At 64.2% G+C, this 57,457-nt stretch carries 49 protein-coding genes and 1 tRNA gene (2 of these 50 cut by a window edge); 21 read left to right on the top strand and 29 right to left on the bottom strand.

Annotated elements, in window-relative coordinates:
- Window positions 1–220: the 3' portion of a hypothetical protein gene (locus FJ428_RS13620; RefSeq protein ID WP_140496294.1), read on the top strand. Its footprint begins 113 nt before the window's first position; the window shows 220 of its 333 coding nt (coding positions 114–333); the start codon falls outside the window, past its left edge; its stop codon occupies window positions 218–220.
- Between the two features lie 954 nt (window positions 221–1,174).
- Here FJ428_RS13620 and FJ428_RS13630 read toward each other — a convergent pair.
- Window positions 1,175–1,249: transfer RNA gene (locus tag FJ428_RS13630), tRNA-Val, on the bottom strand.
- A gap of 116 nt (window positions 1,250–1,365) precedes the next feature.
- On the bottom strand, window positions 1,366–1,728 hold the full coding sequence (locus FJ428_RS13635; RefSeq protein ID WP_006199474.1) for a response regulator: 363 nt from the start codon (window positions 1,726–1,728) through the stop codon (window positions 1,366–1,368).
- A 164-nt stretch (window positions 1,729–1,892) separates the two neighbouring features.
- Between FJ428_RS13635 and FJ428_RS13640 the strand changes: the two genes are divergently transcribed.
- Together FJ428_RS13640 and hisN are read left to right on the top strand one after the other, a co-directional pair.
- A complete protein-coding gene (locus FJ428_RS13640) occupies window positions 1,893–2,834 on the top strand; it encodes an N-formylglutamate amidohydrolase (protein ID WP_140729020.1) in 942 nt (313 codons plus the stop codon).
- Between the two features lie 383 nt (window positions 2,835–3,217).
- Window positions 3,218–3,991, top strand: coding sequence for a histidinol-phosphatase (gene hisN / locus FJ428_RS13645; protein ID WP_140879566.1), 774 nt, complete (start codon window positions 3,218–3,220; stop codon window positions 3,989–3,991).
- Between the two features lie 24 nt (window positions 3,992–4,015).
- Here hisN and FJ428_RS13650 read toward each other — a convergent pair whose 3' ends face one another.
- Window positions 4,016–4,459, bottom strand: a complete 444-nt coding sequence (locus FJ428_RS13650) for a hypothetical protein (RefSeq protein ID WP_140496290.1) — start codon at window positions 4,457–4,459, stop codon at window positions 4,016–4,018.
- Window positions 4,460–4,742: 283 nt separating this feature from the next.
- Window positions 4,743–5,738: an alpha/beta hydrolase gene (locus tag FJ428_RS13655; protein ID WP_140879567.1), complete on the bottom strand. Its 996-nt coding sequence runs from the start codon at window positions 5,736–5,738 to the stop codon at window positions 4,743–4,745.
- A gap of 470 nt (window positions 5,739–6,208) precedes the next feature.
- On the opposite strand from FJ428_RS13655, the gene FJ428_RS13660 reads away from it, so the two are divergent.
- Window positions 6,209–6,676: an Hsp20 family protein gene (locus FJ428_RS13660; RefSeq protein ID WP_140496288.1), complete on the top strand. Its 468-nt coding sequence runs from the start codon at window positions 6,209–6,211 to the stop codon at window positions 6,674–6,676.
- 73 nt (window positions 6,677–6,749) lie between these two features.
- Here the strand turns inward: FJ428_RS13660 and FJ428_RS13665 are convergent, their stop codons facing one another.
- On the bottom strand, window positions 6,750–7,802 hold the full coding sequence (locus FJ428_RS13665) for a low specificity L-threonine aldolase (protein WP_140513688.1): 1,053 nt from the start codon (window positions 7,800–7,802) through the stop codon (window positions 6,750–6,752).
- Window positions 7,803–8,275: 473 nt separating this feature from the next.
- On the opposite strand from FJ428_RS13665, the gene gltB reads away from it, so the two are divergent.
- Window positions 8,276–13,000 carry a glutamate synthase large subunit gene (gene gltB, locus FJ428_RS13670; RefSeq protein WP_140560303.1) on the top strand — a complete coding sequence of 1,575 codons (4,725 nt, stop codon included), beginning with the start codon at window positions 8,276–8,278 and terminating at the stop codon, window positions 12,998–13,000.
- Window positions 13,001–13,142: 142 nt separating this feature from the next.
- Window positions 13,143–14,597 carry a glutamate synthase subunit beta gene (locus tag FJ428_RS13675; protein WP_140879568.1) on the top strand — a complete coding sequence of 485 codons (1,455 nt, stop codon included), beginning with the start codon at window positions 13,143–13,145 and terminating at the stop codon, window positions 14,595–14,597.
- A 156-nt stretch (window positions 14,598–14,753) separates the two neighbouring features.
- Here the strand turns inward: FJ428_RS13675 and FJ428_RS13680 are convergent, their stop codons facing one another.
- On the bottom strand, window positions 14,754–15,983 hold the full coding sequence (locus FJ428_RS13680; protein WP_140560304.1) for a DUF459 domain-containing protein: 1,230 nt from the start codon (window positions 15,981–15,983) through the stop codon (window positions 14,754–14,756).
- A 27-nt stretch (window positions 15,984–16,010) separates the two neighbouring features.
- Window positions 16,011–17,234, bottom strand: coding sequence for a lytic murein transglycosylase (locus tag FJ428_RS13685; protein ID WP_140496283.1), 1,224 nt, complete (start codon window positions 17,232–17,234; stop codon window positions 16,011–16,013).
- A 201-nt stretch (window positions 17,235–17,435) separates the two neighbouring features.
- Here FJ428_RS13685 and galU point away from each other — a divergent pair, with 201 nt between their 5' ends.
- Window positions 17,436–18,350 carry a UTP--glucose-1-phosphate uridylyltransferase GalU gene (gene galU, locus FJ428_RS13690; protein ID WP_181165245.1) on the top strand — a complete coding sequence of 305 codons (915 nt, stop codon included), beginning with the start codon at window positions 17,436–17,438 and terminating at the stop codon, window positions 18,348–18,350.
- Between the two features lie 56 nt (window positions 18,351–18,406).
- Here the strand turns inward: galU and FJ428_RS13695 are convergent, their stop codons facing one another.
- Window positions 18,407–20,188 carry an outer membrane beta-barrel protein gene (locus FJ428_RS13695; RefSeq protein ID WP_181165244.1) on the bottom strand — a complete coding sequence of 594 codons (1,782 nt, stop codon included), beginning with the start codon at window positions 20,186–20,188 and terminating at the stop codon, window positions 18,407–18,409.
- Window positions 20,189–20,415: 227 nt separating this feature from the next.
- Here FJ428_RS13695 and FJ428_RS13700 point away from each other — a divergent pair, with 227 nt between their 5' ends.
- The gene (locus FJ428_RS13700; RefSeq protein ID WP_140686034.1) at window positions 20,416–21,417 is read left to right on the top strand and encodes a KpsF/GutQ family sugar-phosphate isomerase; all 1,002 of its coding nucleotides are present in this window, start codon (window positions 20,416–20,418) and stop codon (window positions 21,415–21,417) included.
- 114 nt (window positions 21,418–21,531) lie between these two features.
- Here the strand turns inward: FJ428_RS13700 and FJ428_RS13705 are convergent, their stop codons facing one another.
- From FJ428_RS13705 to FJ428_RS13760, 12 genes are all read right to left on the bottom strand, one after another.
- Window positions 21,532–21,996 (bottom strand): NfeD family protein, encoded by a 465-nt coding sequence (locus tag FJ428_RS13705; protein ID WP_140686033.1) that lies wholly within the window; start codon window positions 21,994–21,996, stop codon window positions 21,532–21,534.
- Window positions 21,997–22,020: 24 nt separating this feature from the next.
- Complete coding sequence (locus tag FJ428_RS13710; RefSeq protein WP_140624323.1) at window positions 22,021–22,971, bottom strand: SPFH domain-containing protein; 951 nt, start codon at window positions 22,969–22,971, stop codon at window positions 22,021–22,023.
- A gap of 89 nt (window positions 22,972–23,060) precedes the next feature.
- The gene (locus FJ428_RS13715; protein WP_140879569.1) at window positions 23,061–24,305 is read right to left on the bottom strand and encodes an FAD-binding oxidoreductase; all 1,245 of its coding nucleotides are present in this window, start codon (window positions 24,303–24,305) and stop codon (window positions 23,061–23,063) included.
- A 55-nt stretch (window positions 24,306–24,360) separates the two neighbouring features.
- Entirely contained in the window at window positions 24,361–25,425 is a 1,065-nt protein-coding gene (hemH, locus tag FJ428_RS13720; protein ID WP_140496277.1) for a ferrochelatase, read from the bottom strand.
- Between the two features lie 134 nt (window positions 25,426–25,559).
- Complete coding sequence (locus FJ428_RS13725; protein ID WP_140879570.1) at window positions 25,560–27,584, bottom strand: bifunctional metallophosphatase/5'-nucleotidase; 2,025 nt, start codon at window positions 27,582–27,584, stop codon at window positions 25,560–25,562.
- A 203-nt stretch (window positions 27,585–27,787) separates the two neighbouring features.
- Window positions 27,788–28,165, bottom strand: coding sequence for a hypothetical protein (locus FJ428_RS13730; RefSeq protein WP_140496275.1), 378 nt, complete (start codon window positions 28,163–28,165; stop codon window positions 27,788–27,790).
- Window positions 28,166–28,351: 186 nt separating this feature from the next.
- On the bottom strand, window positions 28,352–29,797 hold the full coding sequence (locus FJ428_RS13735) for a homospermidine synthase (RefSeq protein ID WP_140522394.1): 1,446 nt from the start codon (window positions 29,795–29,797) through the stop codon (window positions 28,352–28,354).
- Window positions 29,798–29,907: 110 nt separating this feature from the next.
- Window positions 29,908–30,831 carry a DUF3445 domain-containing protein gene (locus FJ428_RS13740; protein ID WP_140879571.1) on the bottom strand — a complete coding sequence of 308 codons (924 nt, stop codon included), beginning with the start codon at window positions 30,829–30,831 and terminating at the stop codon, window positions 29,908–29,910.
- Window positions 30,832–30,834: 3 nt separating this feature from the next.
- On the bottom strand, window positions 30,835–31,497 hold the full coding sequence (locus tag FJ428_RS13745; RefSeq protein ID WP_140879572.1) for an aminotransferase class IV family protein: 663 nt from the start codon (window positions 31,495–31,497) through the stop codon (window positions 30,835–30,837).
- Entirely contained in the window at window positions 31,446–32,591 is a 1,146-nt protein-coding gene (locus FJ428_RS13750) for an aminodeoxychorismate synthase component I (protein WP_140879573.1), read from the bottom strand. Before FJ428_RS13750 ends, FJ428_RS13745 begins: the two co-directional genes overlap by 52 nt.
- Window positions 32,592–32,796: 205 nt before the next feature.
- Entirely contained in the window at window positions 32,797–33,522 is a 726-nt protein-coding gene (locus tag FJ428_RS13755) for a proton-conducting membrane transporter (RefSeq protein ID WP_140560310.1), read from the bottom strand.
- 376 nt (window positions 33,523–33,898) lie between these two features.
- Window positions 33,899–35,737 carry a M3 family oligoendopeptidase gene (locus FJ428_RS13760; protein WP_181167290.1) on the bottom strand — a complete coding sequence of 613 codons (1,839 nt, stop codon included), beginning with the start codon at window positions 35,735–35,737 and terminating at the stop codon, window positions 33,899–33,901.
- A 169-nt stretch (window positions 35,738–35,906) separates the two neighbouring features.
- Here FJ428_RS13760 and FJ428_RS13765 point away from each other — a divergent pair, with 169 nt between their 5' ends.
- The 3 genes from FJ428_RS13765 (at window position 35,907) to FJ428_RS13775 (ending at window position 40,110) form a co-directional block, all read left to right on the top strand.
- Window positions 35,907–37,442, top strand: a complete 1,536-nt coding sequence (locus FJ428_RS13765) for a sigma-54 dependent transcriptional regulator (protein ID WP_140657371.1) — start codon at window positions 35,907–35,909, stop codon at window positions 37,440–37,442.
- A gap of 469 nt (window positions 37,443–37,911) precedes the next feature.
- Window positions 37,912–39,738, top strand: coding sequence for a DUF882 domain-containing protein (locus FJ428_RS13770; protein WP_181167291.1), 1,827 nt, complete (start codon window positions 37,912–37,914; stop codon window positions 39,736–39,738).
- 195 nt (window positions 39,739–39,933) lie between these two features.
- Window positions 39,934–40,110: a hypothetical protein gene (locus FJ428_RS13775; RefSeq protein WP_140560312.1), complete on the top strand. Its 177-nt coding sequence runs from the start codon at window positions 39,934–39,936 to the stop codon at window positions 40,108–40,110.
- Window positions 40,111–40,190: 80 nt separating this feature from the next.
- On the opposite strand, the gene FJ428_RS13780 is transcribed toward FJ428_RS13775, so the two are convergent.
- Window positions 40,191–41,084 (bottom strand): AraC family transcriptional regulator, encoded by an 894-nt coding sequence (locus FJ428_RS13780; protein ID WP_140879615.1) that lies wholly within the window; start codon window positions 41,082–41,084, stop codon window positions 40,191–40,193.
- A gap of 219 nt (window positions 41,085–41,303) precedes the next feature.
- On the opposite strand from FJ428_RS13780, the gene FJ428_RS13785 reads away from it, so the two are divergent.
- Window positions 41,304–42,062: an SDR family oxidoreductase gene (locus FJ428_RS13785; protein WP_140879575.1), complete on the top strand. Its 759-nt coding sequence runs from the start codon at window positions 41,304–41,306 to the stop codon at window positions 42,060–42,062.
- A 12-nt stretch (window positions 42,063–42,074) separates the two neighbouring features.
- On the opposite strand, the gene FJ428_RS13790 is transcribed toward FJ428_RS13785, so the two are convergent.
- Complete coding sequence (locus tag FJ428_RS13790; RefSeq protein ID WP_140879576.1) at window positions 42,075–42,713, bottom strand: 2-dehydro-3-deoxy-phosphogluconate aldolase; 639 nt, start codon at window positions 42,711–42,713, stop codon at window positions 42,075–42,077.
- 186 nt (window positions 42,714–42,899) lie between these two features.
- Here FJ428_RS13790 and FJ428_RS13795 point away from each other — a divergent pair, with 186 nt between their 5' ends.
- The 3 genes from FJ428_RS13795 to FJ428_RS13805 all read left to right on the top strand — a co-directional run bounded on the left by FJ428_RS13795 (window position 42,900) and on the right by FJ428_RS13805 (window position 45,922).
- Window positions 42,900–43,829 carry a rhodanese-related sulfurtransferase gene (locus tag FJ428_RS13795; RefSeq protein ID WP_140879577.1) on the top strand — a complete coding sequence of 310 codons (930 nt, stop codon included), beginning with the start codon at window positions 42,900–42,902 and terminating at the stop codon, window positions 43,827–43,829.
- Between the two features lie 116 nt (window positions 43,830–43,945).
- Window positions 43,946–44,686, top strand: a complete 741-nt coding sequence (locus tag FJ428_RS13800) for a tellurite resistance TerB family protein (protein WP_140496264.1) — start codon at window positions 43,946–43,948, stop codon at window positions 44,684–44,686.
- A gap of 483 nt (window positions 44,687–45,169) precedes the next feature.
- A complete protein-coding gene (locus FJ428_RS13805) occupies window positions 45,170–45,922 on the top strand; it encodes an SDR family oxidoreductase (RefSeq protein WP_140513668.1) in 753 nt (250 codons plus the stop codon).
- A 62-nt stretch (window positions 45,923–45,984) separates the two neighbouring features.
- Here the strand turns inward: FJ428_RS13805 and FJ428_RS13810 are convergent, their stop codons facing one another.
- Together FJ428_RS13810 and FJ428_RS13815 are read right to left on the bottom strand one after the other, a co-directional pair.
- Window positions 45,985–46,359 carry a YciI family protein gene (locus FJ428_RS13810; protein ID WP_140496262.1) on the bottom strand — a complete coding sequence of 125 codons (375 nt, stop codon included), beginning with the start codon at window positions 46,357–46,359 and terminating at the stop codon, window positions 45,985–45,987.
- A gap of 148 nt (window positions 46,360–46,507) precedes the next feature.
- On the bottom strand, window positions 46,508–47,692 hold the full coding sequence (locus FJ428_RS13815) for a pyridoxal phosphate-dependent aminotransferase (protein WP_140496261.1): 1,185 nt from the start codon (window positions 47,690–47,692) through the stop codon (window positions 46,508–46,510).
- A gap of 83 nt (window positions 47,693–47,775) precedes the next feature.
- Here FJ428_RS13815 and FJ428_RS13820 point away from each other — a divergent pair, with 83 nt between their 5' ends.
- The 4 genes from FJ428_RS13820 to denD are packed head-to-tail and all read left to right on the top strand — an operon-like array spanning window position 47,776 to window position 50,778.
- A complete protein-coding gene (locus FJ428_RS13820; RefSeq protein ID WP_140522370.1) occupies window positions 47,776–48,462 on the top strand; it encodes a GNAT family protein in 687 nt (228 codons plus the stop codon).
- A gap of 27 nt (window positions 48,463–48,489) precedes the next feature.
- On the top strand, window positions 48,490–49,518 hold the full coding sequence (locus tag FJ428_RS13825) for a cation diffusion facilitator family transporter (protein WP_140624303.1): 1,029 nt from the start codon (window positions 48,490–48,492) through the stop codon (window positions 49,516–49,518).
- A 60-nt stretch (window positions 49,519–49,578) separates the two neighbouring features.
- Window positions 49,579–49,791: a SoxR reducing system RseC family protein gene (locus FJ428_RS13830; protein WP_140879578.1), complete on the top strand. Its 213-nt coding sequence runs from the start codon at window positions 49,579–49,581 to the stop codon at window positions 49,789–49,791.
- A 12-nt stretch (window positions 49,792–49,803) separates the two neighbouring features.
- Window positions 49,804–50,778: a D-erythronate dehydrogenase gene (gene denD, locus FJ428_RS13835; RefSeq protein WP_140496257.1), complete on the top strand. Its 975-nt coding sequence runs from the start codon at window positions 49,804–49,806 to the stop codon at window positions 50,776–50,778.
- A 149-nt stretch (window positions 50,779–50,927) separates the two neighbouring features.
- Here denD and FJ428_RS13840 read toward each other — a convergent pair whose 3' ends face one another.
- The 3 genes from FJ428_RS13840 to FJ428_RS13850 all read right to left on the bottom strand — a co-directional run bounded on the left by FJ428_RS13840 (window position 50,928) and on the right by FJ428_RS13850 (window position 53,744).
- Entirely contained in the window at window positions 50,928–52,091 is a 1,164-nt protein-coding gene (locus tag FJ428_RS13840; protein WP_140879579.1) for a nickel/cobalt transporter, read from the bottom strand.
- Window positions 52,088–52,756 carry a DUF1007 family protein gene (locus tag FJ428_RS13845; protein WP_140496255.1) on the bottom strand — a complete coding sequence of 223 codons (669 nt, stop codon included), beginning with the start codon at window positions 52,754–52,756 and terminating at the stop codon, window positions 52,088–52,090. The genes FJ428_RS13840 and FJ428_RS13845 overlap by 4 nt, the downstream gene beginning before the upstream one ends.
- A gap of 88 nt (window positions 52,757–52,844) precedes the next feature.
- A complete protein-coding gene (locus FJ428_RS13850; protein WP_140496254.1) occupies window positions 52,845–53,744 on the bottom strand; it encodes a LysR family transcriptional regulator in 900 nt (299 codons plus the stop codon).
- 685 nt (window positions 53,745–54,429) lie between these two features.
- On the opposite strand from FJ428_RS13850, the gene odc2 reads away from it, so the two are divergent.
- Both odc2 and FJ428_RS13860 read left to right on the top strand, forming a co-directional pair.
- Entirely contained in the window at window positions 54,430–55,563 is a 1,134-nt protein-coding gene (gene odc2, locus FJ428_RS13855; protein ID WP_140496253.1) for an ornithine/lysine decarboxylase, read from the top strand.
- Window positions 55,564–55,829: 266 nt separating this feature from the next.
- Window positions 55,830–56,387 carry an N-acetyltransferase gene (locus tag FJ428_RS13860; RefSeq protein ID WP_224518913.1) on the top strand — a complete coding sequence of 186 codons (558 nt, stop codon included), beginning with the start codon at window positions 55,830–55,832 and terminating at the stop codon, window positions 56,385–56,387.
- An 83-nt stretch (window positions 56,388–56,470) separates the two neighbouring features.
- Here the strand turns inward: FJ428_RS13860 and FJ428_RS13865 are convergent, their stop codons facing one another.
- Window positions 56,471–56,755, bottom strand: coding sequence for an SCP2 sterol-binding domain-containing protein (locus FJ428_RS13865; protein WP_140496252.1), 285 nt, complete (start codon window positions 56,753–56,755; stop codon window positions 56,471–56,473).
- 232 nt (window positions 56,756–56,987) lie between these two features.
- Window positions 56,988–57,457: the 3' portion of a hypothetical protein gene (locus FJ428_RS13870; RefSeq protein ID WP_140513659.1), read on the bottom strand. Its footprint extends 52 nt past the window's final position; only the last 470 of its 522 coding nucleotides appear in the window; its start codon lies beyond the right edge, outside the window — the gene reads right to left on this strand; it ends in the stop codon at window positions 56,988–56,990.

Here is a 57,457-nt window from a genome sequence, read left to right on the forward strand (position 1 = left end):
CGCCGGTATTTCGAAAGATGGTACCCACGCGCCCTTGGAAACTCCGAAGGCCAAGGATAGTGCCGGCAAACCGGCCGCCAAGGATGGCAGCACAATGCCGTTGGCGGGGGCGGAAGGCGGCGGTGACAAGAATCTCGCAACATCGCAGCAGGATATCGAGGCGCAGCAGCATGGCGGCAAGACCGCGGCGGCAAAGGCCGACGACAGCTGCAATGACTGACGACGAAACAGGGCCGGAGCGATTGTTGGCTCCGGCCTTTTCATCAAGTCTACAGAAGGTCGCGCATCGCGCTCGATCCCGCGTCAAAGACAACACCCATGAACAAGCCGTAGCCCCGGCCGAAGCCAGCGGCTTGGTTCTAGGTGCCGCTTTGTGGGCCCGCACCACTGGCGGGGCGATGCGGGCCCGACCAAGGTTCGGAACCTCGGCCAGCAGCGTGTGGGAACGCTGCCGCCACGGAAATCAGCCGCCGAATATCAGGTTCCGCTTATATGACAAAAAGCCTTTGTTGCCCAGCGAGACGAAACCGCCTCCGGCAAGTTCGAAGAGCCGGCCGGCCGGAGCCAGCGGGGCCTTCGACGGACCGCGAGTGTTTGCCTTCAGCAGGTAGAGCTATGCCTTGGACGAGGCGGCCTCAGAGTTCCGCGTCGTTCGATGGCCGAAGGGGAAGAGGGAGCCAAACGAAGAGCACTCCTCCGCGGCCAGGGCTATGATCATTTCATCGATTCTCTCAACCGTTTCTCTGCTCACGTGATCATCGCCATGAAGGCACTGACGCGCGCGCTTCAGGTGTCGTCGTGCGGCCTCGAAATCGCTGCCCATCCGTTCCTCCCGCTTAGAGAGACTCCAGATTTGAACAGTTCACTCCTTTAAGAAAGTCACCCGAAAGAGCGATTCGGTCGGCAATTGGAGGTAGATGCCCAAAACGCAGAAACCCCGGGAGCGCAGACGGGGCTATTGAGCCGACGGAGGGCGGAGGGAAGCGTGCCGGCTAACTTCTCACGGCGCTGGTTGTTCCGTTCGGCTTTTTCTTGACCCCGCCATATCGGGCGTAACACACAAGCTGTCACGGATCGGCCGCATCGGAATACTCAAGGGCACCATTCAGGAGCTCAGTGGGCGTTTTGTGCCGTTCTGTGCCAATCGGCCCAAGAAGCTAAGTCTTTGAAAGGATGGTGGGCGTGACAGGGATTGAACCTGTGACCCCTGCAATGTCAATGCAGTGCTCTCCCGCTGAGCTACACGCCCATCCGAAGCCGCGCATACACCATTTTTGATCCGGCGCGTCAATAGCAGGAAAGGGGAAAGAAGGCTCCGTTTTGCCGCACCGGCCGATAGTCGCCGATGCCTTGGGCAAAAACGGCTCAGGCCGCCTGCAGCATCTTCTCGACCTCGTTGACGAGGTCGCGCAGATGGAACGGCTTCGACAGCACCTTGGCGTCTTTCGGCGCCTTGGAATCCGGGTTCAGCGCAACGGCGGCGAAACCGGTGATGAACATGACCTTGAGGTCGGGATCGATCTCGGTGGCGCGGCGGGCCAGCTCGATGCCGTCCATCTCCGGCATGACGATATCGGTCAAAAGCAGCGAGAACGGTTCCTCGCGCAGCCGCTCATAGGCACTGGCGCCGTTGTCGAAATCGCTGACCTGGTAACCGGCGCGCTCCAGCGCCTTGACGAGGAAGCGACGCATATCGTCGTCGTCTTCCGCCAGAAGAATGCGTGCCATGATATCCCGTCCGAATCACCCGCCCGGACTCTGCCGAAAGGCAGGGCCGTTAACCATCCTGTATATGAGGAGGCGAGGGTAAACATCAAGTGAACGAGGCGCGGCATAATCCGCATTCGGAAAGGCGGTGCCGGCGCCGAAATGCTGGACATGCGGCCGTCAAGGTGGCACTTTCATCCTATGATGCATTGGTGTTTTCGGGTTCGTTCAAATTGAAGACGGCAGCCGAGGATTTTTCGGTCGTTCCCCCCTTCGAAATCCGGTCGGGCGCCGAGCAGCGCGTCCCCTTCCTCTTCAACTCACCCCACAGCGGGCGCCATTATCCGGAGCGCTTCCTCGCCATGGCGAGGCTGGACCGCAACGCCATTCGCCGGTCCGAGGACTGCTATGTCGACGAGCTGTTCGGCGGCGCGGTGGCGCTTGGCGCGCCGATGCTCGCGGCAAATTTCCCGCGTGCCTATCTCGACGTCAACCGCGAGCCGTGGGAACTCGATCCGCGCATGTTCGCCGAGCCGGTGCCGTCCTTCTGCAACATCCGTTCCGCGCGCGTGGCCGGCGGGCTCGGCACCGTTCCGAAGCTGGTCGGTGAAGGCCTCGACATCTACTCCGGTCGCCTGCCGCTGGCCGAAGCGGTTGCCCGCATAGAGGCCGTCTACAAACCCTATCATGAGACGCTGAAACGGCTGTTGACGCGAACCCACGCGCGTTTCGGCTTTGCCGTGCTGATCGACTGTCACTCCATGCCGGCGAGCATCCGCGTCGGAGACAGCGGCCTGCGGCCCGATTTCATCATCGGCGACCGCTTCGGCATCTCAGCCACCGCGGCATTGACCGAGACCGCGATCGGCCTGCTCAACGCCATGGGCTATACCGTCGCCCACAACAAGCCCTATGCCGGCGGCTTCATCACCGAACACTACGGTCGCCCGGCGCGCCATCTCCATGCGCTGCAGATCGAGGTCAATCGCGGGCTCTACATGAATGAGCGCACATTCGAGAAAGCGGCCGGTTTCGATGCGCTGACCGACGACCTGGCGCGATTTTCGGCCGACCTGATGGCCATGCCCGACCACCATTTCATGGATCTGCCGCTGGCCGCGGAGTGAATAGATCCTGGTTTCATTAGATGGCGCCATCCTCAACCGCCGCATAGTCTTGGGCGACATGGATCGGGATTGGCGGGGATTGGAATTGGCGGCGAAAAAAAGACCGCATCGTTCGCACGATACGGTCGAAGTCTAGGGAGGAAACGCCCAAGGAGGGCATGGACAGGAAACCCTGTCCGAGATCAAGGGTATGGTGCGCTGCACAAATGTCAAGCGACCTACCGGCTTTTTTAATTCAGAGTGATGTGGAAATTGCGCTTCGGTGGCGCCGGCGTGTTATTCTGGCAACAGTCGGCGCGGCGAAAAATCCTGGAACACCCTTGTCTTGGCGCGGAACTGGCGGCACACGTGGGCTCGGCCATGCTGCAATGCGGGAGAATCAGTTGGACATCAGCATCGATTTCATGCGCCGCATCGCGCAAGCGGCGGCGGCGGAAACCTTGCCGCGCTTCCGCAGCCAGGGTGCGGTCGCCAACAAGGAAAAGGGCAGCTTCGATCCGGTCACCGACGCCGATCGCGAAGCCGAGCGCGCCATCCGGGCGCTGATCTCGGCGCAATATCCGGACCATGGCATTCTCGGCGAGGAACATGGAAGCGAGAATATTTCCAGCAGGCATGTCTGGGTAATCGATCCGATCGACGGCACGCGCGCCTTCATCTCCGGCCTGCCGGTGTGGGGGACGCTGGTCGGATTGACGGTGGAGGGCGATGCCGTTGCCGGATTGATGTCGCAGCCCTTCACCGGCGAGCTCTTCTACGCTAACGCTTCCGGTTCTCATTATGAGGGGCCGGGCGGGCCGCGAAAACTGGTCACGCGCAAGACGACGAGCCTTGCTGAAGCAACGCTGTTCACCACGACGCCGGCGCTGTTCAAGGGCGAGGCGCGCCTGCGCTACGACCAGTTCGAGAGGCAGGTGCAACTCGCTCGCTATGGCACCGACTGCTACGCCTTCGCCATGGTCGCCGCGGGAAGCGTCGACATCGTCGCCGATCCCGGACTGAAGCCCTATGACATCGTGGCGCTGATCCCCATCATCGAGAAGGCGGGCGGCGTGGTCACCACCTTCGACGGCGGGCCGGCCGAGAATGGCGGCGATATATTGGCGGCGGCGACGCCCGAGCTCCATGCAGCGGCGATGGCGGCCCTGCGCGGCTGAGCATCCGTTTCGCCGCGATGCGCTTTAGGCGTCTGAGAGACGCAGGCCCCATAGAATGAGCGCGAAAGCGATGAGGCCGGTCGGCGCGGACGAATAGGCGATGGCTTTGATCGCGTACTCCTGAAAGGCGCTTCCATGCGCGGCTCCTGCCGCCAGCGGCATCGTCTCGTTGCCGGCTCCCCAGAGGCTGGCCATCACATAGGCTGCCAGGACGGCCAAGGCTGAATAGATCAGGAACCAGAACGCAATCCGCGACATCGCGACGCCGAGATTAAGCCTGGACCAGACGAGACCCAAAACCAGCAGCAGGACGCCTTGCAAGGCACCGAGCGTGTGAACCGACAATCCGAGCCGCGGTGCGGCGAGGGATGGGATGGCGAACCCTTCGACTGACGAAAACAGCAGGAGGGCGATGCCGAGCTGCAGCAGGCGATGCCCCTGGCGTGGCAGCGTGTCCGATGCGTTCATGGCCGCTCCTCCCGATCCGTCGACTGACCTCTGCGGACGGTAACTAGCGCTCGGGCCCCGAACGGGAACTGGCGTCAAGTTGCCTCCGGTTGAGCAGGAGGCAGGCGTAGCCGTTAGAATTGCCGAGGCGTCGGCGCGATCATCGTCCGACATTGATCGCGCAAGACGCGGGCGCTGGGAACGGGCGTTGTCAGCGGATAGCGAGCGACCTGGGGACCAACCGGATCATGGAGTTTTCGCCAAGCATGAGCCGGAACCGGCGCCGGCTCGGCAATACGCGCCCTCAGGCCGTCGGGTCGTCGCTGCCGGGAATGAAAGCGTCGAAGGCGGCGAGGAATTGCTCGCGGTAGATGTCGGCCTCCTGCAGGATCTCGTGACGCGCGCCGTCGATCATGAGCAGCGAGCCGAGGCGCAGACGCCTGGCATAGGCTTCCACGGCCTTGGTCGAGACGACCTGATCGGCACCGGCGGCGATGACCAGCAGGGGGACCCGGATGCGGGCCATGAATTCGGGATCGCTTACCGCTTCCGCGGCTTCGGCAGCCGCTCTCAGCCAGCGGATCGTCGGGCCGCCAAGCGCCAGTTGCGGGTGATCCTCGTAGATCTTGGTGTTGCGGCGGTAGCGTTCCGGATCCGTCGTTACCTTGTTGGTGTCGAAGGGAGCGGTAACCTTCGGCCGCGGCCCCCAGGCGGCGTAAAGCCGGCCAAGGCCCAGGGCACAAAACAGCGAACAGACGCGGCGGACCGTCCGGATCGAGACGGGCAGGTCGGGCAAGGTGAAGAACGGCGCGATCAGCACCATGCGCCGCACGCGGTTGACCATGGAGGGCGAAGCAAGCAGCGTGATCACGGCGCCGGCCGAATGGGCAAGGATGTAGTACGGCCCGCGACAATCCGGCAGCACGATCTCCTCGAAGAACTGTTCAAGATCGGCCGTGTGGTCGCGGAAGGACTTGATATAGCCGCGCTGGCGATCGCGGATCAGCCGGTCGGAGCCGCCTTGGCCGCGCCAGTCCAGCGTGGCGACGCCAAAACCGCGCGCCGCAAGATCGCGGATGGTTTCGAAATATTTCTCGATGCACTCGTTGCGGCCGGACAGCAGCACCACGGTGCCCTTCATCGGGCGGGCGACCGCGGCGAACAGGCCATAGCGTATCTTCTTGCCGTCGCGTGCCGTGAAAAAGCCGCCGGTGGCGTTTTCCGGTCGCGGGTTGCCCTCAGTTTCATGAAAAAGGGGGGGGTCGGGAAAGGGGGGCGTTTCGTGGAGGAGATACGTCATTCGGCGCTTCGTGCTCGGCGTCTCGCATGCCTGCCTGTCATGGCCGGCCTCGCCAAGGTTGATAGCCGTCCATGGGCCAAAAGCAAAGGAATTCCGGGAGGCATCGGATCGGCAGCAGGGAAGGCCGGAAGCCGCTATGAGCGTGCTTCCGGCCCCTGTCGATCCGGGAGGAAGGGACGTTGCACCCGGTTCGGCCTCGTCGCGGCGCCCGGTCCATGCAAATCCGGCGCCGCTTGTCCTTGATGTCGAGAGCAGTCTAGCGGGGGCTGTCTGAACGCGCGCAAAAGCGCCGGTTCATCTGCCGTTCATCCTCGATTTTTGCCGGGAGGCAAAATCTTGAAATGGCTTTGCCCGCTCCCCAAATGTGGATTGCGGCCGCCAACGTCGGGGCCGCTGGTCAAACCGGAACGCCGCTCACGGGTTTCGCACCGGCCAAACGCAAACCTTGTTGCTCAACAGGAGAACACACCATGCGTCACGTTGATTTTTCCCCGCTCTATCGCTCGACCGTCGGCTTCGACCGTCTCTTCACCATGCTTGATTCGCTTGCGCAGCCCGACGGCGCGCAGACCTATCCGCCCTACAATATCGAGCGCACCGGTGAGGATGCCTACCGCATCTCGATGGCTGTCGCCGGCTTCTCGGACGAGGAGATCTCGATCGAGGCCCACCGCAATGTGCTAACCGTGAAAGGCGAGCGCAAGGATGAGGGCACCGGCGAGGGTTCCGAACTGCTCTATCGCGGCATTGCCTCCAGGGCCTTCGAGCGCCGCTTCCAGCTTGCCGACCACGTCGAGGTCGTGGGCGCCACGCTGAAGAACGGCCTGCTCTTCGTCGACCTGAAGCGCAACATCCCCGAGGAACTGAAGCCGCGCAAGATCGCGATCACTTCGGCTCCGGCCAAGGCCAAGCAGATCGAGGCCAAGACCGCTGCGTAATCCCTAAGTCTCCTCCCGAGACGGAAGCGGCGCCGAAAGGCGCCGCTTCTTTTTTATTTGCCGGGAACAGCAATTACCCGGCGATCAACTGGCCAAAGCGGTCGACTTCCTCTGACGTCGTCGCAAAACTGGTGACGAAGCGATAGAGCAATTCGTCCTCGCCGATATGGCCTTCGAAGCCATGCGGCTTGTGCCAGTCGTAGAAAACAGCACCCGCCGCCTGCAGCCTGTCGGCTTCAGCCTTTTTCATCACCGCGAAAACCTCGTTCGCTTGCGGCAGCCAAGCCAGTTTCGCCGTCTGGGAATCCTCGATCGCCGCGGCAAGGCGGGCAGCCATGGCATTGGCGTGCCTGGCGGTGTCGAGCCACAGGCCGTCGCGGAAATAAGCCTCGAACTGTGCCGCGATAAAGCGCGATTTGGAAAACAGCTGGGCGGCGCGCTTGCGCAGGAAGGCCAATTCCCGGGCACGCTCGAGATCGAACAGCACGATCGCCTCGGCGCACCAGCAGCCGTTCTTGGTGCCGCCGAAAGACAGTATGTCGACGCCACTTTTCCAGGTCATTTCGGCGGGCGTCGTGTCGAGCGCGACCAGTGCATTGGCAAAGCGGGCGCCGTCCATATGCAATGGCACGGAATGTTGCCGCGCGATGGCCGAGATCGCGGCGATGTCATGCAGGCCGTAGACCGTGCCGACCTCCGTCGACTGGGTGATCGAGACCGCCATCGGCCGGCCCCAATGGACCACCTCGCCGGCGAAACGGCCGATCGCCGTTTCCAGATTGTGCGGATCGATCCGGCCCAGCGCGCCGTCGACGGCATGCAGCCGCGAGCCGCCGGAGAAATATTCTGGCGCGCCGCACTCATCTTCGATGACATGCGATTCGCGATGAGCGAAGGAAATGCCGCCGGGCTTGTTGTAGGCGGTCAGCGCCAGCGAATTGGCGGCGGTGCCGGTGGCCACGAAGAACACCGCAACCTCGCGTTCGAAGATTTCGCTGAAGCGCTGGCAGACGGCCTGGTCGAGCGCGCCATCGCCATAGGCAGTGGAAAAGCCGCCGGCGTGGGCCGAGAGGCCGGAGGCGATGTTGGGGTGGGCGCCTGCCCAATTGTCGGAAGCGAAGAACATGCATCTGCCTGTGCTGGGAAAATCGCTGCAACCTTGACCGGTTTCATGGCTGGCTCGCAAGGGCCAGACGCCAGAAAACGGGTAAAGCCAGCGAGCTGCCGAAAACCGGCAGGGACCGAAGCTTGCGTTTAGCGGGTATTTCACGAAACTTTGTGTCGCGGAACGCCGAAGTTTTTTGTGAATCGGTCTTGTATGCGCCCGGCTTTTCTGCCATAAAAATTTAGGACAGTAGTGCTGTCTTATTTTGTCGCGCAAAACAGGCTGGATTGGCGTATTCTAAGCCTCTCCGGCTTTTGCCGCGAGCGACAGGTGGACGGCCGTGCTCTGGCCTGTACGATACCGGATGCGAACCGCGCGGCGAGCCGCATGGTTCGGCAAGGATTTCGCAAGACGTGCCGTAAGGATGAAGGGGAAGCAATGCGCTTCCCGAGGCAAACCAGCGCCCGCAAGGACGCGGAATGGAGGACAGGACGATGACGGAATTGACGCACGCTGCGACGAACGGCAAGGCCGCGCAGACGAAAGCGGCAGCCGTCAAAACCCTGGCCAATACCCGCCGCACCGGTTTGACCGCCCAGGGCCTTTACGACCCGCGCAACGAGCACGATGCCTGCGGTGTCGGCTTCATCGTCAACATGAAGGGCGCGAAGTCGCACACGATCGTCGAGGACGGGCTTTCCATGCTCGAAAACCTGACGCATCGCGGCGCCGTCGGCGCCGATCCGCTGATGGGCGACGGCGCGGGCGTGCTGGTGCAGATACCCGACGGCTTCTTCCGCGAGGAGATGGCCGCGCAGGGCGTCGAGCTGCCGTCGGCGGGGCAGTATGGCGTCGGCCATTGGTTCATGCCGCAGGATGCCGCGCTGCGCGCCCATGTCGAGGACATCATTGCCGAATCGGCGCAGTCCGAGGGGCTGCCGCTGCTCGGCTTCCGTGACGTGCCGGTCGACAATTCGTCGCTCTCCAAGGCCCCGGATATCGTGGCATCCGAGCCGTTCCACCGGCAGGTCTTCATCGGACGCACGGCCGACATTCCCGACGACGAGGAGTACGAGGCCAGGCTCTATCTGCTGCGCAAGGTCATATCGGGCCGCATCTACGCCGAGAACGACAACAAGGACATCGGCGCCTACTGCGTGTCGCTGTCGGCGCGCACCATCGTCTACAAGGGCATGTTCCTGGCCTATCAGGTCGGAGCCTATTACAAGGACCTGTCCGATCCGCGCTTCGAAACGGCGCTGATCCTGGTCCACCAGCGCTTCTCCACCAACACCTTCCCCTCGTGGAAGCTGGCGCATCCCTATCGCATGGTCGCGCATAATGGCGAGATCAACACCGTGCGCGGCAACAACAACTGGATGGCGGCGCGCCAGGCGTCGGTGGATTCGGAGCTGTTCGGCAACAACATCTCCAAGCTCTGGCCGATCTCCTATGAGGGCCAGTCCGACACCGCATGTTTCGACAATGCGCTCGAGTTCCTGTTCCAGGGCGGATACAGCCTCAGCCACGCCATGATGATGCTGATCCCGGAAGCCTGGGCCGGCAACAAGCTCATGGACGCCGACCGCAAGGCCTTCTACGAATACCACGCGGCGCTGATGGAGCCGTGGGACGGGCCCGCCGCGGTCGCCTTCACCGACGGGCGCCAGATCGGCGCCACGCTCGACCGCAACGGCTTGCGGCCAGCGCGCTACATCGTCACCGACGACGACCGGGTCATCATGGCGTCGGAGGCCGGCGCGCTGCCTGTGCCGGAGGAAAAGATCGTCCAGAAGTGGCGGCTGCAGCCCGGCCGCATGCTCTTGATCGATCTTGCCAAGGGCCGCATCGTTTCCGACGAGGAGATCAAGTCGGAGATCGCCACCAGGCATCCCTACAAGACCTGGCTCGCCAATACGCAGCTCATCCTGGAGGACCTGAAGCCGGTCGAGCCGCGCGCGCTGCGCAAGGATGTCAGCCTGCTCGACCGCCAGCAGGCGTTCGGCTACACCCAGGAAGACACCAAGCTCTTGATGTCGCCGATGGCCACCACAGGCCAGGAAGCCGTCGGTTCGATGGGCACCGACACGCCGATCTCGGCGATGTCGGACAGATCGAAGCTGCTCTACACCTATTTCAAGCAGAACTTCGCCCAGGTCACCAATCCGCCGATCGACCCGATCCGCGAGGAACTGGTGATGAGCCTGGTGTCCTTCATCGGCCCGCGGCCCAACATATTCGACCTGGTCGGCAGTTCGCGCCGCAAGCGGCTGGAAGTGCGCCAGCCGATCCTGACCAATGGCGATCTCGAAAAGATCCGCTCCATCGGCCACACCGAGGATCGGTTCGACACCAAGACGATCGACATCACCTATGCCTCGATCGAGGGCGCGGCCGGCATGCAGGGCGCCATCGATCGGCTGTGCGAGCGGGCGGAAGCGGCGGTCGCCGGCGGCTACAACATCATCATCCTGTCCGACCGCCAGCTCGGGCCGGACCGCATCGCCATTCCCGCGCTTCTGGCCACGGCCGCGGTGCATCATCATCTGATCCGCAAGGGGCTGCGTACTTCGGTCGGGCTCGTCGTGGAATCCGGCGAGCCGCGCGAAGTGCATCATTTCTGCTGTCTTGCCGGCTACGGCGCCGAAGCGATCAATCCCTATCTCGCCTTCGACACGCTGCTCGACATGCACAAGCGCGGCGAATTGCCGGAAGAGGTCGACGCCTACGAAGTCGTGTCGCGCTACATCAAGTCGATCGGCAAGGGCATCCTCAAGGTGATGTCGAAGATGGGCATCTCGACCTACCAGTCCTATTGTGGCGCGCAGATCTTCGACGCGATCGGGCTGAAGACCGATTTCGTGGAGAAGTATTTCACCGGCACCGCCACGCTGATCGAAGGCGTCGGGCTGGACGAGATCGCCGAGGAGACGTTCAGGCGTCATACGGATGGTTTCGGCAACGATCCGGTGCTGCGCAACAGCCTGGATGTGGGCGGCGAATATCTGTTCCGCATGCGTGGCGAGGCGCATATGTGGTCGCCCGACGCGGTCGCCACCTTGCAGCACGCCGTGCGTCAGGGGTCCTGGGAGACCTTCAAGGAGTATTCCGCGCAGATCGACAGCGAGACGGCGCGCGCGCAGACCATTCGTGGCCTGTTCAAGATCAAGCTGGCGGAAGATACCGGCCGCAAGAAGGTCCGTCTCGACGACGTCATGCCGGCGGCCGAGATAGTCAAGCGTTTCTCGACCGGCGCGATGTCGTTCGGCTCGATCTCCAGGGAAGCGCATACGACGCTGGCGCGCGCCATGAACGCCATCGGCGGCAAGTCGAACACTGGCGAGGGCGGCGAAGAGGCAGACCGCTATCTGCCGCTGCCCGGCGGCGGCAAGAACCCCGAACGTTCGGCGATCAAGCAGATCGCTTCCGGACGGTTCGGCGTGACGGCCGAATATCTCGTCAACTCCGACGTCATGCAGATCAAGGTGGCGCAAGGCGCCAAGCCCGGCGAGGGCGGCCAGTTGCCCGGCCACAAGGTCGACGCCACCATCGCCAAGGTCCGGCACTCGACGCCCGGCGTCGGCCTGATCTCGCCGCCGCCGCATCACGACATCTATTCGATCGAGGATCTGGCGCAGCTGATCTACGATCTGAAGAACGTCAACCCGGCGGCCGACATTTCGGTCAAGCTGGTGTCGGAGGTCGGGGTCGGCACGGTCGCGGCGGGCGTCGCCAAGGCGCGCGCCGACCACATCACCATCTCGGGTTACGATGGCGGCACGGGTGCCTCGCCGCTGACATCGCTCAAGCATGCCGGCAGCCCGTGGGAGATGGGCCTTGCCGAGACGCACCAGACGCTGGTGCTCAACGGTCTCAGGTCGCGCGTGGCGCTGCAGGTCGATGGCGGATTGCGCACAGGCCGCGACGTCATCATCGGCGCGCTGCTCGGCGCCGACGAGTTCGGCTTCTCGACCGCGCCGCTGATCGCGGCCGGCTGCATCATGATGCGCAAATGCCATCTCAACACCTGCCCGGTCGGCGTGGCGACGCAGGATCCGGTGCTGCGCAAGCGCTTCAAGGGCACGCCCGAGCACGTCATCAACTTCTTCTTCTATGTCGCTGAAGAGGTGCGCGGACTGCTTGCCGAAATGGGCTTCACCCATATCGACCAGATCATCGGCGACGCCGATCTCCTGGAAAAGCGCGACGTGATCCAGCATTGGAAGGCGCGCGGGCTCGACTTCTCGAGGATGTTCTACAAGCCCGATGCGCCACATGAGGCGGTGCACTGGACCGAGCGGCAGAAGCACCCGATCGACGACGTGCTCGACCGCAAGCTGATCGAGCTGGCCAAGCCGGCACTGGAGGCCAAGCAGCCGGTCAAGATCGAGGTCGACATCCGCAATGTCGATCGTTCGGCGGGCGCCATGCTGTCGGGCGAGGTGGCCAAGCGCTTCAGGCACAAGGGCCTGCGCGAGGATACGATCCAGGTGAAGCTGACCGGGACCGCCGGCCAGTCCTTCGGCGCCTTCCTGGCGCGCGGCATCTCCTTCGAGCTGGTCGGCGCCGGCAACGACTATGTCGGCAAGGGCCTGTCGGGCGGCCGCATCGTCATCCGGCCGCCGGATGAAGCCAAGATCGTCGCGGCCGAGTCCATCATCGTCGGCAACACGGTGCTCTATGGCGCTACCGAAGGCGAGGCTTATTTTGCCGGTGTCGCCGGCGAGCGCTTCGCGGTGCGCAACTCGGGCGTCGTCACCGTCGTCGAGGGCGTCGGCGACCATGGCTGCGAATACATGACCGGTGGCATCGTCGTCGTCATCGGCAAGACCGGCCGCAACTTCGCCGCCGGCATGTCGGGCGGCGTTGCCTATGTGCTGGACGAGGCGGGCGATTTCGCCGAGCGCTGCAACATGGCCATGGTCGAGCTGGAGCCGGTGCCGGAAGAAGACGACCTGATGGAAAAGCTGCTGCATCATGGCGGCGACCTCGACCACAAGGGCCGCGTCGACGTCTCGGGTGACATGACCAGCCATGACGAGGAGCGGCTCTATCAGCTGATCTCGAACCACGTGCACTATACGGGTTCGGTGCGCGGCCGCGAGATCCTCGACAATTGGGCGGCGTTCCGGCCGAAATTCCGCAAGATCATGCCGGTCGAATACCGCCGCGCGCTGATCGAGATGGAACGCATGCGCATGAGCGTGGCGGCCGAATAGATCTTCGCAAAGGCCGGGAAGCCCAGGCTTCCCGGCTCCATGTCACTGATAATTTGACCTCTCGCGGAAGGTTGCCACGGCTGCCTGAAGAGGTTAACGGGTGCGGCGAAAACCGCACCATCTGGACAGCAGGAACTGGACTATGGGCAAGGTAACAGGCTTTCTCGAGATCGACCGGCAGGTGCACAAGTACCAGCCGGCCTCCGACCGCATCCGGCATTTCCGCGAGTTTACGCTGCCGATGTCGGACAAGGAGGTCGAGAAACAGGCCGCGCGCTGCATGGACTGCGGCATCCCGTTCTGTCACGGGCCGACCGGCTGCCCGATCCACAACCAGATCCCGGACTGGAACGACCTCGTCTATAACAGGGACTGGGACAATGCGATCCGCAACCTGCATTCGACCAACAATTTCCCCGAATTCACCGGCCGCATCTGCCCCGCGCCTTGCGAGGAAGCCTGCACGCTGAACCTCGAGGACATTCCGGTGGCCATCAAGACGGTCGAGCAGGCGATCGCCGACAAGGCCTACGAGAACGGCCATATCAGGCCCTATCCGCCGGAGAGGAAGACGGGCAAGCGCGTCGCCGTCATCGGCTCCGGCCCGGCCGGCATGGCCGCCGCCCAGCAGCTCGGCCGCGCCGGCCATGATGTCCATGTCTACGAGCGCGAAAGCCGGCCAGGCGGGCTGATGCGCTACGGCATTCCGGACTTCAAGATCGAGAAGCACTATATCGATCGTCGCATCGAGCAGATGCAGGGCGAAGGCGTGACCTTCCATTGCGGCGTCAATGTCGGCATCGACAAGCCCGTGGCCGAACTGCTCGCCGAGCATGACGCGGTGCTCTATTGCGGCGGATCCGAGACCCCGCGCGCGGCCAATATCCCCGGCGACGATCTCGGCGGCGTCTATGACGCGATGCCCTATCTCGTGCAGCAGAACCGGCGTGTCGGCGGCGAGCCGATCCAGTCGGTGGCGTGGCCGTCGCACCCGATCATCGCCAGCGGCCAGCATGTCGTCGTCGTCGGCGGCGGCGATACCGCTTCCGACTGCGTCGGCACCGCCTTCCGCCAAGGCGCCGTGCGCGTCACGCAGCTCGACATCCGTCCGCAGCCGCCGGAGAAGGAAGACAAGCTCGCCGTCTGGCCCTACTGGGCGACCAAGATGCGCACCTCCTCCTCGCAGGCCGAGGGCGCCGAGCGCGAATTCCAGGTGGCGACACTCGAATTCATCGGCGAGGAAGGCCAGCTGACCGGTGTCAAATGCTGCGAGGTCGACGATAAGCGCCGACCGATCGTCGGCACCGAGTTCGTCATCCGCGCCGATCTCGCCTTCATCGCCATCGGCTTTGCCGGGCCGGCCATGGCCGGCGTGGTGTCGGAGCTCGAAGGGGATATGAAGATCGTCACCGACAGCCGACGCTCCCGCAATGTCGAGGCCAATGACCGCGACTACCGGACCAGCGTCGACAGGCTCTATGCCGCGGGTGACGTGCGCCGCGGCCAGTCGCTGGTGGTCTGGGCCATCCGCGAGGGTCGCCAGGCGGCGCGTTCGATCGACGAGGCATTGATGGGTTCGAGCGTCCTGCCCCGCTGAGACCGTTTGGAAACTCTACTCCTGCGGCCATCTGAAGGCGTTTCTGCGCTTCCGGTGCTCACGTACCCCAAAGTACGCTCCGCTCCGGTTCTCGAAAACGCCATCATATGACTCGCAGCAGCGAGTTCCGAAAACGGTTTCGGGCCCTCCGCGTTGCTAAGGAGTGATGGCCGTCGTCGTGCCAGCCCTGGCGGCCGCGGCTGCCGGATTTGTCTTCGGCGGCCAGGCGAAATCGTCGGCGCGGCCGGGCGAAGCCACCGGCGCCTTGCCCTCGACCACCAGTTTTTCGCCGGGCAGGCCCGGGTTGGCCTTCGCGGGCGGTCCGGCGCCGAGCAGTTCCGTGCCGCCGTCGAGCGCCGGATCGCTGAGCAGCATCGGCGCGGTGCGGTCAATGACGATGGGAGCGGCGGCCGGCGCCGGCGCCTCGACCGGCGCGCCGGCAGGAGCAGCGGTCGGGGCGACGCTTCCCGGCGCGGCCAGGCCCAGGACCTTCATCAGCGGCTTTTCGGTATAGAAGGCGAGCTTGCGCTTGCCGGCCTTCGACATGTTGATGCCGTCATCGGAGCGCAGCCGCACGGGCTGGCCGTTGATGTCGGGGCCACTAGTGACGAAGGCGCCGTTCTCATCGACGAATCCATCCCAGATATCGACAAATTCGCCGCCATGGCTTTCGGCCGCCTGACGGTAGATGTCGTTGAAGGCGAGCATGTCGGATGTCATCTTCGAAACCCTGAACGCCGGCATGCCGACCCACAGGAAAGGCACCTTGGCCGTGGCGATGGCCTTGCCGAACGCTTCGGTGCGGCGCTCGTATTCCTTGGTCCAGGTCTCGGAACGGGGCTGCTCGCGCACATCCCCCACCTTCATCGGCTGGCGGTCGTTGGAACCCAGCATCACGACCACGGCGGCGGGCTTTTCGGTCTCTATCAATGATTTGATCTGTTCTGGCCAATTGTAGAAATCATCGCGCACGAAGCCCGACGAGCCATTGGAGCGAACGACGATCCTGACGCCGGTATTCTCGGCAAAGGCGGTGTCTAGACCTTCGGCGAGCCCGGCCGCCATGAAATCGCCGACCACCAGGACGACCCGGGCGTCCGGCGCCTTCTCGGCGATCGGGATTTCCGGTTCCGCGGGCGGACGCGGCGCGCGCGGCTTTTTTGCCTTGGGCCTGGGCCTTGGTTTCTGGATGTCCAGCGGCGGCTCGATCCGCTCGCTGCGGCGCGGGAACAGAAGGTCACGCAATGACCAGCCGCGGCTTTGCTGCTCCTGCGCCATGGCGGGCGCATGGAAGGCGCCTGCCATGGCGACGGCGAGCACGGCGACGGCCAGGAACAGCACCAGCATGCGGGGAATGAACGTCCCGATGCGCGCAGCCCAAGCCAATCGCTCCTCCTCAGTTCATGACAGGCCCTATTTTTGCCTGAGCCATTTGAGCACTTCCATGCTCGGATAGCCGTCCTGGGTCAAGCCGACCTTTGCCTGATAGGCCATGATGGCCGACTTCGACCCGTCGCCGATCTTGCCGTCGAATTTGCCATCATAAAGGCCGTGCTGGGAAAGCCGCTTCTGCAATTCCTGCCTTTCCTCGAACGTCAGCTTGGTGAAAGGCCGTTTCCAGTCCTGTACGAGGCCGGTGGAACCGGCGATCTCGTCGGCAAGAAGGCCAACGGCAAGCGCGTATTTGTCGGCATTGTTGTAAGCCTTGATGACCGAGAAATTCCTGATCATCAGGAAGGCGGGACCGCCGCGGCCATCCGGTACTTTCAACGTCGCCTTGTCGCTGAGGTTCCTGAACGGCTTGCCGCTCGCCCTGACCACGCCGAGCGCCTGCCATTGCGCCAGCGTCCTGGAGCCTGCAGGCAGCTTGCCGGCCGGCAAGGCCACCTCGTAGCCCCAGGTCTTGCCGGCCTGCCAGCCATTCTTCTTGAGCAGATTGGCTGATGTCGCCAAGGCATCGGGAATGGAATTCCAGATGTCGCGCTTGCCGTTGCCGTCCATGTCCACCGCATAGTGCTGGTAGCTGGTCGGGATGAACTGGGTCTGGCCCATGGCGCCCGCCCAGGAGCCCATGAGGTGGCTCTCGTCGATGTCGCCGGTCTGGAGGATCTTCAGTGCGGCGACCAGTTGCGTGCGGGCATATTTCGACCGCTTCTGATCGCCATAGGCCAGGGTCGCCAGCGAGCGGACGACATTGCGCATGATGTCGTCGCGCTTGAGGATCTCGCCATAGTTGGATTCCATCGACCAGATGGCCAGCAGGACGTTGCGGTCAACGCCGAACCTCGCCTCGATCCTGTCCAGCCACGGCTTCCATTTCCTGGCCATCTGCTGGCCGACCGCGACCGACTGGTCGTGGACGCGGTTGTCGAAATAATCCCAGGCGGGTGCGGTGAATTCCGGCTGGGTTCGGGCTTTTTCCAGCACCACCGGATCGGGTTCGTCGATGCCCCTGAAGGCGCGGTCATAGACGGCGCCGGAAACGCCCCCCTGCACCGCGGTGGCGCGGAAGCCGGCGACCCATTGCCGGAAGCCGGCATCGGCGAAGGCCGGCCCGGCAGGCATCAGCATGGCGAGCGAGAGGCTGGCGGCCGTCATGACGCTGGTGAAACGCTTTGCGGCATTGCGAACGGACATCTTTTCCTCCTTCTCCGTCTTGGGAAAGACCATTCATCGCCGAACCAGGTTAGGAATTGGTTTACCATAGGCCGCCCCTGGAACGAAAAGGCGCCTCGATGCTTCTACCGGTGCAAGTTTCCCTTCATTCGCCCGATAATCCTCAATTCCGGCGTGAAAATGTCGCGGCGCGGGATTGCGGAGCCGGCCTGCAAACGGATAATTGAAGGCATGAAGAGAGTTCGCAAGGCAGTTTTCCCGGTCGCAGGTCTCGGCACGCGGTTTCTCCCGGCCACCAAGGCCGTCCCCAAGGAAATGCTTACCGTGGTCGACCGGCCCGTCATCCAATACGTGGTGGACGAGGCGCGCGAGGCAGGCATCGAGCATTTCATCTTCGTCACCGGGCGCAACAAGGCGGTCATCGAGGATCATTTCGATATCCAGTTCGAGCTCTATGACACGCTCGCCCAGCGCGGCAAGGACGACCAGCTCGCCAGGCTGCAGCGGCTGCAGCCCGGGCCGGGACAGACCAGCTTCACTCGCCAGCAGGTGCCGCTCGGACTTGGCCATGCCGTCTGGTGCGCGCGCGAACTGGTCGGCGACGAGCCGTTCGCGCTCTTGTTGCCCGACATGATCATGCAGTCGGAAAAGAGCTGCATGAGGGACATGGTCGACCTCTATGCCGAGACCGGCAACAACATTATCGCGGTTCAGGAATGCGATCCCGCCGAGACCCATAAATACGGCATTGTCGGCCGGGGCGAAGCCACCCATCATGGCTTCCGCATCACCGAGATGGTGGAAAAGCCGAAGACCGGCACCGCGCCCTCCAATCTCTACATCAATGGCCGCTACATATTGCAGCCCGAGATTTTCAAAATCCTCGAAGGCCAGGAGAAGGGCGCCGGAAACGAGATCCAGCTCACGGACGCAATGCTGAAGCTGGAGAAGCAGCAGCCCTTCTACGGCTACCACTTTCAGGGCCGCACCTTCGATTGCGGATCGCCGGAAGGGTTCGTCGAGGCCAATGTGGCCTTCGCGCTCTGGCGCAACGACATGAACCAGAGCATGGCCGGCGTTATCCGCAGGCTTCTCGACGAGATGGCGCCTTCGGAGGACGTTGTGGCGGCGCTTTAAGGGAGGCGCTGTCTGGCCGATGTCTCGGATGCGGCACGCAGCTTAGCGGCCCGCGCTTACCGCTGCACCTTCAAGCCGAGATAGATGCTGTTGGCGGTGTAGTCGCGGCCAGGCAGGTTGCTGGTGAGCTTCTCGGTCCTGGCGCGGGTGGTGAGGCCGGCATAGCGGTTCAGCCACCATGTCAGCCCGGCTTCGGCGCTCAGCACCCTGTCATGGCCGTCTATGCCGATATAATCGCGCCAGTCCAGGCCCAGCGCGGCATTGCCGGTCAGGTTGGCGCGGATCTGGCGTTCGGCCGTGAGGCGGCCGGAATAGAGGATGTCGCCGCTTTCACCTGCGGTGGTCGTGGGCTCGACCGTGGTCCGCCCGGTCAGGCCGATCGTGGTGCCGCGTTCGGGCGACCATTTCAGGTCGGCGTCCACGGTGGCACCCGCGATCGCCCCCAGGCGGTCGTCGTCGATCGCTTCCCGCAGCCAGCCGGCCGAGAACTCGCCGGCGAGCTTCTCGCCCATGTCGAGCTCGAGGCCGGCGCGGGCACCAAGCCGCGTTGATGAACGCTCGAAGCCTTCATTGTCGAAGCGTTGATCATAGGCCCTGCGCCCGAGCTCGATTTCGGTGAAAGGCGTAAGGGCAGGGGAGATTTCGTAGCCGGTGCGCAAGGTCGCCGTATAAAGCGTGGAGTTACGATCCTTCTGCGACAGCGAGGTGTCGTCAGAAAGCTTGGCGTCGCCATAGAAGTCGTGCGAGACCGCGCCGGTCAAAGTGTATTGCGCCTTGCCGACGTCCTTTTCGATGCCGAGGCTGCCGTCGATGGTCTGGCGCAGCGGTTGCTTGCTGACGCCTGCAATGGCGTCGGGCGACGAGGCCGATTCCGGCACGGCCTCGTAACCGAGCTTGGCGACGGCGCGTTGCTCGTTGTCGAGGTCGACATTGAGCTGGCCTTCGATGCGGCCTTGCTCATTGTGAACCGGGTAGCCCGAGACGGTCTCGCGGAAGAGGCCATAACCATCAATGGTCGCGGAGTTCTCGCGCCAGTCGGAGGCGGCGGAAAAGCGCAGTGCCGTCTCGGACAGCAGCGCCGCTTTGCCGGCACTGCTGGAATCGCCGTTCGAGGTGGCGGTCAGGCCCTGCTCCAGCGTCGGCCTTATGACGAAGGAGCCCCATTTGATGCCTGGAGCGGTGAACGGATCGTCCTCGATTTTCTTCTTCTGCCCTTCGATGGAAGCGGTGCGTTCGGCGCCCGGATCGAGCTGCTGCCGGTCGACGCTGTCGATCGTGACGGCGCGGCGGTTGGCGGTCTCCTGGTCGGTGCCGGTGCCGGTGACGGTGGCGTCGGCATCGTCGGCCGTGCTGGCGGTGGTGGTCGCGTCGGTCGTCGCGGTGGTGTTCTTTTTCTTTGTCTTCGCCCTGTCGGCGGTCTTGTCCGCATTGGCCTGCCCGGTGGCCGATGGCCGGCGTGGTTTGGGCGGAGGCGGATTGTCGGCGGTCACGTCGTCACCGGCCGCCGGCGGGTCGAAGATGCTGCCAGTGGGCGAGGCGGCACCGCTATCGTCAGGAGCAGCGCCGGCGCTGGCGGGCAGATAGGTGCGCGACGGCGTGTCGTCCTGACCGGCGGCATTCGCTGGCTGCTGTTGACCCTGACCGGCTATGGCGGCCAGTCTCGCTTTGCGCTGCTGGTCGGACAGGATCGCCGATTCCGAGACCTCGCCGCGCAGCTCCGTTTCCTGGGCGAAGGACAGCGTCGGTCGCGGCAGGCCGAAGATGCTGGTCGCCAGCAGCAAGGCGCAGGCAGCCTTGCTCTTTCGCCTTCTCGTCTTTTCTGACTGGGCCCCGGACATCGCCACCACTGCTTGCGCGGCGCGAGCGCGCGCCATACTTACCGAACCGTAAATGGGGATGGTTAACGGAGGGTTGAGGCGGGGGGCGATTGCTTTTCCAAGCGCTCATTGTTCCAGGTCTCGACATTCGTGACCTTGCGCTTCGTTCATTCGAACCGCTCTCCTAGACGGTCGGGGGAGGCATTTCCGTTGGACAGGCGCGGCACAAAGCGCTAATCGCATCGGCCATGGATGCGCGATCCCTCGACAAGAAGCCGTTGGACAGACAGGCCTCTATCGCTTCGGCACTAAGAACGGTGGCGACCGAACAGGCGGGAGTGGCGGCGCTGGCCGAGGCGCTCGAAAATGGGCTGGCGAAGCCCTTTGCCGAAGCGGTCGACATGATCTCGAGGATCGAAGGCCGGGTCATCGTCACCGGCGTCGGCAAAAGCGGCCATATCGGCTCGAAGATCGCCGCGACCCTGGCCTCGACCGGAACGCCGGCTTTTTTCGTCCACCCCGCTGAAGCCAACCACGGCGATCTCGGCATGATCGCCAGGGACGATGCCATCATCGCCATGTCATGGTCGGGCGAAAGCAAGGAGATGATGGGCATCGTCGCCTATTCCAGGCGCTTCTCCATCCCGCTCATTGCAATCACGTCCGGTGAGACATCGGCGCTGGCGCGCGCCGCTGACGTCGTGCTTTTGCTGCCGCGTGCGCCGGAAGCCTGCCCGCATGGCCTGGCGCCGACGACATCGGCACTGCTGCAACTTGTGATGGGCGACGCGCTGGCGATCGCCCTGCTCGAGGCGCGGGGTTTCACGCCCGATCATTTCCGCACCTTCCATCCCGGCGGCCAGCTCGGCGCCAACCTGATGCAGATCCGCGAGATCATGCATGTCGGCGAGAGGTTGCCGCTGGTCATTTCGGGCACCGGCATGCAGGACGCGATCCTGGAGTTGTCGCGCAAGGGCTTCGGCTGCGTGGCGGTCACCGCCGCCGACGGCGCGCTGATCGGCATCGTCACCGATGGCGACATCAGGCGTCACATAGGCAGCAACCTGACGGCGATGACGGTCGATGAGGTGATGACGAGATCCCCCAAGACCGCCGCGCCGGACACGCTGGTGGCGACCGCGCTGCAGACGATCAACAATTCAGCCATCACCAGCCTGATGGTGGTGGAGGGCAACAAGCCTGTCGGGCTCGTCCACCTGCACGATCTCTTGCGCATCGGCGCCGCGTAGAGCAGTCCACCGTTTCACGGAAACGGCGAACTGCTCTATCTCTTTGTTTCTGCACAATTCCGGACGGAAAACCGTACACACTTTTCCTGGAATTGCGCTAGCGCGGAGCCGGTTTCACACCCGCTCGACGGTCAGTTCGAGATCGGTGTCGGCGGCTCCGGTGACGCGCACCTGGGTGCCGGCCGGCAGGTCAGGGCCAGAGACGCGCCACAGCGTGTCGCCGAGCTTGATGCGGCCGCGGCCGTCGCGGATCGGCTCGGACAGCGTCGCCATCCTGCCGATCATCTGCGCCCCACGGCGGTTGAGCAGCGGCTGGTCGGTCGGTTCGTCGCGTCCGCCGATGAGTTTCTTGCCGACCAATGCCGAGACCAGCGACAGCGCGAGGAAGACGAGCACCTGGACCTGCCAAGTCCAGCTGGCCGCATCCCAGACCAGCAGCGATACCGCGCCCACGATCAGCGCGGCGATGCCGGTCCACAACATGAAGATGCCCGGTGCGATGATTTCCATCGCCAAAAGCACGAAGCCCAGAACCATCCAGTTCCACGGGCCGAGTTCGGAAACGATGCGGTCGATCATGGTTTTGATCCACTCACAAAGGCATTAGTTGTCGCTCGGCCTGACGACCGGAGGTCGTGAGACCTGCCGTTGCGTGCCGGCCGGCCCGTCGCCCTTGAACACTTCCCTGGCGATCTCGCCGATGCCGCCCAGCGAGCCGATCAGCGACGACGCTTCGAAAGGCATCAGCACGATCTTGCTGTTGGTGGCCGAACCGATCTTGCCCAGCGCTTCGGTGTATTTCTGGGCGACGAAGTAGTTGAGCGCCTGCACATCTCCCTTGGAGATCGCTTCCGACACCACTTGCGTGGCGCGGGCTTCCGCTTCGGCGGAGCGCTCGCGTGCCTCGGCATCGCGGAAGGCGGCTTCCTTGCGGCCTTCGGCCTCGAGGATCTGCGACTGCTTGAGGCCTTCGGCGGCAAGGATCTGCGCGCGTTTGTTGCGTTCGGCCGTCATCTGCCGGCCCATCGATTCGATCAGGTTGGCGGGCGGATTGATATCCTTGATCTCGACGCGGGTGATCTTGATGCCCCAGGGATGGGCCGCTTCGTCGACCACGCGCAGCAGGCGCTCGTTGATCGCGTCGCGGTTCGACAGCAGCTCGTCGAGGTCCATCGAGCCCATCACGGTGCGGATGTTGGTCATGGTCAGGTTGAGGATGGCGTTCTGCAGGCCGGAAACCTGGTAGGCCGCCTGCGCCGCGTTGAGGATCTGGAAAAAGGCGATGCCGTCGACGCCGACGATGGCGTTGTCGCGGGTGATGATCTCCTGGCTCGGGACGTCGAGCACCTGCTCCATCATGTTCAACTTGGCGCCGATGCGATCGATGAACGGCACGATGAGGTTGAGGCCTGGCGACAGCGTTTTCGTGTAACGGCCAAAGCGTTCGACCGTATAATTGTAACCTTGCGGGATTGTCTTTATGCCTTTGAACAGCACCAGCACGACAAGAGCGACCAGAACAATAATCGCGATATCGAAACCACTGAAATCCATTTGGCTCTCCCTCAAGAGGCAAGCCATGGGAGCCATTCTCCCGCAGCCGGCTTCAGCAAACACTTAAGTGTGTTTCAACAACGTTACAATCAGGTGATGAGGGATTGTTTGTGTCGCTGCTGCCGGTGCCTGAAGGCGAACAGGCTTGCGTCCGTATCTTCCGATCCGGCGATGGCGGCAGAAACGATTTCGGATGCGATTTGCGAGAAGGCGATGCCGTTGCCGCCATAGCCCATCACGGCCTGGATGCGCGGATGCCCAGGGATGGCGCCGATATAGGGCAGGCCGGTGGTTGTGGTGCCGAAGGAGCCGGTCCAGGCAAAATCGGGCCTGGTGTCCAGATCCGGGAACAGGCGGCCGAGCTTCCTGGCCAGTCTCAGGCTCTTGCCGGCGATCAACGCGTCACGCCGTTCCTTGTCGATAAAATCCTCGTCTTCGCCGCCGCAGATCACCCTGCCGTCGGCTGTCGCCCTTGCATAAAGATAGGGGTCCGACGCTTCCCAGATGAGGGCCGCGTTCGGCCAAATCTTTCGCGGCTGCGGGCGTGTGGCGATGGCCCATGTCGAGATGACGCGGTGGGCGGCTGCCGGCACGATGTCGGTCAACTCGTAGCCGGTCGCGAGCAGGACGTGCTGCGCGCTGATTATGGGGCCGCCCCTGGTGGCGACGACGACCTCCTTGGCGCTGTCTTCGATCGTGGTCGCCTCGACCGGGGCGTAGAGGCGCGCCTTGCGCTCCAGCGCCTTCAGCAGCAATCCGGCGGTCAGTTTGCGCGGATCGAGCACGATGTTGCCATGGCTGAGGATGGCGCCGTCGCGCTCGATGCCGAATCGCGCAGCCAGCGGCGCAGGGGCGAGATAGGTCGCGGCGATGCCCGCCTGTCGCCGCGCCTCGGTCTCGTCACGCAACTGCGATGGGCCGAGCACGGTACCGGCCAGATAGAGGGAGGGGGCGCGGCTCAGGCGGCAGTTGATGGAGAGCTCGGCTATGCGGCCGGCAAGGTTGGAAACGGCCAGACGCGAGCGCCGCCAGGCCTGTTCCGCCGAGGCCTTGCCGATCATCCTGCCGAGTGCCGTCAGCGGCTGGTCGATCTCGAACTGCACCAGAGCGGTGGTCGCCGACGTCGACCCTCTCAGCGGGCCGCGCCGGTCGATGCAGATCACCGAACGGCCGTCCGCCGTCAGCGCTTCTGCGATCATGGCGCCGCTGATGCCCATGCCTATTACCAGCACATCGGCCTTGGCGTCACGGGTCAGAGCGCTTGTCGGGACAGCGGGTGCCCGATAGGCGGACCAGACTGGCCGCCCGCTTCTGAGGTCGAGCTTGCGGGGCATCGATGGTCTCCGGAAGGCGCGCCTCAACGCCCCGGAACGTCCATTGTTCCCGGTTTCAGATCCAGCCGGACAGTTCGCGCCGCACCATCGCCTCGATCACCGCCATGCCTTCGGGACTGTCGTTGAGGCAGGGGATGTGCGCGAATCTTCCGCCGCCGGCATGATGGAAGGTTTCCGCCGCCTCGCGGCCGATCTCGTCCAGCGTTTCGATGCAGTCGACGGAAAAGCCGGGGTTGACGATGGCGATCGATTTCACGCCGTCCTTGGCCAGTTTCTCCACCGTCTTGTCGGTGTAGGGCTGCAGCCATTCCTGTGCGCCGAAACGCGACTGGAAGGTGGTGATCAGCTTCTTCTCGTCCCAGCCGAGCCTCTCGCGCAGCAGCCGTGTCGTCTCGAGGCAATGCTCGCGGTAAGGATCGCCTTTGTCGGAATAGGGTTTCGGGATGCCGTGATAGGAGGTGATGACCACCTCCGGGTCGAAATCGAGGCTGGCCAGATGCCGTTCGATCGAATGGGCGAGCGCCTCGATATAGACCGGTTCGGCATAATAGGGCGGCACGCTGCGGACGGCAGGCGCCGCACGCATCTTCATCAGCGCCCGGAACAACTGGTCATTGGCAGTCGCCGTGGTGGTGGCCGAATATTGCGGATAGAGCGGAAAGGTCAGGATGCGGTCGCAGCCCTGCGCGACCAGGCTTTCGGCGACGCTCGCGGTCGAGGGATTGCCGTAGCGCATCGCCCAGCCGACGACCACGTCGGGCAGGTCGCGCAATGCCACGGTCAGCTTCTCGGCCTGGGCGCGGGTATAGGTGCGCAGCGGCGACTCGTTGTTCTCGCGATTCCAGATCCTGGCATAGTTGGCGCCCGACTTCTTCGGTCGCGTGGTCAGCACCAGGCCGTAGAGGATCGGATACCAGATCGCCTTGTTGAGTTCGATGACGCGCGGGTCGGACAGGAATTCGCGGAGATAGCGCCACATCGGCCTGAAATCGGTGCCGTCCGGCGTGCCGAGATTGACCAGCATGACGCCGACCTTGCCCGCCTTGGCCGGCGAATGTCCGGCCGGTCTCGGCCCCACGGTTCTCGCGGGCTTGGCGTCGACAGGAGTGGAAGGCGGCATTGCGGGTCTCCGAACACGGCGCGAAAGTAGCGATGCGGCGCTGCTTTTCAATGCAGCGTCTGGCCGCACCTTACCCGAAACAGGATGCCCGCCCTGTTTCGGGCGGGTGTCCCTGCGCGCAAAGGCGAAGGCGGTTACCTCGGCGGTATGGTCAAGGTGGCGCCGACCGGAAGCCGGCGCGGCTCGTAGCCCTTGTTGGCTTCGGAAATGACTTTCCACCTGGTGCCGTCGCCATAGGCCTTCTTTGCCAGGTCCCAATAGGTATCGCCGGCGACGATGACATGGCTGGTTTCGGCCGGTGCGGCCTCGGCGGGCTTTGCCGGCTCAGCCGGCGCGGGTGTTGCCGGGGCAGGGGCGGCTTCGGCAGGCTTTGCCGGTTCCGCAGGTGCTGGCGTTGCCGGAGCGGCAGGCGTTGCCGGTGCGGGCGCAGGCGCGGCCTCGGTCGACACGGCCGGCGGCGTGTTGGCGATATCGCCGGAGTTGGCAGGCAGATCGGGCATTGCTTCGGCTGGCTTGGCGGGCTCCGCCGCAGGCGCGGCCGCTGTCGTCGCGGCGATCTCGGTGATGCGGCCGTCGAGCTTGGGCGTGTAGGGCCGGTGCGCGCCGAGATAGTCGGCGACCACCTGTTCGAGGCCGGGGCCGTAATCATAGGCGTTCTTGGCCTTTTCGGCGAAAACCTTGTAGCCGTCGCCGCCCTGGCGGACATAGTTGTTGGTGGCGACCAGATAGTCCTTGTCGGGATTGAGCGGCGTCCAGGCGCCGTTCTCCATCACCTCGACAGACTTGACGCGGCCGGCATTGGCCGGGGCGGATTTGTCGAAGGCGTATTTCAGGCCGGCCACCTGCGGGAAGCGGCCGGCGCCGTCCTCGACCTGGCTGAGACCGCTTTCGAGCCCGGCAACGAGGTCCTTGCCCGAGATCTGGAAGGTCGCCAGCGTGTTCTGGAAGGGCAGCACGGTCAGCACCTCGCCCATGGTGACGGTGCCCTTGTCGATCGAGGCGCGCAGGCCGCCGCCATTGGAGATGACGATCTCGACGCCCTGTCCCTTGACGCGGTCGAGGATGGCGTCGGAGACGAGATTGCCCATCGCGCATTCGCGGGCGCGGCAGCTCTCGCGGCTGCCGTCGATGACGTCGGTCGTCTCGGCCACTTCCTTGTTCTTCAGCGCTTCGATCGGCGCGCCGAGCTCCTTGATGCGGGCGAGCACCGCGGGATCGGGCGTGATCGACTTGTCGAGGAGGATCGGGTCGCCGCTCGCCGACTTGACGACGCCATTGTCGTCGAACACGACCTTGAACTCGCCGAGATATTTCGAATAGGACGCCGCCTGCACGACCGGCACCTTGTAGCCGTCCGGATTGTCGACCATGGTCGGATAGGGGCCTGCCGCCTTCGGATCGGTGTTGGACAAAAGCGTATGGCTGTGGCCGCCGACGACCACGTCGACGCCCGCGATCTTCGCTATGACATCGCGCTCCCTGTTGTAGCCGATATGGGTCACGGCAACGATCTTGTTGACGCCCTCTCCCTTCAGCTTCTCGACCTCGGCCGTGATCGACTTGACGTCGTCCTCGATGGCGATGTTGGGGCCGGGAGTGGCGAGTTCGGGCGTATCGTTGGTGACGGCGCCGATGATGCCGATCTTCTGGCCGCCGACCTCGACGACGATGGACGGCTTGACGCGGTCACCGAGCTTGGAATGCGCGTTGGCTTTCACATTGGCGCCGAGCACGGGGAACTTGATCATGTCGAGGAACGGCGCCAATGCCGTTTCGCCGTCGTCGAATTCATGGTTGCCCAGCGCCATTGCATCGAACTTCATGTCGTTGAGGAACTCGCCTTCGGCCTTGCCCTTGTAAGTCGTGTAGAACAGCGAGCCCTGGAAATTGTCGCCGGCGCTGAGCAACAGCACGTTCTGGCCTTCCAGCTTCTTGCGCTCCTGCGCGATCGCCGTGACCAGCCGGCCGGCGCCGCCGACGCATTCGCCCTTTGTCTCCTCGTCCGCCGAGCAGGTGGATTCGTATTTGTTGTTGCTTTCGATGCGGCTGTGCCAATCATTGATGTGCAGGATATTCAGCGTGTAGTCGGCAAAAGATGCGCCGGCCGACAGGCCCAGCGTCGACGCGGAAAGGGCGGCAATGGCGGCAAGCTTTTTCATCTTCGTCTCCCGGATAGGCTGATCAGAGCCGTTTAGCGCTCTTGCTTGACCGGTCTCTAACAGCCGGCTTTTTCAGCCATGTTCCCATCGCGTTCCGGAGCATGCAAGGGAAAATCGGGGCAAAACCCCGTTGATCTCTGCGGGGCACAAAAAAGGACGGCGGCCATTGGCCGCCGTCCTTGGATGTCTGAATGCCTGGCGGTTCAGGCGCGCCGGGTCAACACGAAATTCTGGCCGGAGCCGCTGGTGCAGTTGAGCTGGCTGGTGGACACCAGCAAGCAGTTGAAGCTCACCGGAGTCTGCCGGATCAGCGAGGTACCGTGGATCTCGACCGAAGTGGCGCCGGTCATCGTATAGGTACCGTCGGACAGCTTCTGGCCGGTATCGGTCGCTACCGTGGTGAAGGTTCCGCCGGCAAAGGTCGAAAGACCGGTGCCCTTGGCGTCGATCCAGGAGCCTTCGACGCCCTTCGGCGCGGCCCCTATCGACGGCTCGTCGGGACCGCTGGTTGCACAAGCGGCCAGCCCCACCATCGTGGCCGCCGCAACACTCATCGAAAGAATCTTGCGCGCAATGGTCATGTAAAAATCCTCTCCTCGCCCGTCGGCCCGAAATCGGAAAACGACTTTCGGAAAGCACGGTGCATGCATCCAAGTTTCAAGAGCGCAGTTCATGCGTCCAGATGGACGCGGCTTGCTCCCGTCCGCATCCTTCAATCGCCCGATTTCCGGGCGATTGCAAGGCAGTGAGGCATGCTTGGCGCGACGCTATCGCACCAGGATGTTGCGGAATTGCCACGGGTCGTTCCGGTCGAGGTCCTCCGGAAACAGGCCGGGCCGATTATCGAGCGGTGTCCAGTCGGTATAATAGCCCTTCACCGGTCCGAGATATTGCGACTGCACGTCCAGACAGCGCTTGTAGTTCATCTCGTCGGCCTCGACGATGCCGGCCTCGGGGTTCTCCAGCGCCCAGACCATGCCGGCCAGAACCGCCGAGGTGACCTGCATGCCGGTGGCGTTCTGGTAAGGCGCCAGCTTGCGCGCTTCGGCAAGCGACAGTTGCGAGCCGTACCAGTAGGCGTTCTTGTCATGGCCGTAGAGCAGCACGCCGAGCTCGTCTACGCCATCGACCAGTTCGTTTTCGTCCAGCACATGGTGTACCGGTTGCGCCTTGCCGGCGGCGCCGAACATTTCATGCAGCGACAGCACCGCGTCGTTGCAGGGATGGTAGGCGTAGTGGCAGGTCGGGCGGTACTGAACCTTGCCCTTTTTTGAGCGCACGGTGAAGAAATCGGCGATCGAGATCGCCTCGTTGTGGGTCACCAGGAAGCCGTATTGCGCACCTGGCGTCGGGCACCACGAGCGCACGCGCGTGTTGGCGCCGGGCTGCTCCAGATAGATTGCAGCCTTGGAACCATGCTTGTGTTTCTTGCCGTTCTTGGGCATCCATTTCTCATGCGTGCCCCAGCCGAGTTCGGCGGGCTGCAGGCCCTCGGAAATGAAGCCCTCGACCGACCAGGTGTTCCAGAACACGTCCATCGGCTTCGGCTTCTTGGTGCGCTGGGTGTCGCGCTCGGCGATGTGGATGCCCTTGACGCCCGCCTTCCTCATGAGCTTCGCCCAGCCCTCGCGGTCTTCCTGCGCGGGTTCCGAAAACTCGAGGCCGAGATCGGTGGCCAGGTTGACCAATGCCTGCTTGACGAACCACGAGACCATGCCTGGATTGGCGCCGCAGGTGGAGACCGCGGTCGCGCCGCCGGGCTTGTCGTGCTTTTCCTTGAGCAGCGACTCGCGCAACGCATAGTTGGTGCGGCTGGCATTGTCGGCCTCGGCATCGAAATAGAAACCGAGCCATGGCTCGACGACCGTGTCGATGTAGAGCACGCCGAGCTTGCGGCAGAGTCGCATCAGATCCACCGAGCCGGTGTCGACCGACAGGTTGACGCAAAAACCCTGGCCGCCGCCATTGGTCAGAAGCGGGGTCAGGAGCTTCTTGTAATTCTTCTCGGTCACCGCATCCTGCATGAAGGTGATGCCGCGCTCGTCGAGCAGCGCGCGGTCGGTGCCGAGCGGGTCGATGACCGTCATGCGCGATTTGTCGAACTTGAAATGGCGCTCGATCAGCGGCAGCGTGCCCCGTCCGATCGAGCCGAAGCCGATCATCACCACAGGGCCGGTGATCTCACCGTAAACGGGCCAGTTTTCATTCGCCATTTTATCGAGCACTCCTTCAGACAGGTGCAAAACCCGGGCATTCTCGCCCAACGGGCATGCGCTACATCACAGATCATTGTCATAAACCAGTGAAAAGCGCCAACCGCCGGTCAGGCGGCGTTCGCCATTTGGTTAAGGACGCCGACCAGCCGGTCGCAGTCTGATGTCAAGCCCTTGTAATCGAGCTGGGCGATGTCGAGCGCTTCGAGCTGGGCAGCGAAAGCCGGAGCCAGCGTCGCCCGGTCGGGGTGATGCGCCAACGCCGCCAGCGGGTCGAGATGAATGCGGATGGTGAACAGGATGTCGCCCGAGACGGGCAGTTTTCGAAGCGTCTGCCGCTCGACGCGGATGAAGGCGTGGGCATTGGCGTCGCCATCGGCAAATCGCGACGGGCGGCTGGCGGCGCGCTCGATTCGCTCGACATTGGACAGCGGGTGGTAGAGCGCATCGCCCGATTGAATCGACCAGTTGTAGCGCTCCACGGCCTGGCCCTGGAGGCCGTCGAACATGCGGTTGATCAGCTCGGCCGGCCGCGTGCCAGGGCCAAAACCCGGCACAGGCGCATGGATCTGCTGCAACGGCTTGCCGAATTTTTCGAGCAGCGACCAGGACGAGGGAAAGCAGAGCGAGCCGGCGGCGAGCCGCCAGCCGTCTTCGCCGCGGCGCATCAGGATCAGGTCTTCCTGGACGAGCAGCGAGGCCGCGACAAGCGGCGCCTTGGCGAAGTCGCCCTCGGGATTGCCGGCGGCGCCGATCACCTCGACCCCGCCACTGGCACGCCGATGGGTCTCGGGAAATGCCCGCGGCAAGTGCGCTTCGAGCAGGTCGAGCACTTCGCGCTGAGCATCGCGCGTGCCGTCTTCCTCGACGAACACGGTGCCGGGCATTTCGGCATAGAGCCGCTGCTTCTCGGCGAGGAACGGCAGGAGATGTTCGTCGACTTCGATCCAGTCGGCCAGGGCAAGCGGCTTCAGCCCGATGGTGAACAGCTTGGACGAGCCATCATAGGGCGTGTGGGTGGGCAGCGATGTCATGCTTCAGATCAGTTTTGCCGGGATCAAGCCGCGCAGTGAATTGCCGACATAGAGCGCCCTGGCGGATTTCAAGTCGTCAAAGCTGTAGATCGCCTCGCGGGCGCGGCCTTCATCCAGAAGCGCGCCGCGCAATACGCCAGGCAGCAGCCCGCAATCGAGGCGGGGCGTCAAAAGCATGCCGTCGCCGAAATCGGCGAAGACATTGGTGATGGTGCCTTCGCACATCTCGCCACGCTCGTTGGCCAACAGCACTTCGTCGGCCTGGGTGATGAGGTATTCGGCACGGGCATGCGCGTAGACCTGCCGGCGGCTGGTCTTGTGGCGCAGCAGCATGTCGTTCGAATCGAGCCTCGTGCGCGCCAGCCGCAGCGTCCAAACCTTATCGGCGGCGAGCGGCTCATAGGGCTGGACCGAGGCGGCCGCGTCGCCACTGCGCGCCAAAGCCAGGCGCGTGCGCAAGGCGTTGCGCGCGCCATCGACAGCCTTGCCCAACACGTCACCGATGCGTTGCGGGTCGCAGGCAAAACCGAGTTCGGCCGCCGAACCATAGAGGCGCGCCAGATGCCGCTCCAAGCGCAGGAAGCCCGTGGCCGGCTCCCAGCGCATGGTCTCGATCAATTCGAAACCGGCGGCGTTCCCGTCGCGAAGCGGGCTTTCAAGAGACACTCCTGATACTCCTCCTGCGCGGTTGAATCGAAGACGATGCCGCCGCCGACATTGTAGACGGCCTCGCCGCCGGGAAAGAGCGAGATGGTGCGGATCGCCACGGAAAAGCGCATCGTGCCGCCTGGTGCGATCCAGCCGATGGCGCCGCAATAGACATCACGGGGCGTGCCTTCAAGGTCATGCAGGATCTCCATGGCGCGGATTTTCGGCGCGCCGGTGATGGAGCCGCAGGGAAACAGCGCGGCAAAGATCTGGCGGATCGTGAGGCCCGGCAGCAGCTTCGCCCTGACGTCGCTCACCATCTGGTGGACGGTCGGATAGGTTTCGATGCGGAACAGCTCGGGCACTTCCAGCGTGCCGACCTCGCTGATCAGCGAGATGTCGTTGCGGAGCAGGTCGACGATCATCCGGTTCTCGGCCTGGTTCTTCTCATCATTGCGCAGGAAGGTTTTCTGGCGCTCGTCGTCTGCTTCCGTCGCACCACGCGGCGCCGTGCCCTTCATCGGATGCGTCTCGACCATGCCCTGCGCGTCGATCTCGAAGAACAGTTCGGGTGAGCGTGACAGCACGACCGGATCGCCAAGCGAAACCAGGGCACCATATTTCACCGGCTGGCGTTCGGTCAGCGCGTCGAAGGCGGCCAGCGGATCGCCCGACCATTGCGCATGCACCGGAAAGGTCAGGTTGCCCTGGTAGCAGTCGCCTTGCCTGATGTGCCGGTGCAGCCGCGAGAACCGCTTCTCGTAATCCTCGAACGACCATGTCGCCCTTGCATCGAAGATCGGGCCGTTGGTCGCCGCCGCCTTGCGGGGCGGCACCGGCTCTTGCACCGGCGCGTCGAAGACGCCCAGGCAGACCAGCGGGGCGCGGCGCCCGGCCGGCAGCAACGGAACCAGCTTCGGCTCCAGCAGGTAGCCCGCCTCGTACGAGAAGTAGCCGGCAAGCCACTTGCCGGCATCATGCGCCGCCTGGGCCGCCTGCACCGCGGCCGAGAAATCCCGGGCCTCGTGCGCCGTGATGATGTCGTCCGGTCGATCGAAAACGAGCTGGCGCGCGCTTTCGTCATTGCGGAAAATTGCGGCGGGCAGGGGCATGGAACTCGGCGCGTGGATCGATGAAGCCAATGATGGCTCTATATGGGGGGCCAGCCGCGCGCAATCGAGGGAGCGGCACCTTGCCACTTAAAGCCGACCTCTGGCCCCACCTTTGGCCCGACCTGTGGACAGACCTGCGGCCAAAAACAAACCGGCGACGCTTCGTTCGCGCCGCCGGCCGCAATCGTCGGATCTGCCCTGTCGCTCAGGTGTTGCTGGCGGTTCCGGCCGACGGAAACTGCCTGGCGAATTCCGCCTCGTTGCCGGCGGCGAGCAGCTTGGCTTGCTCGATCCAGCGCTCGCGCGCGATACGGCCGTCGAAATTCATGACGTCCTCGATCCGCTTGATATCAGCGGCTGTCCAGGCGGCGATCTGGGCAAAGCTGGTGACGCCTTGTGCCCTGAGCAGCTTCTCGTTGACCGGGCCGATACCGATCAGCCGGCGCAGATTGTCGGGTTTGCCGGAAGCCACCTTGGCCGGCGCGGCCTTCGCCGGTGCCGCCTTCCTGGGTGCCGCGCTGGCCTTGGGTGCCGCCTTGGCGGCAGCGGCCTTCGGCGCGCCGGTCTTCGCGGCGCTGGAAGCGGCCTTGGCCGCAGCCGGCTTCCTGGGCGCCGGCTTGGCCGCCGGAGCGGATTTGGCAGGGGTGGGCGTCGACATCAAGGCGGCCGGCGCCGGGGTCGCCGCTTTTGCCGGACCGGAGCCGGTCGAGGCCTCGCGCAGCCGGCGCTCGAGGTCGGCGCGGGTGCGCCCGCAGGCATCCAACTCGCCGGTCAGGCGATCGCTGTCGGCCCGCAGCCGGTCGCGCTCGCTGCGTGTGCGGTCGAGGTCGCCGCGCAAGCTGTCGAGCTCACCGCGCAGGCGTCCCCAGATGAACCAGCCAACCAGCACACCCACAAGGAACGCCAGGAGCATGTAGAAAAAAGTGCCCATTGTCTCTCTCTCCAGTCAGATCCGTCTGCCGCGGCATTGGACTTAATGACCTTCGGCGAAGGACTACTCGATGATGGTTCGGCCGCCTGCGGAACAGCCGGCCTCAGTCGAGCCGTCGGCGTCGGCTTTGCAAGCCATGGCCAATGGCCGTCGTCGCGTGCACCGGAACGCCGCGATCGGCTGAGACTTCCCCGCCCGACCCGCATGCTCCGGCTGAGCTTGGCGGGGAGGCTATCATAGAGCTTCCGGAAAGCTATGGGAAAACTACGAAAGAGAGTTATTCAAGAACAGATATTTAGACCAAGAATAGTGTGGGCCCAATATGCATTCCGGCTAAACTGTTCTGAGCAGGTGGGGACGACGTACAGAAGACGCCTCAGTTGTCGAGCGCTTCCAGCTCGTCGATCAAGCCGCTGATCACGCCAAGCCCGATCTGCCAGAAGGCGGGATCGGTGGCATCGAGGCCGAAAGGCGCCAGAAGCTGCGAATGATGCTTGGTGCCGCCGGCGCGCAGCATCTCGAAATATTTGTCCTGGAAGCCGCGCTCGGCGTTCTGGTAGACCGCGTAGAGCGAGTTCACCAGACAGTCGCCGAACGCATAGGCGTAGACGTAGAAGGGCGAATGGATGAAGTGCGGGATGTAGGTCCAGAAGACTTCGTAGCCGTCGCGCAACTTTATCGCCGGGCCCAGACTTTCCGCCTGCACCTCCAGCCAGAATTGGCCGAGCCTGTCGGATGTCAGTTCGCCGTTGCGGCGCTCCGCATGCACCTTGCGCTCGAATTCGTAGAAGGCGATCTGGCGCACGACCGTGTTGATCATGTCCTCGACCTTCTGGGCGAGCATGGCCTTGCGCTCGCGCCTGTCGGTGGTCTGCTCGAGCAACGAGCGGAAGGTCAGCATCTCGCCGAAAACGGACGCCGTCTCGGCCAGCGTCAGCGGCGTCGAGGCCATCAGCGCGCCCTGGCCGCCGGCCAGCACCTGATGCACGCCATGGCCAAGCTCATGCGCCAGCGTCATCACATCGCGCGGCTTGCCCATGTAGTTGAGCAGTACGTAGGGGTGCGCCGAAGGCACGGTCGGATGGGCGAAGGCGCCGGGGGATTTGCCTGGGCGCACCGGCGCGTCGATCCAGTTGCGGTCGAAGAAAGTCCGCGCGATCTCGGCCATCTCGGGCGAGAAGCGCTGATAGGCGGACAGCACCGTGTTCCTGGCCTCGTCCCAGCCAATCACCGCCTGCGGCGTCTCCGGCAACGGCGCGTTGCGGTCCCAGTGGTTCATCACCTCCATGCCCAGCCAGCGCGCCTTCATCCGGTAATAGCGGTGTGACAGGCGCGGATAGGCCTCGCGCACCGCCGAAGCCAGCGCATCGACCACACCGCGCTCGACGCGGTTGGCGAGATGGCGTGAATCGGCGATGTCCTCGAAACCGCGCCAGCGGTCCGAGATTTCCTTGTCCTTGGCCAGCGTGTTGGTGACCAGCGTGAAGGTGCGCAAATTCCTCCGGAAGGTCTGGGCGAGCGCCTCGGAGGCGCGGCGTCGCACCTCGCCGTCGGCATCCTGCAATCGGTTCAGGGCCGGTTCCAGCGTCAGCTCCTCGCCGTCGACGTCGAAGCGCAGGTCCGTCATAGTCTCGTCGAACAGCCGGTTCCAGGCGCCGCGCCCGGTGATCGACTTCTCGTGGAACAGCTGCTCGACGCGATCCTCGAGCTGATAGGGCTTGTCCAGGCGCAGATCGAGCACCCAGGGCCGGTAATGACCGAAGGCGGGGTCGGCGGCGAGCGCGCCCTCGATGGCCGCGTCGTCGATCAGGTTCAGTTCGAGCGCGAAGAACAGAAGATGCGCGCTGGCGTCGGTCATCTTCTCCTGGATGTCGCCATAGAGCTTGGCGCGCTGCGGATCGGCGGTGTTGCCGGCGTAGATGAGGCCGGCATAGGAGACGATGCGGCCGATCAGCTCTTCCAGAGCCTCATAGGCGACAAGCGCCTCGCCCAGCCTGCCTGCGCTGCCGCGCTCGGCCTCGGCGGCCAGCGTGCCCTTCCAGCGGCTCTCGAAGGCGATCGCATCGGCGGCGGCTTTGGCGATGTCGCGCTTCAACTCCGGCGCCTCCATGCCCGCATAGAGGTCGGTAAGATTCCATTCCGGCAGATCGCCAAGCTCGGCGGCGCCCTGACCGGAAGCTGGCGCCGCAAGCCGCCGATCAAACATCACGCGCATCGACAATACCTTCTTTTGAATCAAGTGGCCGGGCCAGGGCCAGAATCAAGGAGAACGGAGAAGCCGGTCAAATCCTAAGGAATTCGTTCACCGGGTTTTTTGAAACCTTATTTAGAACCCTGTGCCAAGATGGTCCATGGGGATATCAGGCGGGCGGCTCAAGACAGTCATGACAGGTTCCATACTCATAGTCGATGACGATCCCGTGCAGCGCCGGCTGCTCGAGGCGGCGGTGACGCGGTTCGGCCACACCGCAATCGTGGTCGACGGGGGCGCTGCCGGCCTCGACGCCCTCGACGGACCCGGCGCCCGCGACGTGTCGGTGGTCATCCTTGACCTGGTCATGCCCGATCTCGATGGCATCGGCGTGCTCAAGGCGATGCGCGAGCGCGGCATCACCATCCCGGTCATCGTGCAGACCGCCCAGGGCGGCATCGAGACCGTGGTTTCGGCGATGCGCCACGGCGCCTTCGACTTCGTCGTCAAGCCGGCCTCTCCCGACAGGCTGCAGGCCTCGATCGCCAACGCGCTCAAGGTCGAGGCTGTCGAAGGCGAGGTCAAGCGCACGTCGCGCCGGCGCGGCGGGCTGCTGACCTTCAGGGACATGATCACGCACAGTCCCGCCATGGACAAGGTGATCCGCCTCGGCCAGAAAGCGGCGGCATCCAACATCCCGATCCTGATCGAGGGCGAATCCGGCGTCGGCAAGGAACTGGTGGCGCGCGCCATACAGGGCAGCGGCGACCGCCGCTCGAAACCTTTCGTCACCGTCAATTGCGGCGCCATTCCCGACAATCTGGTCGAATCGATCCTGTTCGGCCATGAGAAGGGCTCGTTCACCGGAGCTACGGAGAAGCACACCGGCAAATTCGTCGAAGCGCATTCGGGCACGCTGTTCCTGGACGAGATCGGCGACCTGCCGCTCGACGTGCAGGTCAAGCTGCTGCGCGCCGTCCAGGATGGCGAGGTCGATCCGGTCGGCGGCCGCGCCACGGTCCGGGTCGACATCAGGCTGATTTCGGCGACGCACCGCAATCTCCTGCAGCAGGTCAAGGACGGCAAGTTCCGCGAGGACCTGTTCTACCGGCTCAACGTCTACCCGATCTATGTGCCGCCCCTGCGGAACCGCCGCGACGACATTCCCGATCTGGTCGCACATTTCATGGAGAAGGTGGCTCCGGCGGACCCGCGCCATCGCCTGCGGGGCATTTCGGCGGCGGCGCTCGCCGTGCTCCAGGCCTATGACTGGCCCGGCAATATCCGGCAGCTGGAAAATGCCGTCTTCCGCGCCTCGGTGCTGTGCGAAGGCGATGTGCTCGGCGTCGAGGATTTCCCGCAAATCCGCGCCCAGGTGGAGGGCACGGTCCGCCTCGATGTGGACATCGCGCCGGCCGGGCCGCTCTTGGCTGTCGAACCGCGCGATGAGCGGGCGCTGGCCGGCGAGGGCGTTTCGGCTGCCGAACCCGAATCGCCGATGCGGCTTCAGCCACGCTTCGGCACGCTGCGCGCGCTCGACGAACGCGGCAATGTGCGCGCCCTGGCGGATGTCGAACTGGAGATGATCAAGCTCGCCATCGATCACTACAACGGCCAGATGAGCGAAGTCGCCCGCCGCCTCGGCATCGGCCGCTCGACGCTTTACCGCAAGCTCAAGGAATACGGCATCGATCCGGAAACCGGCAGGCTCGACCGGCTCGCTTCCTGAGGGCGCTATCGCGCACAGCCGCCCGATGTCCGGCCTGAGAGCGGTCGGCCCGAGTGCGGTCACGCAAGGCCGGGACCAGCTTGCGCTGCCATCATGTCGCCGGTGCATTGACTGGACCGGAGTGTGGCGCGCCGATGGCGACGTCCCCGACGGTCCCGTTCACGCATTAAGGCTAACGGTAACAGATCGTGTTTCGGCCAAACGAGGAATCATGATCTAAACCAGCGGTTTACCAAGAAACCTTGTGGACAATTTTTGGCGGGATATCGCCACGGTCTTACCGCATTTCGGCTTCAATAAGCGATGATTAACCATTAGGATCGATATTCGGATGTGACAACGACACGTCCGTTTGGGCAAATCCGGGGACAAACGGCAGCCTGCAAGGCCTTTTGATTTGAACAGAATCGAACGACACACAAACGGGCGGCACTATCATTTGAGCGTCTGGCCGAAGTGGCTGGCGGCCATGATTGTCGCATTTGGTTTTCTTGCCGCTGCCGCAACCGGCGCCAGCGCCGAAGTCCGTTCTCTGAAGCTCTACCACCTCCACACGCACGAGAAGGCGGAGATCGTCTACAAGCGCAACGGCCGTTACGATCAGGCCGGGCTGAGGAAGATCAACATCATCCTGCGCGACTGGCGCCGCAACGAGCCGACCAAGATGGACCCGCGCCTGCTGGACCTGGTCTGGGAAGCCTATCGGGAAAGCGGCGCCACCGACTATATCCAGGTGGTTTGCGGCTATCGCTCGCCGTCGACGAACTCGATGCTGCGCAGCCGCAGCAAGGGCGTCGCCGAGAAGAGCCAGCACATGCTCGGCAAGGCGATGGACTTCTACATTCCGGGCGTGCCGCTGAAGAAGCTGCGCAATATCGGGCTCAAGATGCAGGGCGGCGGCGTCGGCTACTATCCGAGATCCGGTTCGCCGTTCGTCCACATGGACGTCGGCAATGTGCGCCATTGGCCCGGCATCAGCCGACAGGAGCTGGTGAGCCTGTTCCCGAACGGCAAGACGCTGCACGTGCCGAGCGACGGCCGGCCGCTGCCCGGCTTTGAGCAGGCGCTTGCCTCATACAAGGCACGCAAGGGTTCCGGCGGCGCCGCCATCGAGCTGGCCAGCGCCGGCGGCGGTTCCAAGAGGTCCGGCGGACTGCTGGCTGCCTTTTTCGGCGGCGGCGACGACGAGGCCGACGACAGCGCCGATGTCGCATCCGCGGAGCCGGCGCCCAAGCCGAGAAGCGTGAAGCCGGCACCGGCGAGCACCGCCAAGAGCGACACCCTGCCGGGGATCGCGATCGTGGCGCCCGAGAACGCCAAGCGCGCCGAGATCCCGCAGGTCGCCGAGGAGCAGGCTCCGGAGCCGGAAAAGGATACGCCCGAGACCATCATCGCGGCGTTGCCGGCACGCAGCATCCCGCTGCCCGATTTCGCGCCGCGGCCGAAAGTCGATGTCGGCGCGCAGCCGCCTGAAAATGTTCCCTTCGGCATGGCGGATGCGACGGCCAGCACCGAACAGGCCGTGGCAACCGTGCAGACGCCGGCGAATATGCCTTTCGGCAAGGCTGATCCCTCGGCTGTTGCCGCCGATGCAACGCAGGTTGCCGCCAACAACATACCTTTGCCGACATGGCGCCCCGAACACACGTTGCCGGCGGTGCTGGCGCCTGCGCCCAGCAAGGATGTGCTGATGGCGCTGGCCGAGACGGCCGAGCGTGGCAAGACCGCGACCGATGCCTTCTCGGTGCTGCCGAGCGCGCGGCCGGATATGACCAATATCGATGCGGCCAAGCCCGATGCGGTCAAGCCCGATGCGGTCAAGGCCGTGCTCGACGAGGCCGAGGCGCTTCCCGTGCAGGCTGACTATTATCGGGTTGCGTCGTTGTCCGAGCCTCGTTCGGCTTTCAACGACCCGTCCGGCGTCGATGCCGCATCGCCGCGCGAGGCCGTCGTCGCCCGCGCTGCCGGTTCCGATCCGGTCGCCGCGATCGGCGCCGGCGTGAAGACGACCCGCAAGGAGGCCAGAGCCACCGCCCGCGACCTGAAACCCGGTCCCAAGGCCATCGTGGTTGCCGCCGCACCGCAGGCCGCCCGCTGGGCGCTGACCAGCGGCGAGAATGTCGCGACGGTTTCGAGCGCCACGACGGCGCCGGGCTACGCCTACAACGTGGTCCACACGCCGCCGAGCGAGGTCTACACGGCCGGCTTCCAGCAGGGCGACCAGATGGCGGATGCCAACCGTTTCACCGGCAATGCCGTAAAATTCCTGTCCGTCGCGCGCTTCCAGACGAAGTAAAGACCGGGCATTCCGAAAGCCGCGCCGGGCAACCGGCGCGGCTTTTTTTGTGTGTGCCGGCTGTGTGCGGGCACAACCGGCATGCATGAAGCCGGCCCCGGGCCTGCGGGATCACGGGTGCCTGAACTTCTCGTGAAAACGTAAAAGCCGCCTATTTCCCGGCTAGAATGGCTGCGTTCCAACCCGGGGATAACCATGAAGAAGATTCTATTGGCATCCGTCCTGGCGCTGGTGGCGGCATCGGCGGCTATTGCGCCCTCGCAAGCCGAAACCGTGATCATCAAAAATGGCAAGCATCACTGCCGGACCAAGGTGGTCACGCATTGGAAGCATCACCACAAGGTGGTCGAGAAGGTCAGGGTCTGCAACTGACCGCCAAGGCTGACTGCCATGGCACCAAACTAGCCCGATCGGCGCAAGCCGGTCGGGCTTTTTCGTGCCGCCGGGATGGTTCAGTCGATATCCAGCGCGGCCGCTTCGCCCCGCGCCAGAAGCCGCGCGGCATCGCGTGCAGGCGGCAACCCGAACTGACGCGCATATTCCCGGCTGAACTGTGACGCGCTTTCATAGCCCACGGTAAAGGCAACCTGCGCGGCGTTTCCCGGCTGGGCCAGCAGCAGGTGGCGGGCCTCCAACAGGCGGACCTGCTTCTGGTACTGGATCGGGCTCATCGCCGTCGCCGCCTTGAAGTGGCGATGAAACGCAGCGCTGCTCATATTGGCGAGCTCGGCCAACCGCCGCACTTCGATAGGCTCGTCATAGTGAGCCCGGATCCAGGCGGTCGCCCGGCGGATCTGTGACAAGCGGCTGTCGGCGCCGGCGAGCTGGCGCAACTTCGCGCCTTGCGGGCCTTGCAACAGGCGAAACAATATCTCGCGCTCGAGCAGGGGAGCGAGCACGGGAATCTCGGCAGGCCTGTCGAGCAGCCGCAGCATCCGGCGCCACGCGTCGAGCAGGTCGTCATTGGCCAGGTAGGTCATGAAATCGTCGCCACCGACGGCCGGCTCGTGCTCGATGAGCAGGGCTGCGATCGCCTTGACATCGAGGGCGAAGCCGATGGCCACATAGGGATGCGCGGTGCTCGCCTCGATCAGCTGGCTGGTGGCGGGTGTCTCGACTGCGTAGACGAAATAGCTGCCGGCTTGATAACGAAGCGTACGCTCGCCGATCAGCACCGATTTCGTGCCTTGCAGCACGAACAGCGCCGTCGGCTGACAAAGCTCGGGCATAGGCGGCGTCGGGACCTCGCTGCGGCCGACCGTAACGCGAGGGATCGCCGTCCTTGTCCGCCGTCCATGCGCATGGCGGGCGGCGATGGCGATCAATTCCAGCAGCGCCTCTCTCATCGTTCCAGCATTGCCGATCCGCGTGGGCCGCGCAACCAGGTGAGAGGATCGGGCAAGAGCAAGAGAGTTTTCGGCGCGCGAGGCGGGCGGCAATCCGCCATCTCTAAGGCGCGTCGCGTTTGGCGGCGTGTTTTGGGCCTTTGTTTTATGCATGTCGTTTTCCCGGACCGGGCCACTTCCAGGCGACAGGCATCAGGCCTCCACAAAGGAGATTTGGATATGACGACATCGAAGCGCGCACTGGTGACCGGCGCCAACAAGGGCATCGGCCTGGAGACCGCACGGCGCCTGGCGGCGACAGGATTCAAGGTCTGGCTCGGCGCCCGCGACGCCGAACGCGGCGCCGCGGCGGCGCAGGCGCTGCGCAACGAAGGGCTCGACGTCGAGTGGCTCGAACTCGACGTCGTCGATGACGAAAGCGCGGCGGTCGCCGCCAGGACCGTCGCGGCGCGGGTAGCCAGCCTCGACGTGCTGGTCAACAATGCCGGCATTGCTCCTGGATATGTCGACGCGCTCGGCTCGAACGGGCGGTATGAGTTGCCGCCGAGCCGGGAGAATATCGCCGACATCAAGGCCACCTATGATGTCAACGTCTTCGGCCCGGTCCGCGTCACCCAGGCATTCCTGCCGCTTCTGCTGGCATCGCCCGCCGGCCGCATCGTCATGGTGAGCAGCTATATCGGCTCGATCGCCCGCGCGCAGGACGCAACGGGCGAAAACCAGTCGCCCAACATAATGGGCTATGGCAGCTCCAAGACGGCGCTCAATGCCATCACGGTGGCGTTCGCCAGGGAACTCGCGCCGCGCGGCATCAAGGTGAACGCCGCTGCTCCCGGCTACACCGCGACCGATCTCAACGGGCACAGGGGCGGTCGCACGGTGCGGCAGGCAGCCGAGATCATCGTGCGCCTGGCGACGCTGGATGCCGATGGTCCGACTGCCGGCTATTTCGACGAGAATGGCCCGCTGCGCTGGTGAACGCGAAAGCGCTTATCCGGTGAGCTTGCTCGCGGCGCGTGCGAGAGCTTCGATCTCGTCCCACCTGCCGGCCTTGACCATGTCGTCGGGGGCAACCCAGGAGCCGCCGACGCAGATAACATTGGGCAGGCTGAGATAGTCGGCCGCGTTCTTGCCGGTGATACCGCCGGTCGGGCAGAATTTCACGTCGGCGAGCGGCGAGGCGAATGCCTTCAGCGAGGCGATGCCGCCGGACTGCTCGGCCGGGAAGAACTTCAGGAAGCGCAGCCCGGCTTCGCGCGCGGCCATGATCTCGCCGGGGGTGATGGCGCCGGGCAGCAGCGGAACCTCGCTGTCGGCGGCGCCGGCCAGAAGCTCGCGGGTTATGCCCGGGCTGACGATGAATTGCGAGCCGGCGGCGGCCGCCTCGTTAAACTGGCGCGCATCCAGAATGGTGCCGGCACCGACGATGGCTTCCTCGACCTCGCCCGCCACGCGCCGGATCGCTTCCAGCGCATCCGCGGTCCTGAGCGTGATCTCGATCGCCGGCAGGCCGCCGCGCGCCAAAGCGCGGGCCAACGGCACCGCATTAGCAACATCAGCGATCTTCAACACCGGGATGACCGGCTGACCGTTGAGCAACGACAGGAGTTTTTCGGTCTTGCTGGGCATCTTCTTCTCCATATCGTTGTCAATTCAACCGATTAGCAGACGGGTATTTTCCTGTCCACGCAACCGGGCGTGTCGTGATGTCACGCACGCCGGGTAGCTTACGGGCTCTTCCGGAACAGGGCCTGACAGGCCGTCAAACCCGTTTCACCTTGAAACGGCTTTTACGAGCGTCTAGTTGCTCTGGCAATGACACCGTCCGCGCCATCCCAGCCTGTCCGCGTCGCCGCGCTCTACAAATTTGCCCGGCTCGACGCCTTCCAGGCGCTGCGAGCGCCACTGGCTGCCTTCTGCTGTGGGCGCGGCATCAGGGGTACGCTGCTTCTGGCGCATGAAGGCATCAACGGCACGGTCGCCGGCAGCGATGCGGCGATTGCCGAACTGATCGAACATCTCGAAGCCATCGACGGGCTGTCCGGCCTCGAGGTGAAATACAGCAGCGCCGCGCAAACGCCCTTCCACCGCATGAAGGTGCGGCTGAAGCGCGAGATCGTCACCATGGGTGTCGAAGACATCGACCCGGCGAAGAGTGCCGGCACCTATGTCGCGCCGGCCGATTGGAACGCGCTGATTTCCCAACCCGACACGATCGTCATCGACACGCGCAACGCCTACGAAGTGTCGATCGGCACCTTCAAGGGCGCCATCGATCCGGCGACCGCGAGCTTTCGCGAATTCCCGGCCTGGGTGGAAGAGCACCGCGCGGAACTGGAAGGCCGCAAGGTCGCCATGTTCTGCACTGGCGGCATACGCTGCGAAAAGGCGACGGCCTATGTCAGGTCGCTCGGCTTCGAGGAGGTGTTCCATCTCAAGGGCGGCATCCTGAAATATCTCGAAGAGGTACCGGCCGAAGACAGCCTGTGGCAAGGCGAATGCTTCGTCTTCGACGAACGGGTTTCGGTGTCGCACGGCCTCGCCGAGGGCGATGCCGAGCTGTGCCGCGCCTGCCGGCATCCACTGACCTTGGACGAGCTGACATCGCCGAAATTTGCCGCCGGCGTCTCCTGCCCGCATTGTTTCGACGCTCGGTCGGACGACGACCGCCAGCGCTATGCCGAGCGCCAGCGGCAGGTCGAGCTGGCGCAGGCGCGGGGCAGGGGACCGCATATCGGGTCCTGATCAAGGCGCCTGGGCCGGGGCAAAGCGGCCGCCCGTCATTGCAATGCCAGGTTTCGGGACCTACGTCTTCGGCGTTCGAAACCTGCCCGTTCGGCCGGGCAATCCTGGAGGCATTGATGTTCGATCCCAAGAAGCTTCTCGACGATCTGCTCGGCTCGCAAATTCCCGGCACCGGCGGCACGGTCCGCGACAAGGCCGGACAGGCGGTGCAGATGGCCAAGGACAATCCTCTTGCGGCGGGCGCGCTGGCCGCGGTGCTGCTTGGAACCGGCGCCGGGCGCCAGGTCACCGGTGCCGCCGTCAAGCTCGGCGGGTTGGCAGCGATCGGTGGCCTCGCCTACAAGGCCTACCAGAATTACAAGGCCGGCAATGCACCCGAGCAGGCGCCGGCGGCCGGCGAACCGGAATTGCTGCCGCCGCCGAAGGACACTGCCTTCCACCCGTCGCAAGCGCCGCAGGGCGAGGACGAATTCACGCTGACCCTGGTGCGGGCGATGATCTCGGCGGCCAAGGCCGACGGCCATGTCGACGACGAGGAGCGCAAGAAGATCGCCGGCAAGCTGAGCCTCGCGGGGATCGGTTCCGATGCGGAAAAATTCCTGATGGCGGAGCTGGAGAGCCCGATCGACCTAGACACGCTGGTGGCCGGCGCCAAGACCGACGCGCAGAAGCTTGAGCTCTACACCGCGTCGCGCCTTACAATCGATCCCGACACACGCGCCGAGCGCGGCTATCTCGATCTCCTCGCGGGCCGGCTCGGCCTGCCGGATGCGCTGATCGACCATGTCGAGGCAACGGTTTCGGCGGTCAAAGTGCCGGCTGCCAAGGCCGGGACCTCACCCAATCCACGCTGGTAGGCCAAAACGGAACAGGCGGGCCTTCGTGGCGTTAACCTCTCGTTAACCCAGGAAGCGCATGTTTCTAGACAGTCGGATCGGCTTTCCTCCTCCCAAGTCCGGTCCAGATCAGGGCGGTCGCCAATGACCGCCCTTTTTGTCGGCCCTCCGGGTTTCTCCCAAAAACGAATTGCACTTTCGGCACCCGGCCAGGCTCCGAACCTTTGATAGGAATTTTTTCCTTGACTGGGTGAAGGCAACTATGGTAGATATTTGGTTATGGTGCTGAGTTGCGCCAGGGACCCGCCGCACAGGCGGGTTTTCCGTTCAATGCTCCCTCGACAGCGCGCGGTCGAAGGCCCGAAGAGACCTGTCAGCTTGGATTCGTTGCCCTGGATACCAGTGTCCCGCTTGCCATCGCCGCCGTCATTTGCGATGCCTTTTGTCCCTGGACCACCTGAAAATCAGTCGAGCAAAACGCGGCGCAGCCGGAGGATATCTGCCATGACCGAAAAAACCGCCATCGTCACCGGCGCCGGCACGGGCATCGGCAAGAGCGTCGCCACCGCGCTGCTCAAAGCCGGCTGGAACACCGTGTTCTGCGGACGCCGGAAGGCGCTGCTGGACGAGGCGATCGCCGCGGCCGAGCAGACGGATGCCAAGGCACTGGCTGTCGCCTGCGACATCAGCAAGCCCGGCGAGGTCGATGATTTGTTCGAGACGGTGGCGGAGGCGTTCGGCCGCGTCGACCTGCTCTTCAACAATGCCGGCATGGGCTACAAGTCGGCGCCGATCGACGAGATCCCGGTCGAGGTGTGGAACGATATTGTGGGCGTAAATCTCACCGGTTCGTTCCTGTGCGCCCGCGCGGCCTTCCGCGCCATGCGCAAGCAGAAACCGATGGGCGGCCGCATCATCAACAACGGCTCCATTTCGGCCTACGCGCCGCGCCCGGGATCGGTGCCCTATACCGCGACCAAGCATGCCATCACCGGGCTGACCAAGACGCTGGCGCTCGACGGCCGCCCCTACGACATTGCCTGCGGCCAGATCGACATCGGCAACGCTCTAACCGACATGGCGCAACCGATGACGGTCGGCGTGCCACAGGCCAACGGCTCCATTGCCGCCGAAGCGGTGATGGACGTCCAGCACGTGGCCGACGCCGTCGTCCACATGGCCAGCCTGCCGCTCGAGGCCAATGTGCTGTTCATGACCGTGATGGCGACCAAGATGCCGTTCGTGGGCAGAGGCTGACCAAGCCTTTATTTTTGCGCAATTCCGAAGGGAAAGCGCTACTCGCTTTTCCCGGAATTGCTTTAGGCCCCCGCCAGCGCCACGCCCGGCAGATAGAGCGCGATCGGGCGGATCTCGTAGACGGCGGTCGGGTTGACGCGGCGCAGATCGCGCGCGATGGCGATCGCGTCATCGCGCTTGGCGCAATCGACGACATAGAGGCCGAGAAGCTGTTCCTTGGTCTCGGCGAAGGGGCCGTCGATGACGATCCCGTCGCCGGGTCCGCGCAAGGTGCAGGCCGACTGGGTCGCTCCAAGCCGCGCCGAGGGGCCGAGGCTGCCGTTCGCATAGAGCCCGTCGTGGATCTTGAGCAGGTCGGTCATCAGTGCCGCATCTTCCTGCGGCGTCAGTGCCTTGATCGCGTCTTCCACGTGATAGGCAAGAATTGCATAAAACATCGAGGCACCCCATTTCGATCCTGATCCGACGATCGTAGCGGCTCCCCGCACGCAGGCACAGTCTTTGGCCATGCGCCTCCCGACGCATCATGACATTGCCATGCCGCCAGCGGCAATCGATGCGGACTCGCGGCGAACGCCGGAGGCCTCACTTGGCCAGGAACGCTCCGATCCTGTCCAGCGCGCGCAAAATGTTCTCCTCGGAATTGGCGTAGGAGAGCCTGACATAGCCCTCGCCGAGAATGCCGAAATCGGGGCCGCCGATCAGTGCCACGCCGGCGTCGTCAAGCAGGGCGGAGGCGAGTTTCTTCGCCTTCCAGCCGGTCTTCGACACGTTGGGGAAGGCATAGAAGGCGCCCTTGGGCGTGATGCAGGATATGTTTGGCAGGGCGTTCAGTCCCTCGACCACGATCTTCCTGCGGCGGTCGAAGGCGCGCATCATCTTGTCGACGTCGTCCTGTGGGCCGTCGATGGCCGCGATGCCGGCAAACTGGCTCGGCGCGTTGACGCAGGACCAGCAATTGACCGCCAGCTTGCGCACCTTGTCGTAGAGATGGGCGCCCTTGTCGCCGTTCGGCCAGATCGACCAGCCCATGCGCCAACCGGTCATCGCCCAGGTCTTCGACCAGCCGTTGAGCACGATCAGCCGGTCGCGGATTTCGGGAAACCCGAGCAGCGAGCAGTGTTTTTCGCCGTCATAGGTCATCACGTCGTAGATTTCGTCGGAAAGGATGGCCACCCGCGGATGTGCCTCCAGTCCCTTGACCAACTTCTCGATCTCGGCGCGCGGTGTGACGCCGCCGGTCGGGTTGGCCGGCGAGTTGAGGATCAGGAGCCGCGTCTTAGAGGTGATCAGCGCCAGCGTCTCCTCGGCCGAGAAGGCAAAGCCGTTCTCCTCGCGCATCGGCACGGGGATGGGTGCCGCACCGGTGAACTCGATCATAGAGCGATAGATGGGAAAGCCGGGATCGGGATAGAGGATCTCGGCGCCGGGCTCGCCGAACATCAGGATGGCGGCGAACATGGTCGGCTTGCCGCCGGGCAGGATCATCACCGCCTCGGGCGATACCTCGACCCCGGTCGTGGTCAGCGTGCGGCGCACCACCGCCTCGCGCGTCGCCAACAGGCCGTTCGCCGGCGTGTAGCCGTGGTGGCCGTCGCGCAGCGCCTTGATCGCCGCCTCGACAATGTGCTGCGGCGTCTTGAAGTCGGGCTGGCCGATGCCGAGATTGACGATGTCGCGGCCTTGTTGGGCGAGTGCCGTGGCCCTCGCGAGCACGGCGAAGGCGTTTTCCTCGCCGAGACGATCGAAGGCCGAAATCGTGTGGAGCATTTTTCCCGTCCGTGTGGTTCTTGCTATGCGGTTGCGTTTTTGTGAGCTTCGGCCCGCAAAAGTCAAACGGATTGGAGCTTTCGGTGTCGGAAAATCTCAAGGACTGGCAACCGCGTCCGCGCCCGGAGCGCAAGGTGCTGGAGGGCCGCTATGTCAGGCTTGAGCCGCTGAGCGCCGCGAAGCATGGCGATGGCCTCTATGAAGCGTCTTCCGTGGCCGACGTCGATGGCCGCTTCGCCTGGCTGCCCGACTATCCGCCGGAAACCCGCGCCGCCTTCCAGCCTTGGCTGGACAAGGTGGAGGCGAGCGAGGATCCGCTGTTCTTCGCCGTCATCGACAAACCGAGCGGCAAGGTCGCCGGGCGCCAGACGTTGATGCGCATCGATCCGGCCTATGGCGTCATCGAGATCGGCAACATCTATTGGGGGCCGCTCATCGCGCGCAAGCCGGCGGCGACGGAAGCGCAGTTCCTGTTCATGAAATACATTTTCGACGAGCTCGGCTATCGCCGCTACGAATGGAAATGCAACAACCGCAACGAGCCGTCGAAGCGCGCCGCGGAACGGTTCGGCTTCAAGTTCGAGGGCGTTTTCCGCCAGCACCTGATCGTCAAGGGTGAAAACCGCGACACCGCATGGTATTCGATCATCGACAAGGAATGGCCGGCCTTGCGCAAAGCCTACGAGGCGTGGCTCGATCCGGCCAATTTCGACGGTGCCGGCCAGCAGAAACGACGGCTCGAGGATTTTCGCGCGGAATTCGGCGCTTGAGCTGAATCCGGGCATGGGAGTTTGCCATTGGCGCACAGTGACGACGACAGCCGGCACGACGACAGCCGGCACGACCACAGCGGGCACGGCTACAGCGGGCACGGCCACAGCGCGCATAGTCATGGCTCGACCGACAAGAAGCGCGTTTTGATCGCGGCCTGCCTGACGGCGGGCTTCATGGTGGCGGAGGCGCTTGGCGGTCTTTTCACCGGCTCGCTGGCGCTGCTGGCCGATGCCGGCCACATGCTCGCCGACGCCATTGCGCTCGGCCTTGCCTGGTACGCGTTTCATCTTGCGGACCGGCCGGCGACCGTCCGCCTGACCTATGGCTTCGGCCGGGTCAAGACGCTGGTGGCCTACACCAACGGCATCGCCATCTTCGTCATCGCGCTGTGGATCGTCTACGAGGCGTGGGAGCGCCTGCAGACGCCGGCGCCGGTGCTGGGCGGGCCGATGCTGGTGGTGGCGATCCTCGGCCTGCTGGTCAACATCGGCTCCTTCCTGGTGCTGCATGGCGGCGACCGTGAGAGCCTCAACATGCGCGGCGCCATCCTGCATGTGCTCGGCGACCTGCTCGGCTCGGCCGCGGCAATCGTGGCGGCGATCGTCATTCTGGCCACCGGCTGGACCCCGATCGATCCGATCCTGTCGGTGCTGGTCTCGCTGCTGATCCTGTCCACGGCATGGTCGCTGATGCGCGCGGCCGCCCACGTCCTGCTCGAAGGGGTGCCGCCGAGCCTCGACCGGGACCTGATCGCCAGCGACATCGCGACGACGGTCCAGGGGGTGCGCGAGGTGCACCACATGCATATCTGGTCGATCGACGGCACCAGCAGCATGGCGACGCTGCATGCATGCCTCAACGAGGGCGTGGACGCGCACAAGGCGGTCAGCGCGATCAAGAAGCGGCTTGCGTCGGAGCATGGCATCAGCCATGCCACGGTGGAACCTGAATTCGGCCAGTGCGCCGACGACGGCGACGAGCACGACCATGGTCATGACCATGATCACCACCAGGGGCATGACGCGGCTTTGCATCATGGCCATCATCACTGACGCAGGGAATCCAAGCGCCTTGAATCCGAGCTCGACGACCCCTGGCCACGCAGGGACAGCATAATGGATCGCGATAGCAAGAACGCCGCCATCGCCGCGCTGTCGATCATGCTGCTGTTCGGCATTGCCGTTTATTTCCTGCCAAACATCATGCTGGCCCTCGGCGATCTGTCGACCGTGCTGGCCGGCATCTTCGGCACCGCGTTCGTGCTGGCGTTTTTCTTGGTGTTCTGGCTGCGCGCGCGCAGCCAACGCAAAAATCAGAGCAAATAAGGGAAGTTCGACATGCGCATTCTGATCACGGGCGCCGCCGGCATGGTCGGCCGCAAGCTCATTGCACGGCTGGCAAAGGACGGCAGGCTGCGCGGCCAGAAGATCACCGCGCTCGACCTACACGACATCGTACCGCCACAGGCGCCGGCCATCGATGGCGTCAGCATCCACAGCCATACCGGCGATCTCGCCGAGGCGGGCGCCGCCGAGAGGCTGGTCGCGTCGCGACCCGACGTCGTGTTCCATCTCGCCGGCATCGTGTCGGGCGAGGCGGAAGCCAATTTCGATCTCGGCTACCGCGTCAATCTCGACGGCACGCGCGCCTTGTTCGATGCCATCCGCCTGGCTGGGTTTGCGCCGCGCGTCGTGTTCACCTCGTCGATCGCGGTGTTCGGTGCGCCGTTCCCGGACGTCATTCCCGATGAATTCCACACGACGCCGCTGACCTCCTACGGCACGCAGAAGCAGATGAGCGAGGCGCTGCTGGCCGACTATTCCAGGCGCGGCTTCTTCGACGGCATCGGCATCCGGCTGCCGACCATCTGCGTGCGGCCGGGCAAGCCGAACAAGGCGGCCTCCGGCTTCTTCTCCGGCATCATCCGCGAGCCGCTGAACGGTCAGGAGGCGATCCTGCCGGTGCCGCGCACCGTCGTCCATACCCACGCCAGCCCACGCTCGGCGGTGAATTTCCTGATCCATGCGGCCGGGATCGACGGCGCCGCCGTCGGGCCGCGCCGCAACCTGACGATGCCAGGCGTCGCCGTCACTGTCGGCGAGCAGATCGAGGCGCTGGAACGCATCGCCGGGCCGAAGGCGGTGAGCCTGATCCGCGAGGAGCCGGACGAGACGATCTGGGCGATCGTCAAGGGCTGGCCGACGCGGTTCGAGGCGCGGCGGTCAAGGGAACTCGGTTTCAGCGCCGAGAAGAGTTTTGACGAGATTATCCGCGCTCATATCGAGGATGAACTGGGCGGCAAGGTGTATTGATATTCAGGTGATGCCGGCCTGCGAACGGCTGATACCTGCGCTTCCGGTGCTCACGTACTTTAAGTACGCTCCGCTTCGGTTCTCGATATCAACCGTTCTCGGCGCGGCCTGACCTGAACCTCAACACACCTTCGGGCGCTACTTCCGGATCAAACGCCGCCCGTCAGGCTCGCCGACAGCAGCAGCAGTCCGAACAGGAACACGAAGGCGGCGCCGCCGATCTCGACGATCGAATGGATGCGGTTGCCCATGCGGCCGTCGCCGGCGAAATACACCGCCCAGTTCTTTGCGGTCACCGCGATCGTGGCCAGCGCCGAGACGGTTATGGCGGTGCCGATCGACATCGCCAGCACCGACAGCAGGCCGCCGAGCCACAGGCCATTGAGCAGGGCGAAGCTGAGCACGATCAGCGCGCCGGAGCAGGGGCGGATACCGACCGCGGCCACCGCCGTCCAGGCGGTGCGCCAGTCGAAGCGGTCGCCGGACAGCAGCGCCGGATCTGGCGCATGCGAGTGGCCGCAGGTCTCGCAGACCTCGCCCGCCGCGTGCGCGTGATCGTGCGCGCCATGATCGTGGTGATGGTCATGCGCGCCGTGGTCATGATGATCGTGCGAATGCTCATGCCCGTGGTCATGATGATCATGCTGATGCAGCGCGTGCGCCGAATGGCTGTGAGCGGCATGCGAATGGCCCGCATGGGAATGCCCCGCGTGAGCCGCCGACAGGCTGTAGGCGGGACCTCTGCCGAACAGGCGCAGGACGGAGGGGCCGAGCTTGCGCCACAGCAGCCAGGCGCCGAACAGGGTGACGAAGACGAAGCTCATGATCTCCATGAACCAGGCCGCGTCGGTCATCGAGACGGCGGTGCCGCGCAGGACGAAATAGGCGACTGCCATGACCGCGACCGCGGTCAGGCCCTGCAGCAGGGCCGAGACAAACGACAACAGGATGCCACGCCGCAGCGCCACTTCGTTGGCGACCATGTAGGACGAGATCACCGCCTTGCCGTGGCCGGGGCCGGCGGCGTGGAAAATGCCGTAGGCGAAGGACAGGCCGATGAGCACCCAGAGCTTGCTGTTGTCCTGGCGCATCGCCTTCATCGCCGTGGCGAGCGCGCGATAGAATTCCTGCTGCCGCAGATTGATCCACATCAGGATGTGGGCGAACGGGCCGGTGGTCGGCGCCATGCCATCGTTGACGCCGATGCCAAGCGAGCTCTGGGCATGAGCCGAGCCGGCGAAATGCACCATCGCGAAGCTGATGGCCAACAGGCCGAATGCCAAACGCAGGGACGGTCTCATCACCGGGTTCATCCTTCTGGCTGACAGGTCAGTTCGAGCTTGGTGGCAAAGATCTTGCTCATGTCGGTGCCTGTCGGGTCGTTGAAGAAGGCGTCCGTCAGGGTCTTCTGGTTTTCCTTGATGGCCTCATCCGGGTCGGGGCGGACCACCTTGTCGGTGCAGTTCGGGGGCAGGCCCTCGACCGTGATGTTGGCGTCCTCGGTGAAATCGATCGCCGTGTAGAAGGTCGGATCGTAGACGCCGATATCGATCTTGCCGGCGAGCTTGATCGGCGCCTTCGGTTCGGACTCGAACAGGATGATCAGCTGGTCGTTGTCGAAATTGGCCATCAGATGCGGCGGCGGCGTCATCGGCACGTCCTTGCCGTCCTGGGTGACGAGCTGGAAGTAGTTGAATTCGGCCAGCGAGGCGTGGACCGTGTCGGCGACCTCCTTCAACTCCTTGTCGTCAAGCTTCAGGTCGGAATTCTTGTCGAACTCCATCATGACAGTACTGGAAAACAGATCGTCGAAGCGCCAGAGATGGCGCAGCGCTTTCACGCTTTGGTGATCCGGGGAGAGGATCACGTCGAGGCGGGCCTCGGCGAAAACGTGCGGATGCACCTCGGCCGGTCCAACGGCGGCCAATGTCGCCGCCAGGGCCGAAGCCAGCATGATTGCGTGCCGTCTCAGATGCATTCGCGGTCGCGATTCCCTTGGCTTCGGAGAGAAGTGGACAGTTACCAGAAAGGGGGCGAAAATGGGACCGCGCCGCAATTGAAGGCGGTCATGCGGTTTCGCGCGTCCTGAACCACTGGACCAGGAAATCGACGAAGACACGCACCTTGGCGGGCAAATAGCGCCGGTGCGGATAGACGGCGAAAATGCCGGCACCCGACAGGGTGCGGTCATCCAGCACCGTCACCAGCCGGCCGCTCGCAATATCCGGCACGGCGATGAAATCCGGCAGGATGGCAAATCCCAACCCCGACAGGGCAGCAGCCCGCGCCGCCATCGGGCTGTTGACTTCGATCGGGCCGGAGACCGAGACGCTCACCGTATCCTCGCCGTCTCCCTTGAATTGCCAGTTGTTCAAGCCGCGGCCATTGGTGTCGACGATGCAGGGCATGCGGCCGAGATCCTGCGCCCGTACCGGCATGCCATGTTTTGCGATGAGTTCGGGAGATGCGCACAGCCGTGTCGAAAACGGCGCCAGACGCCTGGCGATCAGCGACGAGTTCTCCAGGCGCGAGATGCGCACCGCGAGATCGAAACCTTCCTCGACGAGGTCGACGAAGCGGTCGTCCAGCTGGATGTCGAGCACGATGTCGGGATATTGCTTGGCGAAGTCGATCAGCGACTGGCCGATCGGCGCGTCGGCGAAGGTGCGCGGCGCAGACAGTTTGATCCTGCCGCGCACGTCGCCGGAGGATTCGCGCACGGCGTCGGCAAGACTGTCGACCTCGCGCACGATCTCGGAGGCGCGGCGATAATAGGTGTGGCCGGCCTCGGTCATCGAGAACTGGCGGGTGGTGCGGTTGAGCAGCAGCGCGCCGAGCTCGTCCTCCAGCTCGCGCACATATTTCGACAGCAGCGCCTTGGAGCGGCCGATCTTGCGCGCCGCCGCCGAAAAGCCCTCGGCCTCGACCACGTCGATGAAGGCGCGCATGCGGGTCAGTGTGTCCATGAATCAGGCCTTTCGTGCGGCGTCGAGATTTCGGCCGAGCCGTATCAGGGCAATGTCGCCGCCGGAAGGGCCAGCGACAGGCCGGCCCACCGGTATCTTGCGAGGGTGCAGAAGGGGGTCGAGAGGGTCGTGCGTGCCTGTCATCGTTCGATATCCGGATACGGTGAAACCAACATTGTTCGATGCCGGAATTTTTACAACCTGCGATACGATTTTTATTGATTGTGAATCTCTCTGCCCCTATATCGCGCTTGCCCAAAGTCGCACGTGCCTGTGGGTGTCCGCCGATCCTCTGAATGGTGAGGGAAATCGGTAAGGTAACTGGAGCCAACCCCTCCAGTCGGTTTAGCGGCCAACCGCCAGACCGAGGACACCTTGAAGCAACGACGGTGCGGGCCTTTCTGGTTCTCTGCCGGTTGTCCAAAGACCGGGGTTACTGAAGAGGCACACCATCATTGCCGGCAGTGCGGAACGGGGTTCTCCCAATCCAAGCCAAGGCAGACAAAGCGAACCGAAGCCGGGCAAGGCCAAGGTTCATCGCCGCGAGACGGCGTTTCATGGTTCCGGGGTCTCCACCGGCTGGTTCCATGGATTTCCGTCCCGCCTTTGTCCACCGCGTGTTCGCGAGGCCGACAGCCCGCGTCCGCACCCTTGTGCGCGCCGAAAGGCGTGATGGAGAAACCCGATGGCCACGCAGCGCATCCTCGACTTCCTCGCCACCCGACGTCCGACCGGTCCTTGCCTCGTCGTCGACCTTGATGTCGTGCGCGACAATTTCCGTGCCTTCGAGAAGGCGCTGCCCGATTCCAGGATCTACTATGCGGTGAAAGCAAACCCGGCGCCGGAAATCCTGCGCCTCCTTGCTGCGATGGGCTCGTCCTTCGACACCGCTTCCGTTGCCGAAGTCGAGATGGCGATGGACGCCGGTGCGCCGGCGGACCGCATCTCCTTCGGCAACACCATCAAGAAGGAGCGCGACATCGCGCGCGCCTACCAGCTCGGCATCAAGCTGTTCGCCGTCGATTGCGTCGAGGAGGTCGAGAAGATCGCCCGCGCCGCTCCAGGCGCCCGCGTGTTCTGCCGCGTGCTGACCGATGGCGAGGGCGCCGAATGGCCGCTGTCGCGCAAGTTCGGCTGCGTGCCGGCGATGGCCGTCGACGTGCTGCGCCATGCCAAGGCGCTCGGGCTCGACGCCTATGGCGTGTCGTTCCATGTCGGCTCGCAGCAGACCGACCTGACGGCCTGGGATCGCGCGCTGGCCGACGCCAAGACCGTGTTTTCGACGCTCGCCGAGGAAGGCATCGTCTTGAAGATGGTCAATATGGGCGGCGGCTTCCCGACGCGCTACCTGCGCGACGTGCCGGCGGCCCAGGCTTACGGCCAGGCCATCTTCTCGGCGCTGCGCAAGCATTTCGGCAACGCCATTCCCGAGACCATCATCGAGCCGGGCCGCGGCATGGTCGGCAATGCCGGCGTCATCAAGTCGGAAGTCGTGCTGATCTCGAAGAAGGCGGACAACGACAATGTGCGCTGGGTGTTCCTCGATATCGGCAAATTCGGCGGCCTGGCCGAGACGATGGACGAGGCGATCCGCTATCCCCTAGTGACCGCGCATGACGGCTCAGAAACCGCGCCTTGCGTGCTCGCCGGCCCGACCTGCGATTCGGCCGACGTGATGTATGAGAAGACGCCCTATCCGCTGCCTCTGTCGCTGACCATCGGCGACGAGGTGCTGATCGAAGGCACCGGGGCCTACACGACCACCTATTCGGCGGTCGCCTTCAACGGTTTCGAGCCTCTCCGATCCTACGTGATCTGACGGTCGAAAGAACCGTCGGATCATCCCAGGTGGGCGTTTGTCGCCCATCCGGGCTCGCCTGTGGAACAGTCTCCGCTCGTGAAGGGAGCGCGGAAATGGACATTGCAAATTTCGTTGTCGAAGGCGCTGCGCGCGACATCTCCCCCTTTGAGGGGGAGATGGTCACGAAGTGGCCGGAGGGGTTTGTCTCAGCCGCCTCGACGTCTCTTGGACCGCATGGGGCTAGCGCTTCACGCGCGGCGACCCCCTCTGTCGCCTTCGGCGACATCTCCCCCTCGAGGGGGGAGAGTGCCCGTGCTTTCGCCATCGTTGCCGAAACGCCTGATGACATCGTGGCGCGGGAGGCGTTGCTCGATGCCGCCATGGGGCCGAAGCGCAAGACGAAGTCGTCGGAGAAGCTGCGGCGGGGCCGGCGGCCCTCCGAAGGCCTGGCTTTCGTCGCGCGCGACGCATCGGGCGCCGTGATGGGCACGGTGCGGCTCTGGGACGTCACGCTGGGCGAGGGCGGTCCGGCAGCACTGTTGCTTGGGCCCCTGGCGGTCGCCCCTTCGCTCAAGAGTGCCGGCATCGGCTCGGCGCTGATGCGCCATGCGGTCGCCGAAGCCGCGCGTCTCGGCCACGCGGCGATCCTGCTGGTCGGCGACGCGCCCTATTACGGCCGCTTCGGCTTCTCGGCCGCAAAGACCGGTTCGCTGGCCATGCCGGGCCCGTATGAGCGGCATCGGCTGCTCGCGGTGGAACTGGTGGAGGGCGCGCTCGACGGCGTCCATGGCACGCTGAAGGCCGCGGGGCGCAAGCTGAAGGCGCAGGCGCTGGCGGCCTGAGGCGCTGAGCCCCAAACGAACGAAAAACGCCGCCCGAAACGGCGGCGTTTTCGTTCCGAGGACAGTCTCGGCGGTCTTCTGTCTCAGCCGATCAACTGGCTGAGCGCCATGGCGACAGACATGTCGCCTTCGACCTTTATCTTGCCGGTCATGAACGCCATGGTCGGGTTGAGATCGCCCGATATCAGCGAGTCCAGATCGTCGAGCGAGAGCTTGATGGTACAGTCGGCGGGGCCGTCGGCGGTCGAGACATCGGCGCCGTCGATGACGATGACGCCATCGCTGCCGGTGTCGAATTTCACGGAACGATCGAACCCGCTGCTGGCCACGCGCGACCTGATCTTGTCGGCAATCTCCTGAACGCTCACGCTGTTCTCCTGTCTGGTTGCATCTGCCTGTTCGGTTGCATCTGCTTGTCTGCTTGCATCTGTGGCGCCCCGGCATGATCCGCCCGAAACCCATGCATCTTCGCGGCCACGGTCGCTGCCGCATATAGCTTTGGATTGACGTTTACGTCAATGCGAATTGCAGGGCCTGGTTCTATCGCCGCACCGGGCGAGGGACCGGATCACCGTGCCTGGCCAGTGGCATGCCGGGGGCTCAATGCGACTTGAAGGCCTTGGTCATCTCGGACGCCGTGGCGCCGGCTTCCTGCCGGCGGCGCAGCCAGTTGTCGCGAATCTCATCCTTGCTCAGGAAATTGACCTGATCGACCAGAACCTCATGCACCAGTGTGGCGCCGACGCGTGTGTTGACGGTATCGCGGATCGCGGCGCGGAAGGCGTCGAGGTCGATCGTCTCCTTCTTGGTGAAGTCGATCTGCGGATTGGAATAGAGGTAGGAATAGACCTGATCGGTGATCAGCGCCTCGGCCGGGATCGACAGTTTCTTGATCTGCTCGGGTTCGACCGTGTAGACCAACTTGGTCAGGAAATAACCGTCGATCCTGGCGTTGCGGATCAGCGGCACCGAGATGACCTCGGTCTTGACGTAGTCCAGTCCGCCCAGCATCGGCTTCGGCTTTTCGCCGACGCCGCGGTCGCCGGCGGCCTGGAACGAATAGAACACCG

This window comes from Mesorhizobium sp. B2-8-1 (assembly GCF_006440955.1).
GTDB lineage: Bacteria > Pseudomonadota > Alphaproteobacteria > Rhizobiales > Rhizobiaceae > Mesorhizobium.

What these genes read in the sequence shown, in the direction of transcription:
- FJ428_RS13635 (WP_006199474.1), bottom strand. Translation starts at nt 1,728, where the DNA reads ATGGCACGCATTCTTCTGGCGGAAGACGACGACGATATGCGTCGCTTC.
- FJ428_RS13650 (WP_140496290.1), bottom strand. Translation starts at nt 4,459, where the DNA reads ATGAACGCATCGGACACGCTGCCACGCCAGGGGCATCGCCTGCTGCAG.
- FJ428_RS13655 (WP_140879567.1), bottom strand. Translation starts at nt 5,738, where the DNA reads ATGACGTATCTCCTCCACGAAACGCCCCCCTTTCCCGACCCCCCCCTT.
- FJ428_RS13660 (WP_140496288.1), top strand. Translation starts at nt 6,209, where the DNA reads ATGCGTCACGTTGATTTTTCCCCGCTCTATCGCTCGACCGTCGGCTTC.
- FJ428_RS13665 (WP_140513688.1), bottom strand. Translation starts at nt 7,802, where the DNA reads ATGTTCTTCGCTTCCGACAATTGGGCAGGCGCCCACCCCAACATCGCC.
- gltB (WP_140560303.1), top strand. Translation starts at nt 8,276, where the DNA reads ATGACGGAATTGACGCACGCTGCGACGAACGGCAAGGCCGCGCAGACG.
- FJ428_RS13675 (WP_140879568.1), top strand. Translation starts at nt 13,143, where the DNA reads ATGGGCAAGGTAACAGGCTTTCTCGAGATCGACCGGCAGGTGCACAAG.
- FJ428_RS13685 (WP_140496283.1), bottom strand. Translation starts at nt 17,234, where the DNA reads ATGTCCGTTCGCAATGCCGCAAAGCGTTTCACCAGCGTCATGACGGCC.
- FJ428_RS13695 (WP_181165244.1), bottom strand. Translation starts at nt 20,188, where the DNA reads ATGTCCGGGGCCCAGTCAGAAAAGACGAGAAGGCGAAAGAGCAAGGCT.
- FJ428_RS13700 (WP_140686034.1), top strand. Translation starts at nt 20,416, where the DNA reads ATGGATGCGCGATCCCTCGACAAGAAGCCGTTGGACAGACAGGCCTCT.
- FJ428_RS13705 (WP_140686033.1), bottom strand. Translation starts at nt 21,996, where the DNA reads ATGATCGACCGCATCGTTTCCGAACTCGGCCCGTGGAACTGGATGGTT.
- FJ428_RS13710 (WP_140624323.1), bottom strand. Translation starts at nt 22,971, where the DNA reads ATGGATTTCAGTGGTTTCGATATCGCGATTATTGTTCTGGTCGCTCTT.
- FJ428_RS13715 (WP_140879569.1), bottom strand. Translation starts at nt 24,305, where the DNA reads ATGCCCCGCAAGCTCGACCTCAGAAGCGGGCGGCCAGTCTGGTCCGCC.
- hemH (WP_140496277.1), bottom strand. Translation starts at nt 25,425, where the DNA reads ATGCCGCCTTCCACTCCTGTCGACGCCAAGCCCGCGAGAACCGTGGGG.
- FJ428_RS13725 (WP_140879570.1), bottom strand. Translation starts at nt 27,584, where the DNA reads ATGAAAAAGCTTGCCGCCATTGCCGCCCTTTCCGCGTCGACGCTGGGC.
- FJ428_RS13730 (WP_140496275.1), bottom strand. Translation starts at nt 28,165, where the DNA reads ATGACCATTGCGCGCAAGATTCTTTCGATGAGTGTTGCGGCGGCCACG.
- FJ428_RS13735 (WP_140522394.1), bottom strand. Translation starts at nt 29,797, where the DNA reads ATGGCGAATGAAAACTGGCCCGTTTACGGTGAGATCACCGGCCCTGTG.
- FJ428_RS13740 (WP_140879571.1), bottom strand. Translation starts at nt 30,831, where the DNA reads ATGACATCGCTGCCCACCCACACGCCCTATGATGGCTCGTCCAAGCTG.
- FJ428_RS13750 (WP_140879573.1), bottom strand. Translation starts at nt 32,591, where the DNA reads ATGCCCCTGCCCGCCGCAATTTTCCGCAATGACGAAAGCGCGCGCCAG.
- FJ428_RS13755 (WP_140560310.1), bottom strand. Translation starts at nt 33,522, where the DNA reads ATGGGCACTTTTTTCTACATGCTCCTGGCGTTCCTTGTGGGTGTGCTG.
- FJ428_RS13760 (WP_181167290.1), bottom strand. Translation starts at nt 35,737, where the DNA reads ATGCGCGTGATGTTTGATCGGCGGCTTGCGGCGCCAGCTTCCGGTCAG.
- FJ428_RS13765 (WP_140657371.1), top strand. Translation starts at nt 35,907, where the DNA reads ATGACAGGTTCCATACTCATAGTCGATGACGATCCCGTGCAGCGCCGG.
- FJ428_RS13770 (WP_181167291.1), top strand. Translation starts at nt 37,912, where the DNA reads ATGATTGTCGCATTTGGTTTTCTTGCCGCTGCCGCAACCGGCGCCAGC.
- FJ428_RS13775 (WP_140560312.1), top strand. Translation starts at nt 39,934, where the DNA reads ATGAAGAAGATTCTATTGGCATCCGTCCTGGCGCTGGTGGCGGCATCG.
- FJ428_RS13780 (WP_140879615.1), bottom strand. Translation starts at nt 41,084, where the DNA reads ATGAGAGAGGCGCTGCTGGAATTGATCGCCATCGCCGCCCGCCATGCG.
- FJ428_RS13785 (WP_140879575.1), top strand. Translation starts at nt 41,304, where the DNA reads ATGACGACATCGAAGCGCGCACTGGTGACCGGCGCCAACAAGGGCATC.
- FJ428_RS13790 (WP_140879576.1), bottom strand. Translation starts at nt 42,713, where the DNA reads ATGCCCAGCAAGACCGAAAAACTCCTGTCGTTGCTCAACGGTCAGCCG.
- FJ428_RS13795 (WP_140879577.1), top strand. Translation starts at nt 42,900, where the DNA reads ATGACACCGTCCGCGCCATCCCAGCCTGTCCGCGTCGCCGCGCTCTAC.
- FJ428_RS13800 (WP_140496264.1), top strand. Translation starts at nt 43,946, where the DNA reads ATGTTCGATCCCAAGAAGCTTCTCGACGATCTGCTCGGCTCGCAAATT.
- FJ428_RS13805 (WP_140513668.1), top strand. Translation starts at nt 45,170, where the DNA reads ATGACCGAAAAAACCGCCATCGTCACCGGCGCCGGCACGGGCATCGGC.
- FJ428_RS13810 (WP_140496262.1), bottom strand. Translation starts at nt 46,359, where the DNA reads ATGTTTTATGCAATTCTTGCCTATCACGTGGAAGACGCGATCAAGGCA.
- FJ428_RS13815 (WP_140496261.1), bottom strand. Translation starts at nt 47,692, where the DNA reads ATGCTCCACACGATTTCGGCCTTCGATCGTCTCGGCGAGGAAAACGCC.
- denD (WP_140496257.1), top strand. Translation starts at nt 49,804, where the DNA reads ATGCGCATTCTGATCACGGGCGCCGCCGGCATGGTCGGCCGCAAGCTC.
- FJ428_RS13840 (WP_140879579.1), bottom strand. Translation starts at nt 52,091, where the DNA reads ATGAACCCGGTGATGAGACCGTCCCTGCGTTTGGCATTCGGCCTGTTG.
- FJ428_RS13845 (WP_140496255.1), bottom strand. Translation starts at nt 52,756, where the DNA reads ATGCATCTGAGACGGCACGCAATCATGCTGGCTTCGGCCCTGGCGGCG.
- FJ428_RS13850 (WP_140496254.1), bottom strand. Translation starts at nt 53,744, where the DNA reads ATGGACACACTGACCCGCATGCGCGCCTTCATCGACGTGGTCGAGGCC.
- odc2 (WP_140496253.1), top strand. Translation starts at nt 54,430, where the DNA reads ATGGCCACGCAGCGCATCCTCGACTTCCTCGCCACCCGACGTCCGACC.